Origin of the sequence: Pseudomonas sp. BF-RE-22, from assembly GCF_019956155.1 — a bacterium.
Taxonomy (GTDB): Bacteria; Pseudomonadota; Gammaproteobacteria; order Pseudomonadales; family Pseudomonadaceae; genus Aquipseudomonas; species Aquipseudomonas migulae.
In genome coordinates this window covers 1-57,671 of sequence record NZ_JAHBDD010000044.1, presented here as the reverse complement: position 1 = coordinate 57,671, position 57,671 = coordinate 1, and the positions used below count along the sequence as shown (strand labels likewise).

The window sequence follows — 57,671 nt, the reverse complement described above, 5'->3', positions numbered from 1 at the left end:
AAGCCCTGCTCGCGGCCAAGGTTGATGAATTGTTTGTGCTCGGAACCGATCTGATCAAACAACTTGCGGCACGCCCACGCTGGATCCTGATGATCGCTGACGGCACTCACGGCCAACACAGGGCTCTGAACGTCAGCCAATCCGGCCCACCAATCCTTGTCGGCATCGCCAAAACGCCCGAACAGGCCATACCAACGCATGCTTTCCAGGGCCAGGCCAATCGGCTCGTCCTCCGGGCCGCGCTTGAGCCGTGAACCGGACAATTGGGCGAAACGCTTGAGAATGAAGCGCCCGCTCCACTCCACCGGCGGAATTTTCAACGGCCAATAGGTGCGGCTGACTTGCGTACCGAAGAATGCCGCAGACGATACGACCGGTTCACCGATATACCCGCCACCCAAGGCTGCCGCCAGGGTAATGCCACCCAGCGAATGACCGATCCAGTGCGGAACCTGGCCGCTCTGCTCGCGCACGAACGCGCCAATGGCAGGCAGATCGTAACGAGCGTAGTCGGCGACGCGGTTCTTGCGATAGTTCTGGTTGCGCTGGGACAGGCCATGACCGCGCATTTCCGCGATCCACACATCAAATCCCAGACGCGCCAGATAGGCGCCCAACCCCAGGCCTTTTGGGGAGAACCAGAAGCGCCGATTGGAAAAGCTGCCGTGCAACAGAATCACCGGAACACCACCGTGCGCGGGCGCGTCCGCCATGCCCAGACGGGTCACGGCCAGTTCCACGGTGCCGTCAGGGCTGTTGCCGGGTTTCAAACGATAGACGTCTTCGCTCAGATCGCCGCGCCGCTCGGCGCTGATCAGGGCGACAGGAAATAGGTTGCTGCTGCTTTGCATAGTCTCTTGCACAAAAAAGGGCGGCATCCAGAGGATGCCCGCCCTACTTCAATCTCTTAAAACGGCCACCCCCTGTAGGAGCACAGCTTGCTGGCGATGGCGATTTTGAAGACGCCATCGCGGGCAAGCCTTGCTCCTACAGTGAGCGAGCCGTTCCCACACCATCAAGCCGAAGCTTGACCTTCAGCCAGGAAGAACCAGGTTTCCAGTACGGAATCGGGGTTCAACGAAACGCTTTCGATGCCCTGCTCCATCAGCCACTTGGCCAGATCAGGGTGGTCCGAAGGACCCTGACCGCAGATACCGATGTACTTGCCCGCCTTGTTGCACGCAGCAATGGCGTTCGCCAGCAGCTTCTTGACCGCAGGGTTACGCTCGTCGAACAGGTGAGCGATGATCCCGGAGTCACGGTCCAGGCCCAGCGTGAGCTGAGTCAGGTCGTTGGAGCCGATGGAGAAACCGTCGAAGAACTCAAGGAATTCTTCCGCCAGAATCGCGTTGGACGGCAGTTCGCACATCATGATCACGCGCAGACCGTTGTCGCCACGGGCCAGACCGTTTTCGGCCAGCAGGTCGACGACCTGGCTCGCTTCGCCCAGGGTACGGACGAACGGCACCATGATTTCAACGTTGGTCAGGCCCATCTCGTTGCGCACACGCTTGAGGGCGCGGCATTCAAGCTCGAAGCAGTCACGGAACGATTCGCTGATGTAACGCGAGGCGCCACGGAAGCCCAGCATCGGGTTTTCTTCTTCCGGCTCGTAAAGCTTGCCGCCGATCAGGTTCGCGTATTCGTTGGACTTGAAGTCCGACAGACGCACGATGACCTTTTTCGGATAAAACGCAGCCGCCAGCGTGCTGATGCCTTCGACCAGTTTCTCGACGTAGAAGCCGACCGGATCGTTGTAACCGGCGATGCGCTTGTCGACGCTGTCCTTGATTTCCTGCGGCAGGCCGTCGTAGTTCAGCAGCGCTTTAGGGTGCACACCGATCATGCGGTTGATGATGAATTCCAGACGGGCCAGGCCCACACCGGCGTTCGGCAGTTGCGCGAAGTCGAAGGCGCGGTCCGGGTTGCCGACGTTCATCATGATCTTGAACGGCAGATCCGGCATGGCATCCACGGAGTTCTTCTTGATGTCGAAGCCCAGCTCACCTTCGAAGATGTAACCGGTGTCGCCTTCCGCGCAGGAAACGGTCACGCCCTGGCCGTCTTTCAACAGCTGGGTGGCGTTGCCGCAACCGACCACGGCCGGAATGCCCAGTTCGCGAGCGATGATCGCCGCGTGGCAGGTACGACCGCCACGGTTGGTGACGATGGCGCTGGCGCGCTTCATGACCGGTTCCCAGTCCGGGTCGGTCATGTCGGAAACCAGTACGTCGCCTGGCTGGACTTTGTCCATCTCGGACACGTCCTTGATGATCCGCACTTTGCCGGCGCCGATGCGCTGGCCGATGGCGCGACCTTCAACCAGCACGGTGCCGGTTTCTTTCAACAGGTAACGTTCCATGACGTTGGCCTGGGTGCGGCTCTTCACGGTTTCAGGACGGGCCTGAACGATGTAGAGCTTGCCGTCGTCGCCGTCTTTGGCCCATTCGATGTCCATCGGGCACTGGTAGTGCTTCTCGATGATCATCGCTTGCTTGGCCAGTTCGCTGACTTCGGCGTCGCTCAGGCAGAAACGTGCGCGATCGGCCTTGTCGACGTCGATGGTCTTGACCGACTTGCCGGCCGTGGCGACTTCGCCGTAGATCATCTTGATGGCTTTGCTGCCCAGGTTGCGACGCAGGATGGCCGGACGACCGGCGGCCAGCGTGCCTTTGTGGACGTAGAACTCATCCGGGTTCACCGCGCCTTGTACGACGGTTTCACCCAGGCCGTAGGCGCCGGTGATGAACACCACGTCACGGAAGCCCGATTCGGTATCGAGGGTGAACATCACGCCGGCGGTGCCGGTTTCGGAGCGGACCATGCGCTGCACGCCAGCCGACAGGGCGACCAGCTTGTGGTCGAAGCCCTGGTGCACGCGGTAGGAGATCGCACGATCGTTGAACAGCGAAGCGAACACCTCTTTGGCGGCGCGAATGACGTTTTCGACACCACGGATGTTCAGGAAAGTTTCCTGCTGACCGGCGAAGGAAGCGTCCGGCAGGTCTTCGGCGGTAGCGGAAGAGCGCACGGCCACGGCCATGTCGGGGTTGCCGGCCGACAGCGTGGCGAACGCGGTGCGGATCTCGGTGTTGAGCTTCTCGGGGAACTCGGCTTCCATGATCCATTGACGGATCTGGGCGCCGGTCTTGGCCAGGGCGTTGACATCATCGACGTCCAGGGCGTCGAGGGCGGCGTGGATCTGATCGTTCAGGCCGCTCAGTTCCAGAAAATCACGATAAGCCTGAGCTGTCGTGGCGAAGCCACCGGGCACCGATACACCGGCACCTGCAAGGTTACTGATCATCTCGCCCAGGGATGCGTTCTTGCCCCCCACATGCTCAACATCGTGTTTGCCGAGCTTATCGAGGGAAACTACGTACTCTACCAAGGTGATCTCTCCACTAACTGTGTTGGAAAAGCTCAGAAGCCGGCGCTCGAAAGGAGCATTTGCCGGCTGTATGGCCTGGACCTGGAAAATAAGTGAGAATGCGGGCCACTCGAGGCCGGCAAACCGCGCCTATCATATCCAAGATTCGTCACTAGCTTAAGGCCCAAGGTGCAAATGAAACGATCTGCTTTCTTTATCTCCGATGGCACCGGCATTACCGCCGAAACCCTGGGTCAAAGCCTCCTGGCGCAGTTCGAAAACATTACCTTCAGCAAATTCACGCGGCCGTACATCGACAACGTGGATAAAGCGCGGGCCATGGTACAACAAATCAACAAGGCCGCCGAAACCGACGGCTTCCGGCCGATCATATTCGACACCATCGTCAACCAGGACATTCGTGAGATCCTCGCGACGTCCAATGGTTTCATGATCGACATTTTCTCGACTTTCCTGGCACCGCTTGAACAGGAACTGACCGAGCATTCTTCCTACACTGTCGGCAAGTCTCACTCTATCGGTGGCAACTCCAATTACATGGAACGCATCGAGGCGGTGAACTTCGCCCTCGACAACGACGACGGTGCGCGCACGCATTATTACGACAAGGCCGACCTGATCCTAGTGGGGGTGTCGCGTTGTGGTAAGACGCCGACGTGCCTGTACATGGCGATGCAATTCGGCATCCGCGCGGCCAACTATCCGCTGACCGAAGACGACATGGAGCGCCTGACGCTGCCAAACGCCCTGCGCGCCCACCAGCACAAGTTGTTCGGACTGACCATCGACCCGGACCGCCTGACCGCGATCCGCAACGAGCGCAAGCCCAACAGCCGCTATTCGAGCTACGCGCAGTGCGAGTTTGAAGTGCGCGAAGTGGAGAACCTGTTCCGCCGCGAGAATATTGCGCACATCAACTCCACGCATTTTTCGGTGGAAGAGATTTCGGCGAAGATTCTGGTGGAGAAAGGTGTGGAGCGGCGGTTCAAGTAGCTCTTTAGCGCCCTTCAGGCCGCCTTCGCGGGCAAGTCGGATCGCCGCACCGCTCGCTCCTACAGGATGTCCGCGAACCCTGTAAGAGCGAGGCTTGCCCGCGAAGAACGATTACACGGTCTCTGTTAATGCCCCGACCAACGCTTCAAACCCTCGAATCAACAATCCATCATCCCCCGCCGAATTACACACACTCGCCCGAATGAACTGCGGCACCGCCCCATGCCCGACCGCAAACGCCTCGGCGGTGGCGACCAGGTAATTGTTTTCCTTGAGTTCCGCCGCAATCTGCGACGCCCGCCACGGCTCGGGCACTTCGATCCAGAAGTGCGGGCTGTCGGGATGGGTTTTGTACGCCACGCCCTCCAACACCCCACTGACCAACGCCTTGCGCCGGCCGATCTCGATAATCTGTTGAGCCAGCAACTGCGCCGCACTGCCGTTTTCGATCCAAAGGCTCGCCACCTCCAGCGCCAACGGACTGGCCATCCAGCACGTTCCGCGTACCGCCGCGCTCAAGCGCCCGATCAACGGTTGCGGCGCATGCAGATAACCGACGCGCACCCCCGCCGAAACCGCTTTGCTCAGGCTGCCGATCAACACCGAGCGCTCCGGGGCGAAATAACTCAAGGGTAACGGTCGCTGCCGAGCCAACACCGCGTAGGCTTCATCCTCGAAGATCAGCAGATTGTGCTGCCGACAGACCTCGGCAATCGCCTCTCGCCGTGGGACGGACATCACCGCCGCCGTAGGATTCTGGATCGTCGGCGTGCAGTACAGCGCCGACACACGATGGTTGCGGCAAACGTCTTCCAGCGCATCCGGCATCAGCCCTTCGTCATCCATCCCGACGCCGATCAGTTTGATCCCAAGCATGCGTGCAACGCTGATCAACCCCGGGTAAGTCAGGTGCTCCGTGACCACGGTATCGCCCGCCTTGAGCAACCCCATCAAGGCACACAACAGACCGTGCTGGCCGCCGTTCACGCACACGACCTGCTCGGCATCCGGCACAAATTGCAGGTGCCGCAACCAGTGCGCACCCGCCGCGCGATGGCGTAGCGATCCGGCATCGGCGGTGTAGCCGCTGATGCTGTGCAAGGCATCTGGATCGAGCGCCAACGCCTGCAAGCTCTGGCTTAAAAACAGTGCTTCCTGCCCCGGAATCGGTTGATTACGGCTCATGTCGAAACATGCCTGCGGCTCTTCGCTGACATTGCGAAAGCCAGCATCGCGCTGACGTTCCATCCCGCGCTGACGCACGTAAGTGCCATCTCCTACGCGAGCGACCACCCTTCCTACGCGTTCGAGTTCGCCGTAAGCACGGCTGACGGTGCCGATGGTCACGCCGAGGCTGTCGGCCAACAGCCGATGTGGCGGCAGTTTGCAGCCGGGCTCGATCACGCCTTCAACGATCGCTTTTTCCACGGCGTCCGCCAGGCGCTTGTACTTCACGCCCAGTCCGTTGACGAGCCCATCGCGCAGAATTGACACCATGGCAATACTTACTTTGACACTCATTTCAGTCCCGAATAGCGTGCTTTAAACAGGTTCAATCAGGGATAGACCTTTTGCAGATGCAGGTCAATTCCGACAACAAAAAAGGAACTCGATCATGTCCATCGCTCTCAGCGCGAATTCAAGCACTGGAAAACCCTGGTTAGCCGCGCTGATCACCAGCGTCCTGTTTCTGATCGTGTGCCTGAGCTGGGGAACGACATGGCTCGGGATCAAGATTGCGGTTGAAACGGTGCCACCGCTGACGGCCGCCGGGCTGCGGTTCCTGATCGCCTTTCCGTTGTTCCTTGTTTTCGCCCTCATCCGTCGTGAGCCGTTGATGTTCCCCAGGGAAAGCCGCTGGTTTTTCCTGTTCGTGACGCTGTCGTATTTCAGCCTGCCGTATTACTTGCTCAACTACGGCGAGATGCATGTTTCATCCGGGCTCACGGCCCTGTTGTTCAGTTGCATGCCGGTGTTCATCCTGCTGTTTTCCGCGCTGTTTCTGCGGGAAAAAATCTACCCGTCACAAGTGCTCGGCATTGCCATCGGCTTCGGCAGTCTGTTCATGATTATTCGCAGCCAGGGATTGCATCTGGACCACGCTGAACTGTTCGGCGTGCTGGCGATTCTCTGCGCGGCGGTGATGCATGCGTTGTGTTACGTGGTGACCAAGAAACACGGCTCGGCGATCAGCGTGATTACCTACAACACGCTGCCGATCGGCATTGCAGGCTTGATGCTGTTTGTCGCGGGGCTGAATGTCGAAGCGCCGGTGTTCGATGGGATCAGCCTGCGTTCCTGGGGCGCCCTGCTCTACCTGGGACTGGTGGCGTCGGTGGGCGGGTTTATCGTTTATTTTTTGCTGCTCAAGCGGTTGAGCCCGATCATTTTGTCGTTTGTGTTCATCATTTTTCCGGTGTTCGCGGTGATCATCGGCGCGTGGTACGAGGGGCAAAGCCTTTCGCGAGAGTTGATGATCTATTCGGCGATCTTGTTGACCGGGTTTGCGATCACCAAATTGCCGCTAGAAAAATGGCTGACACGGAACCTGTAGGAGCCAGGCTTGCCGGCGAAGGCGTCCTTGAATACGCCTTCGCCGGCAAGCCTGGCTCCTACAGGTCTGTGCATGCAATCAGATTACGAACAGGTCCATGAAGCGGTTCACCGGTGTGGCTTCAAGCGCTGCCTGGTCCTTGCACAAGGCAAAAATCTCGGCACTGCGCTGGCCGGTGAAGCGTGTCGCCAGGTTGGCTTTGAACTTGTCTTCCAGCAACGGAATGCCGTCGGTGCGGCGCCGGCGATGGCCGATCGGGTACTCCACCACCACGTTCTCGGTGCTGGTGCCGTCCTTGAAAAACACCTGAATCGCGTTGGCGATCGAGCGTTTGTCAGCCTCCAGGTATTCGCGGGTGAAGCGAGGGTCTTCGACGATGACCATTTTCTCGCGCAGCACATCGATGATCGGGTGCGCCGCGTGGAACTCGTCTTCGTATTGCTCGGCCACCAGATTGCCGAACGCCAGCGGCACGGCGGCCATGTATTGGAGGCAATGATCGCGGTCCGCCGCATTGGCCAGCGGGCCGACCTTGGAGATGATGCGGATCGCCGACTCGTGGGTGGTGATGACGATTTTGTCGATTTCGTGCAGGCGATTCCTGACTTGCGGGTGCAAGGTGACGGCGGCTTCGCAGGCGGTTTGTGCGTGGAATTCGGCCGGGAAGCTGATCTTGAACAGCACGTTTTCCATCACGTAACTGCCGTACGGGCGGGAGAAACTGAACACACGTTTGCCTTCAGGCTTGAGCGCCAGGTCGTTGTTGCTGTGACTGAACAATACGTCGTAGAAGCCCCACTGTTTGGCAGTCAATACGCCGGGGATGCCCATCTCGCCACGCATCGCGATGTCGGCCAGACGCACGCCCCGGCTGGAGGCATCGCCCGCCGCCCAGGATTTGCGCGACCCGGCATTCGGTGCATGCCGATACGTGCGCAACGCCTGACCATCGGCGAAAGCATGGGACAACGCCGACAGCATCTGCTCGCGATTGGCGCCCATGAGTTTGGCGGTGACGGCGGTCGAGGCGACTTTCACCAGAATGACGTGATCGAGGCCTACACGGTTGAAGGAGTTTTCCAGCGCAATCACGCCTTGAATCTCATGGGCCATGATCATCGCTTCGAGTACGGCGCGAACGGTCAGCGGCGCATCGCCATTGGCCAGGCGCTTCTGCGACAGGTGATCGGCCACCGCAAGAATGCCCCCGAGGTTATCGGAGGGATGCCCCCATTCGGCGGCGAGCCAGGTGTCGTTGTAGTCGAGCCAGCGCACGATGCAGCCGATGTCCCAGGCTGCCTTGACCGGGTCGAGGCGGTAGCGGGTGCCCGGCACGCGAGCGCCAAACGGGACGACGGTGCCTTCGACAATCGGGCCAAGGTGCTTGGTGCATTCGGGGAAGCGCAAGGCCAGGAGGCCGCAGCCCAAAGTATCCATCAGACAATTGCGGGCAGTGTCGAGGGCTTCTCTGGATTCGATCTTGAAGTTGAGGACGTAGTCGGCAATGTCCTGCAGGACCGTGTCGTAGTCGGGGCGGTTGTTCAGGTCGACGTTGGTGCTCATGTTCGATTCACTCGTAAAGTGGTTCGTTGATGGGACCTCGGTTCAGGTAAATCACATTCTTATAATTGAAATGCGGTCCCTGTAGGAGCCGGCTTGCTGGCGATTCAGACGACTCGGTATGTCAGGCAGACCGCGTTGACAGGATCGCCAGCAAGCCGGCTCCTACAGGGGTTGTGTGGGTTAGAAGGAGTCTCCCGGCACCCGCACGAAGCCTTCCATCAGCACCCGCGCACTGCGGCTCATGATGGCTTTGTTGACGGTCCACTCGCCGTTCACCTGGCTGGCTTCAGCACCCACACGCAACGTGCCGGACGGATGACCGAAGCGCACGGCGTTACGTTCGATACCGCCCGCAGCGAGGTTTACCAGCGTGCCGGAAATGGCGGCAGCAGTGCCGATAGCCACCGCAGCAGTCCCCATCATCGCGTGGTGCAACTTGCCCATCGACAACGCACGCACCAGCAAGTCGACGTCACCCGCAGCAATCGCTTTACCGCTGGAGGCAACGTAATCCGCCGGTTTGGCCACGAAGGCAACCTTGGGCGTGTGCTGACGCTTGGCCGCTTCATCCAGATTCGAAATCAGCCCCATGCGCAACGCGCCATACGCACGAATGGTCTCGAACATCGCCAGCGCTTTCGGATCACCGTTGATGGCGCCCTGCAACTCGGTGCCGGTGTAACCGATGTCTTCGGCATTGACGAAGATGGTCGGAATGCCCGCATTGATCATGGTCGCCTTGAAGGTCCCGACGCCGGGCACTTCGAGGTCATCCACCAGGTTGCCGGTAGGAAACATCGAACCACCGCCGCCCTCTTCTTCCGCCGCCGGGTCCATGAATTCGACTTGTACTTCGGCCGCCGGAAAGGTCACGCCGTCGAGTTCGAAATCACCGGTTTCCTGCACTTCACCGTTGGTGATCGGCACGTGGGCGATGATGGTCTTGCCAATATTGGCCTGCCACACGCGCACCACCGCCACACCGTTGTGCGGAATGCGGCTGGCGTCGACCAGCCCGTTGCTGATGGCGAACGAGCCGACCGCTGCGGACAGGTTGCCGCAGTTGCCGCTCCAGTCGACGAAAGGTTTGTCGATGGATACCTGACCGAACAGGTAATCGACGTCGTGATCAGCCTTGATGCTTTTCGACAGGATCACGGTTTTGCTGGTGCTGGAGGTCGCGCCGCCCATGCCGTCGATTTGCTTGTCGTACGGGTCGGGACTGCCGATCACCCGCAACAACAAGGCATCGCGTGCCGGGCCTGGAACCTGCGCCGCTTCGGGCAAGTCTTTCAGGCTGAAAAACACGCCTTTGCTGGTGCCGCCACGCATGTAGGTGGCGGGGATTTTGATTTGAGGTGCGTGAGCCATTGGTGCTCCTTCAAAGCGGACACGGAATCTGAAACTCCGTGCCCGCACAGCGTGTTTTAGACGGCGACGGCCGATTCTTCGAGGAAGTCCTGGGCGAAGCGTTGCAGCACGCCACCGGCCTCGTAGATCGACACCTCTTCGGCGGTGTCGAGACGGCAGGTGACCGGCACCTCGACGCGCTCGCCGTTCTTGCGATGGATCACCAGCGTCAGCTCGGCGCGCGGCGTACGCTCACCGATCACGTCGTAGGTTTCGCTGCCGTCGATGGCAAGGGTGTGACGGTTGGTGCCCGGCTTGAACTCCAGCGGCAACACGCCCATGCCCACCAGGTTGGTGCGGTGGATACGCTCGAAACCTTCGGCGGCAATCGCTTCCACACCAGCCAGACGCACGCCTTTGGCCGCCCAGTCGCGGGACGAACCCTGACCGTAGTCGGCGCCGGCAATGATAATCAGCGGCTGCTTGCGTTCCATGTAGGTTTCGATGGCTTCCCACATGCGCATGACCTTGCCTTCCGGCTCGACGCGGGCCAGCGAACCCTGCTTGACCTTGCCGTTTTCCTGGACCATTTCGTTGAACAGTTTCGGGTTGGCGAAGGTGGCGCGTTGCGCGGTCAGGTGGTCACCGCGGTGCGTGGCGTAAGAGTTGAAGTCCTCTTCCGGCAAGCCCATTTTCGCCAGGTATTCGCCGGCGGCGCTGTCGAGCATGATCGCGTTCGACGGCGACAGGTGATCGGTGGTGATGTTGTCCGGCAGCACCGCCAGCGGGCGCATGCCCTTGAGCGGACGTGCGCCGGCCAGCGCACCTTCCCAGTACGGCGGACGGCGGATGTAGGTGCTCATCTCGCGCCAGTCGTACAGCGGCGCGACTTTCGGGCCGGTGTCTTCGTGGATGGCGAACATCGGAATGTAGACCTGACGGAACTGCTCCGGCTTGACCGACGCTTTCACCACCGCATCGATTTCTTCATCGCTCGGCCAGATGTCTTTCAGGCGGATTTCCTTGCCGTTCGCATCCAGGCCCAGCACATCTTTTTCGATGTCGAAACGGATGGTGCCGGCGATGGCGTACGCGACCACCAACGGCGGCGAAGCGAGGAACGCTTGCTTGGCGTACGGGTGAATCCGGCCATCGAAGTTGCGGTTGCCGGAGAGTACGGCCGTGGCGTACAGGTCGCGGTCGATGATCTCTTGCTGGATCACCGGATCGAGCGCGCCGGACATGCCGTTGCAGGTGGTGCAAGCGAAAGCCACGACGCCGAAACCGAGTTGCTCCAGTTCATCCGTCAGGCCCGCTTCATCGAGGTACAAGGCCACGGTTTTGGAGCCCGGTGCCAGGGACGATTTGACCCACGGTTTGCGGGTCAACCCGAGCTTGTTGGCGTTGCGCGCCAGCAGGCCGGCAGCGATCACGTTGCGCGGGTTGCTGGTGTTGGTGCAGCTGGTGATGGCGGCGATGATCACCGCGCCGTCCGGCATCTGGCCCGGCACATCTTCCCACTGGCCGGAAATGCCTTTGGCCGCCAGATCCGACACCGCGACGCGGGCGTGCGGGTTGCTCGGGCCGGCCATGTTGCGCACCACCGAGGACAGGTTGAAGGTCAAGCCGCGCTCATATTGCGCGCCCTTCAGGCTGTCGGCCCACAGGCCCGTGGTCTTGGCGTAGTTCTCGACCAACTGCACTTGCTCGTCTTCGCGGCCGGTGAGTTTCAGGTAGTCGATGGTCTGCTGGTCGATGTAGAACATCGCCGCCGTGGCGCCGTATTCAGGGGCCATGTTGGAAATGGTTGCGCGGTCGCCGAGGGTCAGCGCGGAAGCGCCTTCGCCGAAGAATTCCAGCCATGCGCCGACGACTTTTTGCTTGCGCAGGAACTCGGTCAGCGCCAGCACCATGTCGGTGGCGGTGATGCCTGGTTGCAGCTTGCCGGTCAGTTCAACGCCGACGCTTTCCGGCAGGCGCATCCACGATGCGCGGCCGAGCATCACGCTTTCCGCTTCGAGGCCACCGACGCCGATAGCGATCACGCCCAGTGCATCGACGTGCGGGGTGTGGCTGTCGGTGCCGACGCAGGTGTCAGGGAACGCGACGCCGTCACGCACCTGAATCACCGGAGACATTTTCTCCAGGTTGATCTGGTGCATAATCCCGTTGCCCGGCGGGATCACGTCAACGTTCTTGAAGGCCTTCTTGGTCCAGTTGATGAAGTGGAAACGGTCTTCGTTGCGACGGTCTTCGATGGCGCGGTTCTTCTCGAACGCCTGTGGATCGAAGCCACCGCGCTCAACGGCCAGCGAGTGATCGACGATCAATTGCGTCGGCACCACCGGGTTCACTTGCGCCGGGTCGCCACCTTGCAAAGCGATGGCGTCACGCAGGCCGGCGAGGTCGACCAATGCGGTCTGGCCGAGGATGTCGTGGCACACCACGCGGGCCGGAAACCACGGGAAGTCGAGGTCGCGTTTGCGCTCGATGAATTGCTTCAGGGATTCGGTGAGCGTGGCCGGGTCGCAGCGACGCACCAGGTTTTCCGCCAGCACGCGGGAGGTGTACGGCAGAGTGTCGTAGGCGCCGGGCTGGATGGCTTCGACTGCCGCACGGACGTCGAAATAATCCAGATGGCTGCCGGGCAGCGGTTTACGGAATTCAGTGTTCATCGTCAGGACTCGGTCACGGTAATAACAAAAGGCGGGGCGGCACCAGAATTTGATTGGAAAACCGCCCCCTCTGTAGGAGCGAAGCTTGCTCGCGAAAGCGGTGTATCAGTCGACATTGATTTGGAATGTCAGACCGCCTTCGCGAGCAAGCTTCGCTCCTACAAGGTTCACGGCTCGGTGCCCGCCCCCACCATTCAGCGTTGTTCGATTGGCACGAACTTGCGCTGTTCGACGCCGGTGTATTCGGCGCTCGGGCGGATGATGCGGTTGTTGGCACGCTGTTCGAACACATGCGCCGCCCAGCCGGTCAGGCGCGAGCAGACGAAAATCGGCGTGAACAACTTGGTCGGGATGCCCATGAAGTGGTACGTCGACGCATGGTAGAAGTCGGCGTTGGGGAACAGTTTTTTCTGCTCCCACATGGTCTTGTCGATGGCTTCGGAAACCGGGAACAAGACAGTGTCACCCACCTCTTCAGCGAGCTTCTTCGACCAACCCTTGATCACCTCGTTGCGCGGATCGTTGTCCTTATAGATCGCGTGACCGAAGCCCATGATCTTGTCCTTGCGCTCAAGCATGCCGAGGGTGCCTTTGATCGCCTCTTCCGGCGATTTGAAGCGCTCGATCATTTCCATCGCCGCTTCGTTGGCGCCGCCGTGCAGCGGACCGCGCAGGGAGCCGATGGCGGCGGTGATGCAGGAGAACAGGTCGGACAAAGTCGATGCACACACCCGTGCGGTGAAGGTCGAGGCGTTGAATTCGTGTTCCGCGTAGAGGATCAGCGAAACGTTCATCACTTTGACGTGCAGCTCGCTCGGTTTCTTGTCGTGCAGCAGGTGCAGGAAGTGGCCGCCGATGGAGGGCTCGTCGCTCACGCAACTGATGCGTTTGCCGTCGTGGCTGAAGCGATACCAGTAGCACATGATCGCCGGGAACGCGGCCAGCAGACGGTCGGTTTTGTCGTGCTGCTCGGAGAAATCCTTCTCCGGCTCGATGTTGCCCAGGAACGAGCAACCGGTGCGCATCACGTCCATCGGGTGGGCGTCGGCGGGGATGCGTTCCAGCACTTCTTTCAGCGCTTGCGGCAGGTCGCGCAGCTTGCCGAGTTTGCTCACGTAAGCGGCGAGTTGCGCCTGGGTCGGCAGTTCGCCGTACAGCAGCAGGTAGGCCACTTCTTCGAATTGGGCGTCAGCCGCCAGTTCGCGAACGTCGTAGCCGCGATAGGTCAGGCCTGCGCCCGACTGGCCCACGGTGGACAGTGCGGTTTGCCCGGCAACCTGGCCACGGAGCCCGGCGCCACTGAGTACTTTTGCTTCGGCCATTGCTGTCTCCAGTTTTTGAATTTGTTAGGGAAACTTGTGGGAGCGAAGCTTGCTCGCGAAAGCGGTGTCTCAGACGACATTGATTTTGAATGTCAGTCCGTCTTCGCGAGCAAGCTTCGCTCCTACAGGGCTTTCATTACTTTTTAGCAGCGAACAACGCATCGAGCTTCTGCTCGAACGTGTGGTAGTCGATGCGATCGTAAAGCTCCATGCGCGTCTGCATGGTGTCGATCACGTTCTGTTGCGTACCGTCGCGGCGGATCGCGGTGTAGACGTTTTCCGCGGCCTTGTTCATGGCGCGGAACGCGGACAATGGGTATAGCACCAGCGACACATCGGCACCGGCCAACTGCTCGGTGGTGTACAGCGGCGTCGCGCCGAATTCGGTGATGTTGGCCAGGATCGGCGCTTTCACACGGCTGGCGAACAGCTTGTACATCTCCAGTTCGGTGATGGCTTCCGGGAAGATCATGTCGGCTCCGGCCTCGATGCACGCTGCAGCGCGATCCAGGGCGGATTCCAGGCCTTCAACGGCCAGGGCGTCGGTGCGGGCCATGATCACGAAGCTGTCATCGGTGCGCGCATCAACAGCCGCTTTGATGCGGTCGACCATTTCCTGCTGCGAAACGATTTCTTTGTTAGGACGGTGACCGCAGCGCTTGGCGCCGACCTGGTCTTCGATGTGAATCGCCGCCGCGCCGAACTTGATCATCGACTTCACGGTACGGGCGACGTTGAACGCCGAGGAACCGAAACCGGTGTCCACGTCCACCAGCAACGGCAGGTCGCAGACGTCGGTGATGCGGCGTACGTCGGTCAGCACGTCGTCCAGGCCGGTGATGCCCAGGTCCGGCACGCCGAGGGAGCCGGCAGCAACGCCGCCGCCCGACAGGTAAATAGCCTTGAAACCGGCGCGCTTGGCCAGCAACGCGTGGTTGGCGTTGATCGCGCCGACCACTTGCAGCGGATGTTCGCTGGCGACCGCATCGCGGAAACGCTGGCCTGGAGTGCTCTTGTTGGAACTCATGACTCACCTCGTTCTGTGGCTGTCGGGTTAGCGCCGTCCTGGTAGTGACGGGCGATATTGCGTTTGGAGGCGCCGATGTGACGGCGCATCAACAACTCGGCCAGTTCACCGTCACGGTCGGCGATGGCATCGAGAATCCGGTGGTGCTCGGCAAAGGCCTGGCGCGGGCGATTGGGCGTGGTGGAAAACTGGATGCGGTACATGCGCACCAGTTGATAAAGCTCGCCGCAGAGCATCTGCGTCAGGGTGCGGTTGCCGCTGCCCTGGATGATTCGGTAGTGGAAGTCGAAATCGCCTTCCTGCTGGTAGTAGCCGACACCGGCCTGAAACGCGGCGTCGCGCTCGTGGGTTTCGAGGACCCGGCGCAGTTCGTCGATTTCTTCGACCGTCATGCGTTCGGCGGCCAGGCGACAGGCCATGCCTTCGAGGGATTCGCGGATTTCGTAGAGTTCCAGCAGCTCGGCATGGCTCAGGGAGACCACTCGTGCGCCGACGTGCGGCACGCGAACCAGCAGGCGCTGGCCTTCCAGGCGGTGGATCGCTTCGCGCAGCGGACCGCGGCTGATGCCGTAGGTGCGCGCCAGTTCCGGCTCGGAGATTTTGCTGCCCGGGGCGATCTCGCCCTTGACGATGGCCGCCTGAATGCGCCGGAAAACGTTCTCGGAAAGTGTTTCCGAATCGTCTTGGGCTATGACTGGGGGATCGAGTTGATCCAGCATATTGTCGACACCTTGAAAGCTGATGCGGCAAAAACTAGCGAATAGCAGGGTAATAGTCAAAGGATAAATAGGTATTGTCGACAATCGTCTAATAACCTATCTGCTTTTTGTAGGAGCGAAGCTTGCTCGCGAAGGCTTTGTGTCAGGCTGTGGTTTTTTTGATGGTGTACATATCCGTTACTGCGGTCACGGCTGCTTATGGTTTCGCTTTTACAGCGAGTCACTTGGAAGAGCCCCAAGTAACCAAGGGCTCTTGCCCCTTTCGTTCGGTGCCTCGCTATGGCTCGGCATACCCTCGCTCCGGTCCTGCTCCGTGGGCCCGCCGCCATCGGCCATCCATGGCCGGGGGCGGCTAACCCGGCATCCATACCGGGTTGCCCACTGCGCAGAACCTCCACTCGGCCTCTCGAGGGGGCGCTCAGATCAAAAGCGGAAGGCGAGCTAACGCTCGGCCTGATGAGTGGTGAAAATCAAAAGCACACACGATTCCCTGTAGGAGCCGGCTTGCCGGCAAAAAACGCCCAGACACCCGCGCTCATCCAGACAGCCCGCGTCATCGTTTACGTCCATCGCCAGCAAGCCGGCTCCTACAGGGGATTGGTGTACATGTCGGGAATGAGTGAACGCATCAGAGAAGGACAACGCGTACACCAAAGAGCCAGGTCGGCTTTCAGGCCGCCTCGGCGGCTGTGGCGGTAGTCGCCCCCTCGAGAGGCCGAGCGCAGGTTCTGCGCAGTGGGTAACCCGGCATGGATGCCGGGTTAGCCGCGCACGGCCAAGGATGGCCGATGGCGGCGGGCCCACGGAGCAGGACCGGAGCGAGGGCATGCCGAGCCACAGCGAGGCACCGAACGAAAGGGGCAAGAGCGCTTTGGTTACTTTCGCGCTTTTCGAAAGTGACTCGCCGTAAGGGCGAAACCAATCCCCGCCATCACCCAAATAACGGATATCCCCCCCATCACCCAAACACCAAACCCAAGAGCCCAGCGCTGGCGCCATAAAACCACCGTGCTAGAATGCCGCCCGCATTTGTTTGTGACATCTGCACGAACTGTCACAAATAGTTGATAGGCATACGAGGGAGCTTGCGCAGCGATGCCAGGGCCTTGAATCGAAACACGGACCGCTGCGCACCAGGATTTATGAGACTCAAGCCCTTCCCCACCTTCCTTTATCTGCTTTGCCTGCCCGGTGTCGCCGCGGCGGGGGAAAAAACCGTGTACGGCCTCAACGAGTACGCCTCGCTGGACGGCATCAATCTGGAAGTCGCGGCCAAACTCGACACCGGGGCGAAAACCGCCTCCCTGAGTGCCCGCGACATCAAACGCTTCAAACGCAACGGCGAGTCCTGGGTGCGCTTCTATCTGGCGATCGACGCCGCGCACTCGCACCCGATCGAACGACCACTGGCCCGCGTCAGCAAGATCAAGCGCCGTGCCGGCGACTACGATCCGGAAGAAGGCAAGAAGTACACCGCCCGTCCGGTGATCGAGCTGGATATCTGCATGGGCTCGGCGTTACGCAGTATCGAAGTGAACCTTACCGACCGCAGCGCTTTCCAATACCCGCTCCTGATCGGCTCCGAAGCGCTCAAGCGCTTTGATGCGCTGGTCGACCCCAGTCTTAAATACGCTGCTGGCAAACCCGCCTGCGCCACCGACGCTCATACCGCAGAGTAATTCCAATGCGCTCTCTTACCCTCCATCTGAAAATGCTGATCGCCATCCTGGTGGTGCTGGGCATTTCAGTTACGGCCTATCAGATCTTCGTGCTCGGCATTCCCGTGACCGAAGACGCCACCGACGACTTGTGGAACATCGACGCCAAGGTCGAGTTCGTCGCCAGTGCCAAAGACCCGGTCAAGATCCAGATGTTCGTGCCACCGCTGAGCCGTGATTTCGTCAGCCTCAACGAAAGCTTCATCTCCAATAATTATGGCGTGGCCGTGAACCGTATCGACGGTAACCGCAAGGTGACCTGGTCGGCACGCCGGGCCAAAGGCAACCAGACCCTTTATTACCGTCTGGTGCTGACCAAGCGCTACACCGGTGAAAAATCCAAGGTCAAAGGCCCGACCTTCCGCGACAGCATCGCCGTCGAAGGCGCGGAAAAAGTTGCCGCTGAAGCCTTGCTCGCGCCGATCCGCCAGCACTCGGCTGACGTCGAAACCTTCATCGGCGAAGCGATCAAGCGGGTCAACAACGTCAACGACGACAACGTGAAGCTGTTGCTGGGCGGCGATCCGTCCAGCGGGCACAAGGCCAAAATCGTTGAACTGGTCCTGTCCATCGCCCACGTGCCGGTGGAAAAGGTCCACACCATCCGCCTCGTGGCCGACCAGCCGCAAACCCCGGAACTCTGGCTGCGCAGCTTCAACGGCACCGACTGGCTGTATTTCAACCCGGAAACCGGCGAGCAAGGCCTGCCGACCGACCGTCTGTTGTGGTGGACCGGTGACGAAAACCTGATCACCGTCGATGGCGGCAAGAAAGCCACCGTCACCTTCAGCATGAACAACAGCGAAATGAACGCCATTCGCCTGGCCAAGCTGACCGACGAAAATACCGACGCCAATTTCCTCGAATACTCGCTGTACGGCCTGCCGCTGCAAACCCAGCAGACTTTCATGATCATGGTGATGATCCCGATCGGCGTGCTGGTGATCCTGATCCTGCGCAACCTGATCGGCTTGCAGACCCTCGGCACCTTTACCCCGGTGCTGATCGCCCTCGCCTTCCGCGAAACCCAGCTCGGGTTCGGCATCGTGCTGTTCACCATCATCACGGCGCTGGGGCTGTCGTTGCGCTCCTACCTTGAACACCTGAAGCTGCAAATGCTGCCGAGGTTGTCGGTGGTGCTGACCTTCGTAGTGGTGCTAATCGCGGCGATCAGCCTGTTCAGCCACAAGCTGGGCCTGGAACGCGGGTTGTCCGTGGCGCTGTTCCCGATGGTGATTCTGACCATGACCATCGAACGCCTGTCGATCACCTGGGAAGAACGCGGCTCCGGGCATGCGATGAAAGTGGCTATCGGCACGTTGTTCGCTGCGTCCCTGGCGCACCTGATCATGAGCGTGCCGGAGCTGGTTTACTTCGTGTTCACCTTCCCGGCAATCCTGCTGATCCTGGTGGGCTTCATGCTGGCGATGGGTCGTTATCGCGGCTACCGCCTGACCGAACTGGTGCGTTTCAAGGCTTTCCTGAAGAAGGCTGACGCCTGATGTTCGGCTTCTGGAAGACCTGGAAAGCCCTGGAAGCCCGGGGCATCATGGGGATCAATCGGCGCAACGCGGACTACGTGCTCAAGTACAACAAGCGCAGCCTGTACCCGATTGTCGATGACAAGATCATCACCAAGGAGCGCGCCATCGCCGCCGGCATTCATGTGCCGGAACTGTATGGCGTGATTTCCACCGAGAAGGAAATCGACAACCTCGACGAAATCATCGGCGGGCGCAGCGATTTCGTGATCAAACCGGCCCAGGGCGCCGGTGGCGACGGCATCATTGTCATTGCCGACCGCTTCGAGGGGCGTTATCGCACGGTGTCCGGCAAGATCATCAGCCATGAGGAAATCGAGCACCATGTCTCCAGCATCCTCACCGGCCTGTATTCGCTGGGCGGCCATCGTGACCGTGCACTGATCGAATACCGCGTGATCCCCGACCAGATCTTCAAAAGCATCAGCTACGAAGGCGTGCCGGACATTCGCATCATCGTGTTGATGGGCTATCCGGTCATGGCGATGTTGCGCTTGCCGACGCGCCAGTCCGGCGGCAAGGCCAACCTTCACCAGGGCGCCATCGGCGTCGGCGTCGACCTCGCCACCGGCCTGACCCTGCGCGGCACCTGGCTGAACAACATCATCGCCAAGCACCCGGATACCACCAACGCGGTGGACGGTGTGCAACTGCCCTACTGGGACGGCTTCATGAAACTCGCGGCCGGCTGTTACGAGCTGTGCGGACTGGGTTACATCGGGGTCGACATGGTGCTGGACCAGGAGAAAGGGCCGCTGATTCTTGAGCTGAATGCCCGGCCGGGGTTGAACATCCAGATCGCCAACGATTGCGGCCTGACGTTGCGCACCCATGCGGTCGAGGCGCGGCTGGAAGAGTTGAAAGCACGCGGGATTACCGAGACCGTCGAGGAACGCATGGCGTTTGTGCAGGAGATGTTCGGGCATATTCCTGCGGTTGAGGGTTGATCCGGGACCGAGTCGCGCCCTTTCGCGGGCAAGCCTCGCTCCTACAGGTTTTGCACTAACCCTGTAGGAGCGTGGCTTGCCCGCGAAGACTTACTCACAGTCACCAAACCATTCAACCCTACCCCCAATCTGCCAATCCCCGACATCCCCTCTAGGAGCAATTCCCCGAGGGGACTACAATCGCCACCCCCGCCTCGATGGCTGATCTGCCCCGCCCATGCTGACCTGTTCCGTACATCCGCTGCCCTATCGCGCCAACCCCGCCGAGTACTTCGCGGCGATCCGTCATGCCCCCGGCGCCGTGCTGCTCGACAGTGGCCGGCCAACGGCTGATCGCGGGCGTTATGACCTGCTCAGTGCCTGGCCACTGGAACAACTGGCGGTAATGCCTGACGAAAGCGGTGGCGATTTCCTGCAACGCCTTCGCGACAATCTGACACGACTCGGTGAGGCGGCGCTGGCACCTGACCTGCCCTTCGCCGGTGGCCTGATCGGCTACCTGAGCTACGATTTCGGCCGTCACCTGGAAAGCCTGCCGAGCCAGGCACAGGACGATCTGCAATTGCCGGATGCGCGTTTCGGGCTCTACGACTGGGCTCTGATCAGCGATCACCAACGGATGACCAGTCAGCTGGTGTTCCACCCGTCGCTGATCGACAGCGAACGCCAACGCCTGATCACGCTGTTCAGTCATCCCGTGGCTGAAACGATCGAATCGTTCAAGCTCAAGGCACCGATGAACGCCGACCTGAGCGCCGATGACTATCGCCAGGCGATAGAACGTATCCAGCAATACATTCAGGCCGGTGACTGCTACCAGGTCAACTTTGCCCAACGCTTCCGCGCCAAGTGCCAAGGTGATCCGTGGGCCGCGTACTGCGCGTTGCGCGCGGCGTGCCCGACGCCATTCTCCGGCTTCCAGCGCCTGCCCGACGGTGGCGCAGTGCTGAGCCTGTCGCCGGAGCGCTTCGTCAAAGTCAACGACCGCCACGTGGAGACCCGACCGATCAAGGGCACTCGCCCTCGTGGCCAGAACGCAGCGGAAGATGCGGCGAACGCCGCCGAACTCCTGGCCAGCCCCAAGGATCGCGCAGAAAACCTGATGATCGTCGACCTGCTGCGCAATGACCTCGGCCGTACGTGCCGCATTGGCTCGGTGCGGGTGCCGGAGTTGTTCAGTCTCGAAAGCTATCCGAATGTGCATCATCTAGTGAGCAGCGTAACCGGTGAACTGGCGGATGACCGGGATGCGCTGGACCTGATCGCTGGCAGCTTCCCCGGCGGTTCGATTACCGGGGCGCCGAAGATTCGCGCGATGCAGATCATTGATGAACTGGAGCCGACCCGACGCGGTTTGTACTGCGGTTCGTTGCTGTATCTGGATGTGCGCGGCGAGATGGACAGTTCAATCGCGATTCGCAGCTTGCTGGTCAAGGATGGGCAGGTGTGTTGCTGGGGCGGCGGCGGGATCGTTGCGGATTCGCAGTGGCAGGCCGAGTATCAGGAGTCGATCACCAAGGTGAAGGTGTTGCTCGATACCCTGCAAAACCTGTAGGAGCGAGCCTGCTCGCGAAAAACGCCCAGGCAACGCATTGTTCCAGACAGCACGCGTTATCGTTGACGACCATCGCGAGCAGGCTCGCTCCTACAGGGTGTGGATTTACAGGCTGAGGGCGCGATTCGAAGCCTTGATGAACTCCTGCTTCAAGTCCTCAAACGTATGCACCGCCGGGAATTGCGGGAACTCGCGAATCACGTTATCCGGCGCATGGAACAGAATCCCCGCATCCGCCTCGCCCAGCATCGTGGTGTCGTTGTAGGAATCCCCCGCCGCAATCACCCGATAATAAAGACTCTTGAACGCCAGAACCGACTGACGTTTCGGATCTTTCTGACGCAACTGATAGCTCGTCACCCGCCCGGCATCGTCGGTGATCAGGCGATGGCAGAGCAAGGTCGGGAAACCCAGTTGGCGCATCAGCGGTTGGGAAAACTCGTAGAACGTGTCCGAAAGAATCACCACCTGAAAGCGCTCACGCAGCCAGTTGACGAACTCGATGGCGCCGTCCAGCGGCTTCAACGTGGCGATCACTTCCTGGATGTCGGTGAGTTTCAGGCCATGCTCATCGAGAATCCGCAGGCGCTGCTTCATCAGCACGTCGTAGTCGGGAATATCCCGAGTGGTGGCCCTGAGGGATTCGATTCCGGTTTTTTCGGCGAAGGCGATCCAGATTTCCGGGACCAGCACACCTTCAAGATCCAGACAGGCAATTTCCACAAGACACTCCCATTTGTATTGATTATTGAGTCGAGCGAGCAAAAGGACTGCCGAACTCTAGCGACTCGCACTGACCTGCGCAACGCAGAGGGCGCGCCAGTGGTTGCAGGATTTTGTTACCATCAAGGCCATATAGAGCGCCCAGCGCCACCGACCTGTAGGAAGCCGCCCTGATGAGCCCATCGTTCGATGTCGTGGAACTCGCCACGACCTATGCCAACAAATCCGCCCAGGACATCCTGAAACTCGCGTTTGCCGAGTTCGGCGATGACCTGTGGATATCTTTCAGCGGCGCCGAAGACGTGGTGCTGGTAGACATGGCCTGGAAGCTGAACAAGAACGTCAAAGTGTTCAGCCTCGACACCGGCCGCCTGCACCCCGAGACCTACCGCTTCATCGATCAAGTGCGCGAGCACTACAAGATCGACATCGAGCTGGTGTCGCCGGACTACACGAAACTCGAACCGTTCGTGAAGGAAAAAGGCCTGTTCAGCTTCTACAAGGACGGCCATGGCGAGTGCTGCGGTATCCGCAAGATCGAGCCGTTGCGCCGCAAGCTTTCGGGCGTGACCGCCTGGGCCACCGGCCAGCGTCGGGACCAGAGCCCTGGCACCCGCAGCGCCGTCGCGGTGCTGGAAATCGACACGGCCTTCTCCACCCCGGAACGCACCCTGTACAAATTCAATCCGCTGGCGCAAATGACCAGCGAAGAGATCTGGGGCTACATCCGCATGCTCGAGCTGCCGTACAACAGCCTGCATGAACGCGGCTTCATCAGCATCGGCTGCGAACCGTGCACCCGCCCGGTGCTGCCGAACCAGCACGAGCGTGAAGGTCGCTGGTGGTGGGAAGAGGCGACGCAGAAAGAATGCGGGTTGCATGCGGGGAATATCATCAGCAAGTCAAAAGCCTGATCCCATACAGACCTGACGAAATCCCTGTAGGAGCCGGCTTGCTGGCGATAGCGGTGTGTCAGTCACAGCTGCATTGACTGAAAGATCGCAATCGCCAGCAAGCCGGCTCCTACAGGTTTCGTGACTGATCTGAATAGATGTGTACACACGAATGTCACCATAGGTGCCATTTATGTGTGCACTTTTCGTTTCTGCGCCCTGAAAAGTTACATTCATCCCGCCTGACATTCCCTCGTTCACACCTCCGCAAATCCAGACGAAAAATAAATACCTGTTCAATCGGTCAATTTATATCGTCTTTATTTCAGTCACTTACCAATTACAGATAACAAAACGAAATTACCGGTGAATTTTATAGATCGCTGACTGGCATGGATCTGGCTTAAGTGCATACATGTTTTGTATACAATCATATAAAAACATACACACACTTTAGATCCGCAAGCCTGAAGCGCCCTATCCCGTACAGGCTGCAGATGCCCCGTAACCAATGATGCTTGTTGTCCGCGACGAAGATTTGTCGAGCCCACGCTCATGCACAGTCATCGCGACGCCAAGCTCGGAGCCTGCCGGAATGCGTACTAGCCTCTCCAATAACAACATCGCGCTGGATCTGCCCTCCTCTTCCCCCGTGCAAACGTTTCAAGACCCCGTGGTGCTCAGCCCGCGCCTGCACAACAAAGACCTGGCACCGACCAAGGCCGAAGGCCGGCGCTGGGGCCGTTACAGCATTTTTGCCCTATGGACCAACGACGTTCACAACATCGCCAACTACTCCTTCGCCATCGGACTGTATGCGTTAGGTCTGGGCGGCTGGCAGATTCTGTTGTCGCTCGGGATCGGCGCGGCGCTGGTGTATTGCTTCATGAACCTCTCCGGCTACATGGGCCAGAAAACCGGTGTGCCGTTTCCGGTCATCAGCCGGATCAGTTTCGGTATCCATGGGGCGCAAATTCCTGCATTGATCCGCGCCGTTATCGCCATCGCCTGGTTCGGTATTCAGACGTACCTCGCCTCGGTGGTGTTTCGCGTGCTGCTGACGGCGGTGCATCCGGGATTCGCCGACTACGACCACAACTCGATACTCGGTCTGTCGAGCCTGGGCTGGGTGTGTTTCGTCGCGATCTGGCTGGTACAACTGGCGATTCTTGCCTACGGCATGGAGATGGTGCGGCGCTATGAAGCGTTCGCCGGTCCGGTGATTCTGCTGACCGTCGCCGCCCTGGCCGCCTGGATGTACACCCAGGCCAACGCGACCATCGCGTGGTCGATCCGTGAGCCGCTCACTGGCGGCGAGATGTGGCGCAACATTTTTGCCGGTGGCGCGTTGTGGCTGGCGATCTACGGCACGCTGATCCTCAACTTCTGCGACTTCGCGCGCTCTTCGCCGTGCCGCAAGACGATCAAGGTTGGAAATTTCTGGGGCCTGCCGGTGAATATTCTGGTGTTCGCCGGCATCACCGTCCTGCTCTGCGGTGCGCAATTTCAGATCAATGGCCGGATCATCGAAAGCCCGACGGAAATCATCGCGTCGATCCCCAATACCGTCTTCCTGGTCCTCGGTTGCCTGGCCTTCCTCATCGTCACCGTGGCGGTGAACATCATGGCCAACTTCGTCGCCCCGGCCTTCGTGCTGAGCAACCTGGCACCGAAATACCTGACCTTCCGCCGCGCCGGGCTGATCAGCGCGACCATCGCCGTGCTGATCCTGCCGTGGAACCTCTACAACAGCCCGTTGGTGATCGTGTATTTCCTGTCCGGCCTCGGCGCCCTGCTCGGCCCGTTGTACGGGGTGATCATGGTCGACTACTGGCTTGTACGAAAAGGTCAGATCAACGTGCCGCAGTTGTACAGCGAAGATCCCGACGGCGCTTATTACTACAGCCGAGGCGTCAATTTACGTGCGGTGGCGGCGTTCATTCCTGCAGCGCTGATCGCCATCGTCCTGGCGCTGGTACCGGGTTTCCATCTCGTATCGCCGTTCTCCTGGCTGATCGGTGCCGGGATCGCCGGGATGCTGTACCTGATCATCGCCAAGCGACAGCCGCACTACGCGGATGTCAGCGGCGAAGCCATCGCGGTCGATAACGTCAGCCATTAACCCCATGACGGCCCGGCACCGTCGGGCCGCAGAACCACCCCGCTATAAGGACTTTCCATGCGAATTCTCGTGGTCAACGTCAACACCACCGAATCCATTACCCAGGCCATCGCCCGTTCGGCTCAAGCCGTGGCCGCGCCAGGCACCGAAATCATCGGCCTGACACCGCACTTCGGCGCCGACTCCATCGAAGGCAATTTCGAAAGCTACCTGGCTGCCATCGCCGTGATGGATCGAGTGATGTCCTACGATCAACCTTTCGATGCGGTGATTCAGGCCGGTTACGGCGAGCACGGTCGCGAAGGGTTGCAGGAGCTGCTCAACGTACCGGTGGTGGACATCACCGACGCTGCCGCCAGCACGGCGATGTTCCTCGGTCATGCCTATTCGGTGGTCACCACGCTGGACCGTACCGTGCCGTTGATTGAGGATCGGCTGAAACTTTCAGGGTTGTGGGACCGTTGCGCATCCGTGCGGGCCAGTGGCCTGGCGGTGCTGGAGCTGGAATCCGATCCGCAACGGGCGCTTGAGGCGATTGTTCGTCAGGCGGAATTGGCAGTACTGGAGGACAAGGCCGAGGTGATTTGCCTCGGTTGCGGCGGGATGGCCGGGCTGGACGAGCAGATTCGTCAGCGCACCGGGGTGCCGGTCGTAGATGGCGTGACGGCGGCGGTGACGATTGCCGAGTCGCTGGTGCGATTGGGGTTGTCGACGTCGAAGGTAAGGACGTATGCGACGCCTCGACCGAAACACATCATTGGCTGGCCGGGGCGGTTTGGGCGGTAGACCGCGTTATCGTTTTTCGCGGGCAAGCCTCGCTCCTACAGAATACGTGCAATCCCTGTAGGAGCGAGGCTTGCCCGCGAAAGGGCCGACTCGGTCTCAATCCTTGCTCAAACCGCACTAAACCGCGACGCCAACCCCTGCTCCGCAAACTGCTCAATAATGAAATCCACAAACGCCCGCGTCTTGCCCGGCAACAATTTGTGCTCAGCGTAGTAAATGGAAATGTTGCCATCGTCGACAAACCAGTCCGGCAACACCCGCTGCAACGTCCCGGCTTCCAGATAACCCGAAGCGAACGGCATGCTCACCAACGCGATCCCCAACCCCTGAGCCGCTGTCGCACATGCCGCTTCAGAATCGCTCATGGTCATCCGCGCCTTTAGCGTCAAAGGGCTGTGTTGCTGGGTGCGGCTGGTCAATTGCCAGGAGCGCACTCGCCCCGTCTGCGGCGACCGAATCAGAATCCCGTCGTGATGTTTGAGATCATCCGGTTCAACGACCACCTCGCGCCCCGCCAGATATTCGGCTGACGCCACCAACACCCGATGCGCCGGTGTCAGCTTGCGCGCGACCACGCCCTGCGGCAGCTCGAATCCACCGCCAATCGCGGCATCGAACCCTTGTGCAATCAGATCGACCTGGCGGTTATCAAAATGCCAGTCCGGATTGATTGCCGGAAACCGCCTCAGAAACTCGCCCAGCAACGGCACCACATACAACCGTCCGAACACCGTGCCCATGCTGACTTTCAGCGTTCCCGCCGGACGTCCTTCGGCGCTCGCGAGATTGGCCACGGCATTCTGGATCGTGTGCAGGCTGGAACTGACTTCGCCGAGAAACAGATGACCGGCCTCGGTCAGCGTAAGGCTACGGGTGCTGCGCTGAAACAGCCGCACACCGAGCCGCGCCTCAAGTTTTGCCACACTCTTGCCCACCGCCGCCGGGGTCAGGCTCAGGCGTCGCGCGGCCTCGGCAAAGCTGCCGACTTCGGCGCTGCGCACGAAGCATTCGATACTGCTGAAGGTTTCCATAAGCGCCACTATAAACTTTTGGTTTACACAGACTATCGCAATTACCGTCTACACAGCCTGTAATCCTGAATCAATACTAGGCTCCATCAACCGCGGCATCTCGCCACGGCGACTTTGGAGATCGACATGACTACTCAGAACCTCAGCGGCAAAGTGGCTTTGATTCAAGGCGGGTCCCGCGGCATCGGCGCTGCCATCGTCAAACGCCTGGCCGCTGAAGGCGCGACGGTTGCCTTCACCTACGTAAGCTCCACGGCCAAGGCCGAAGAACTGCAGAACAGCCTCACCGCCAACGGCGGCAAAGCACTGGCCATCAAGGCTGACAGTGCCGACGCCGAGGCGATTCGCGATGCGGTGAGCGCCACCGTCAAAGCCTTCGGTCGCCTGGACATCCTGGTCAACAACGCTGGCGTGCTGGCCGTTGCCCCACTGGAAGATTTCAAACTCGAAGACTTCGACCAGACGTTGGCGATCAACGTACGCAGCGTGTTCATCGCCACCCAGGCCGCCGCGAAACACATGACCGAAGGCGGTCGCATCATCAACATCGGCAGCACCAACGCCGACCGCATGCCCTTCGCCGGCGGTGGCCCGTACGCGATGAGCAAAGCGGCACTGGTCGGTCTGACCAAAGGTCTGGCACGCGACCTTGGGCCACGGGGCATCACCATCAATAACGTGCAACCGGGCCCGGTCGACACCGACATGAACCCGGCCAGCGGCGACTTCGCCGAAAGCCTGATCCCGCTGATGGCTGTGGGTCGTTATGGTAAAGCTGAAGAAATCGCCAGTTTCGTCGCCTACCTTGCAGGCCCGGAAGCCGGTTACATCACCGGTGCCAGCCTGACCATCGACGGTGGTTTCGGCGCCTGATACGGCCCAGTCAAACGCAAAGTAAATGTAGGAGCGAGCGGTGCGGCGATCCGACTTGCCCGCGAAGGCGTTGTGTCAGTCAACATCAGTGTCGATTGACACAACGCCTTCGCGGGCAAGTCGGATCGCCGCACCGCTCGCTCCTACATTTGTGCATTAAGCCCACTCAAGCGCCGGCAAACCGCACGCACTCGGCTTGAACGCTTTCAACGTACGAAGAATGCCATCGGCGTGTGCGTATTTTTCGTCGGCCATTGCAGCATCGGGAATCGCAATCGCCGTCATCCCCGCCGCTTTCGCCGCAGTCACGCCGAACGGCGAATCTTCGAACACCAGGCAATCCCCGGGCGCCACGCCCAGGCGTCGCGCCGCGGTGAGGAAGATGTCCGGTGCCGGTTTGGCCGCACCGACTTCCGGGTCATCGGCTGTCACAACGAAGTCGAACAGCGCAAACCAGTCACGGTGCAACGTGGTTTTCTGGCCGAACGACAGACGCGACGAACTGGTGCCCACCGCGATCGGAATGTTGTTGGCCTTCAAGTGCCGCACCAGCTCCTCGGCACCGGGCATCGCCAGCGCAGTGGGAAAACGCTCGCGCATCAGCGGCTCGCGGATCACCAGGAACTCCTCGGCGGTAATCGGCAGGTCCAGCGCTTCAACCACATAACGCGCCAGATCACCCGCACCACGGCCGATGATGTTCTGTTTGACGCTCCAGTCGAAGGTCCGGCCATATCGCTCGGCAATCATCGACGTGACTTCGGTGTAAATGCCCTCGGTGTCCAGCAGCAAGCCGTCCATGTCGAAAATCACGGCTTTGATCGGGCCGAACTCTTTCAGCGGTGCATTCATCGCATCTGATCCGTTTTTAATGACACCCCGGTCGGCTCAGGCATAGCTGATTCCGGGATTTGATTAAAGGGTTCAGCAGCATAGCGAGCGCGGCCGGCAGAGAGCAACGGGCAATCTCCCGACGGTGACAAAACCTTCGCCGAATCGCTGAGCATGATTTAGCGATTCGCCCTACACCAAACACCTCCTTTCCCGACTTCTTTCCTCTTTGATCCCCCGCAAAGTCTCGCGACCCCAATTTATCCGCGCGAGGGACTGCGAATGTTCAACCCTGACAAGGTCCTGGCCTTGAACAACGCCATCGGCCTGTTGGTGGTGGCAGCCATGAACCCCGAGCACCCGGACGTTGAAGCTCTGCTCGGCGATTTTCGCCTGTGCCTCAATGACTACGAGGCCTGGGCGGAAAGCTTCTGGACAGGATGGGCGCTGGATGTCGAGCAAGTGTTCAAGGTCGGCAACGACGTTCGTTTGAGCACACCGAGGGATTCCACCGCCCCCGTCAGTTCGACGATCGCCACATGCCCGGCCAGCGGTCCGTTGACCCTCGTGCATATGTTCGACGCGGCTCGCTTTGTGCCCATTGGTGATACGCCGGTGATGCTCGAACCGATCATTGAAAAGAGCAACGGCGAGATGACCTTTGGCGAACCGGTGCATCACACCATCGGCCCCAGCGGCATCCTCGAAATCCCTGAGTGTTGGCGCGGTCATCGTTACCGCATCACGTTCTTTCCCAATGTTTCCACCGCTCATGTCCAGGCGCTTCATGCTTCCTATCTCAGCGTGATCGATGAGCTTGAAGGCTGGTTGCGCAACGAGTGGACGAGTGAATTCCAGCCTTTATGGGCGGGGTTTTCCGAGGCCGGTTTCCCTGAACGCTACGGCATGCTGCAACGGGCCGACTGGCGCGGATTCGAGAAGTCGCTGCACGGTTTGTGGGATGACGTGAAGCAGATCTACGCCCTGATCGCGGACCTGCAGGCCAACAGTGAAAAACTTCTTGAATACCTGACCGAGGTTGAACTCGAGACACTGCTGAACGCTTCGGCCGAAGCCATCGCCAATGTGATGCTGGTGTTGAGTGATGAGCCGCTGATGTTCATTCATCTCGCGGCTTTCACCAGTTGGCTGCGGATGTTGCCGCCGCAGTACATCGCCGAAGTGGTCGCGGAAATTCGTACAGAAATACTCATCGCTTTCCTGCTGGTGCGCCTCACAGGTCCTACAGGCCTGAAACTCGGCATCAGTACCAAGGTGCTGGGCAAGGTCAAGTCCGAACGAGCCCGACAATGGCTGGCCGCAGCAAGCTTGCGCCTGGCTGAGCTTGCGAACAGATCGGATCTGACCCGCCACGCCGGCGCCCTCAAACCGCTGATGGTCAACGCGCGGAACGTGCCGCTCAAACCCGTGCCGGCGACTCCGTTGCACATCACCACCGGTGAATCACCGATTGTGCGGGTGAACAACCCGGTCGCCCTTGCCCGTGACAAGTCCGAAGCCAAGACCCGCCTGAGCCGCCAGGAACACCGCGACGACGCCCCTGCTCCCGCGCAAAACCCAAACGGCGACAACGTCGATTCAGCGGATAGAACCACAACCAACGGCTGCCCGGTATCGATGGTCACCGGCGAAGAACTGCTGACCCTGATCGATGGTTCGCTGGATGGGCGGTTGCCGTTCGAGTTCATCCGCGTGTATCGCACCAGTGCTGTCGGAATCGACTGTGGGCTCGGATTTGGCTGGAGTCATGCCCTTGCACATCGGCTGGAAATCGACGGTGAACAGGTTAGCTGGATCGACCACGAAAACCGTCGTACGACCTTCCCTTTGCCCAAGGTTGAACGTCCGAACATTCATAACAGCCTGTCGCGGGCGGCGATTTTCCTGGGGGATGAGCCGGAGGAACTGATCCTCGCAATGGCAGGCGAAGCGACGCGTTTCTACCACTTCCGTACAGGTCGACTGACAGCAATCAGCGATGCCTATGGCAACCGTCTGACAGTGCAACGGGACAACGCCGACAGAATCATGCGCCTCGACAACGGCGCCGGACGCTCGCTGCGATTGCGCTACGACCGCCGACACCTCGCCGCCGTCGAGTATCAGCGCTTTCATCCCGCCGACACCCTCGAAGATACCTGGCGCACCGAACAGACACTGGTGACCTACCGCTACGACGCCTGTCATCGCTTGATCGAAGCGAGCAACGCCGCCGGCGAAAGCGAACGTTACGACTATGACGACCAGCACGTCATCCTGCAGCGGCAATTGGCTGGTGGCGCTAGCTTCTTCTGGGAGTGGGAAAGGTCCGGCAAGTCTGCGCGATGCGTCCGACATTGGGCGTCGTTTTCGCAGATGGACACGCGCTATGCCTGGGATGACAACGGCGGCGTGCAGGTTAAAAACGTTGATGGCAGCGAAGCGTTTTACCAGCACGACGACCGGGCACGCCTGGTGCGGAGAGTCGAACCCGACGGGGCGGAACACCTCAATGTCTATGACAGCCAGGGGCGGCTGATTGCCGAAAAGAATCCGCTCGGGGCAATGACCCGCTACCGCTATGACGATGTCGGACGGCTGATTGCCCTGATTCCACCCGAAGGTGAGCCAACGTCCTACGAATACCGCAATGGTTTCCTGCATGCGCGGTATCGCGGCAACGCCGTGTGGAAGTATCAGCGCAATGCTCAGGGTGAGGTCATCGAGGCGACCGACCCCGAGGGGCATGTCACCCACTACCACCACGACGAAAAAGGCCTGCTGCTGTCGATCCGCTTTCCGGACAACAGTCGGCATGTGTTCGTCCGGAATGCCTTGGGTCAACTGATCGAAGAGACCTTGCCGGGTGGCGGTCAACGGCGCTTTTCCTACGATGCGTTGGGCCGGCAGGTTACCCGCCAGGACGAACACGGTGCCGTCACTCGCTACTCATGGGATGCCGTAGGACGACTGATTCAGACGACGCTTCCTACAGGTGCCAGTCGCACCTTCAGCTACAACGCCTACGGCAAGGTCACCGCCGAACGGGATGAACTGGGGCGCACCACGCGCTTTGAATATGTCGATGATCTGCATCTGGTCAGCCGCCGGATCAATCCCGATGGCACACAACTGCTTTATCGGTACGACAACGCACGGTTATTACTGACCGAAATCGAGAATGAGTCCGGCGGTAAATATCTGCTGGACTACACGCTCAATGGATTGATCCGACAGGAAACCGGATTCGATGGCCAACGCACCGCGTATGCCTACGACCTCAATGGACAGTTGCTGAAAAAAACCGAGTTCGGCGACGACGGCTCGCAATGGGTCACGGGCTATCAACGTGATTCGACGGGACGGCTGCTGGTCAAGACGCTGCCCGACGGTGTCAATGTCGAATATCGCTACGACAGCCTTGGCCGGCTGGTCAGCGTCGATGACAGTCACGATCACCCGCTGGAGTTCGAATACGACAAACAGGGTCGGCTAGTCACCGAACACCAAGGCTGGGGCACGCTGCGATATGGCTACGATGCCTGTGGCCAGCTCAACCACTTGCGCCTGCCCGACAACAGCAAACTCGATTACCACCATGCCAAGGGTGGCGCGCTGACGGCCATTGACCTCAATGGCGCCCGACTGACCGCTCACACCTTTTTCGCCGGCCGCGAACAGAACCGTCAACAGGGCCTGCTGCTCAGCGATTATCAGTATGACAATCAAGGTCGACTGAACGCCCACGCTGTCCGGCAAAACCTGCAACCGCTGTATCGCCGCGACTATGCCTACAGCTCCAACGGCAACCTCGACCACATTGCCGACACGCGGCACGGTCAGCGCAGCTACCTCTACGATTCGCTCGATCGCCTGATCCGCGTCCGCCACTCCCGAGATCACCAACCGGAAAACTTCGCCCACGACCCGACCGGCAACCTGCTGATGCAGGACCGCCCCGGTCCGGCCATGGTCAAAGGCAATCGCCTGCTGATGCAAGGCGACCGCCACTACGATTACGACGCCTTCGGCAACCTGATCCGCGAATGCCGCGGCACTGCACAAAAACTGGTCACCGAGTACCGTTACGACTGCCAGCATCGCCTGATCGGCATCACCCTGCCCAACGGCAGCCAGGCGATCTACCGCTACGATGCCTTCGGCCGTCGCATCAGCAAAAACGTCGACGGCAACACCACCGAGTTTTTTTGGCAGGGCGACAACCTCGTCGCCGAAAGCAGTCGCGAGCACTACCGCAGCTACGTCTACGAGCCCGGCAGCTTTCGCCCGCTGGCCATGCTCGACGGCAAAGGCCCGCGCAACGCCTGCCCGTTTTACTACCAACTCGACCACCTCGGCACACCGCAAGAACTCACCGATTACAGCGGCGAAATCGTCTGGTCCGCCCAATACACCGCCTACGGCCGCCTCACCCGCCTCAACCGGGACACCCACCAGATCCTCGACCAGCCGCTGCGGTTTCAGGGACAGTACTTCGACCCGGAAACAGGCTTGCACTACAACCGGCATCGGTATTACCAGCCGGATGTGGGACGGTATCTGACGCCGGACCCGGTCGGATTGGCCGGTGGCCTGAACGGGTATCGGTACGTGTTGAGCCCCACGGGGTGGGTTGATCCGTTGGGGTTGAGTGATTGTCCGGGGATGGGTGGGTGCGGGTCGGTTGAGGGGGTTGAGGATCCGGCGGGGAAAGTGAAACGTGATGCAGGAGAGCCTGCCACCCCAACCCCAACCCCAAAAACTAATAAACGTTACTTGTACCGAGGAGACGCGAGGGAATCCTCGGAAATTTTTGAGACTGGATTTGAGCCTTTGGGAGACAGTATTGATCTTTACTTGCACGCACGCGACAACCGAAGCCCTCCCAGTTTTTTTGTCAGCACCACTACCTCTGAAAAGGAGGCTATAAAATTCGCCACTGGTTACGGATTTGAAGACGGTTTTGTGTACGTAATAAAAAACATCAAAGGGATAGATGTGAACAAAAAGCTAGGTTTACTCTCGCCTCATAAAGGTGAGGCTGAAATTGCCATGCCAGGTGGAGTCGATAGCAAATACATCCTCGGCGTTACCCCCGTGCACGCCGATGGTACCTACAAAGGTTACTCAACTCCCAACCCAAACAGAAAGCTGCCATGAAAATAGTAGAAATAACCACGGATACTCAGGGCACCATTAATAAGGTAGTGATCGAATGCGACCGACGAATCCGTTCATTAACTTTAGTTTTGGAAAACGGCGTAAGAAAAACATACTCAGGCTCTGATCTGTATGTTTGCTTTGGGATGTTGCGAGCGGACTACCCGGAAACAAAGTTTTTATGCAAGGGCGCCAAACTCAACGTGCACCCATCCAGCATGTCTTCGCAAATGTCTGCGGGAGTAGTAGCGTATGAGCTTCAATTGGGTAAACCAGCCGGCCCCGACGACCTGGTCAATATTTTTGATTATGAAGTAGCCGACATTACAAATGACATTGAACAACAACGTGATTTTTACAAGCGCTGGCTTGAGTCATTTGTTGGGTAAACTCCTGGCGCGCCTTTACAGGTTCTACCAGTTTGACTCGCGTACTAGCATGGGGTGCTAGGGGTGTCATCGACATCAGTATCTTTCGTGTCAGTGTTCATAAAGCACCTCTCAGGGGCATTGAAAACAACACCTGAAGTTTTGATGACACCGCCACGGAAACCGTTCGATCGAAGGGACAATCGGTTGAGCGGCAACGTTCCGATGTCACGCTCGCAATAATGAAAAACCCGGCACCAGGCCGGGTTTTGCTGTCACTGATCGTCGAATCAGTGGTGTTTGTTCTTGTGCTTATGCTTGTGTTTGTGCCCGTTGCCGGAATGGGAATCGCCGCTGTCAGTACCCAGGTTGTTGCCCAGCGCACCACCCGCTGCGCCGCCGAGGCCTGCGCCAATGGTCGAACCGGTCTTGCCGCCAATGCTGTTACCAATCACCGAGCCGCCCGCCGAGCCCAAACCACCACCGATCGCTGCTTCAGTGCGACTGCCTTTAGGTGCACCAACAGCGCTACCCGCCGCGCCGCCTACACCTGCGCCAATCGCGGCACCGGTGCTGCCGCCCATTTGCTGACCCACAACGTTACCCAATGCACCGCCGATACCACCGCCAACAGCAGCGGTGCCATCACCGGCAGCCATCGCACCTTGAGCAACCAAAAGTCCCAGAAACAATGTGGACAATGTCAAACGCATGATATGAACCTCTAATTCCGCATCGGGAGAAAAGAATTCGCTGCGGATGGGCGGAGTCTAGCACCTGTCCCCACTGAATCCGGCCAGCGATGACCGTTGGACAGCTAAAGATGCAAAAGCTGCGAAAGAGAAACAGCCAGATACAAAAAGCCCGGCATCAAGCCGGGCTTTTTGAACGGATCGATCAGGATCAGTGGCCCTTGTGGCCCTTGCCCAGATTGCTGCCCACGCCGCCGCCCAAAGCACCGCCCAGGCCTGCGCCGATGGTCGAACCGGTTTTGCCGCCCAGGCTGTTGCCGATTATCGAGCCGCCCGCAGCACCCACGCCGCCGCCGATGGCCGCTTTGGTGCGGCTGCCTTTGCGTGCTCCAACAGCACTGCCCGCGGCGCCCGCGACACCAGCACCAATCGCAGCGCCAGTGCTGCCACCCATGCTTTGGCCGACCACATTACCCAGCGCGCCACCCAGACCGCCACCCAGTGCGGCAGTGCCGTCGCCAGCAGCCATTGCACCTTGAGCAACCAAAAGGCCCAGAACCAGAGCGGGCAGTGTTAAACGCATGACAAGAACCTCAAAAAATAGGGGGAAATCAAAAAGGGTCGAGATTGAATGCTTTAGCGGCGAGAAAGTCCAGACACACAGCCCCAACCTCACCATCGGCGACGGTTGGACAGCTTTTATGGAAAAGGTTTTATGACAGACAAAAAAAAGCCCGCTGGGGAGACGGGCCAGGTGTTGCTTTCTAACGGATGAGTTGAGATTACGTAAGGCCTTGTGAAAACTTTGTGAAAACCCAGGCCAAAAAACACACGCCGTAAAAAAGGTTGCAGGCATAAAAAACCCCGCTCAATGACGGGGTCTGGAGAGGATGGATTACTTCCTGACGGGTGCTGCAACCTTGGGTAAAAATTTCGCCTTCGGCCCTTGGGGCACCTGGGATTTCATTTTGCCAAGCTTGACCTGATCGTCACCGTAAGCCACCACATAGTCTGTCTGGCCACACCGCACGCTATTGTTGATTGGAAACTCAGCGCCGTCGTCTTCGATATACGGATCAGCCATCTTTTCGCCCCTTTCAAAAGCGGGATCGATACCGGCAAGCCCTTTTGCCTGAAACATATCGACCACCAAGCTTTTGAGACTAGCCGGTCATTACCGGACTTGTAATTCAGATTCCCCAACACCCGACGAACGGCCCGCATGGCTTCCTACAAAACAAACACACAAACCGTTACCTGACTCACCTCAGTTTGACGGCCGTCCCGGTCACAAATACCACCACCATGCCGCCCTTGCCGGCCGGCATGCTGATCTCGTAATCGAGCCCCACCACCGCGTCGGCCTGCAGCGCCCGCGCCCGTTCCTTGATCTCGTCGGTGCCCTGAATCCGCGCCTCCTTCAATGCACGCTCCAATGTTTGAGAGCGCCCGCCGAAAAAATCCCGCATCCCGGCGAACATGTCGCGGATAACGTTGACCCCCTGCACCGACTCGGCGCTGACGATGTCGAGGTAAGCGGTGATTTGGCGACCTTCGATGGCGTGGGTGGTGGTGGTGATCATGGGCATTCCTTCTTCATAAATAGTCACTCAAGGCCTGAAACCTCAATTATTGATACACAAAAAGATCCTCTGAAGAGTCCACCTCTCCCCACTCTCCAGTGTAAGCAACGGCGTGTATCGGCACCCGCCCCGCATCAATGACCTGTTGAAGCGTGTTCGTCATATGCACCTTGTCTCTTTGTTCCGGGGTCAAGGCCTGGCGAAGCCGGACGACCTCTGCCCATCCCTCAGGTGTGAAGCGTAGAAGCCCCATGTATTGGCCCTGAACATCATCGACTGAAGTCGGTTTGTTGCCAATTTCGGTCAAGGTGCCGGTGGAGGCAAGGCGGAACGTTTCGGCATCCAGTAACGGATCACCAAAGCGCTGTGTCCAGAGCGCCAGCCAGTTCGGGTCGTAGGTGACGGCCAGGGAAGCCTTGCATGTCATTAACGACTGGACTGCTGCGGGGCTGTAAAAAATGTCGGAGTAACTCACGATGCACGGAGCATCCTGCAACCAGGCTTCAGCACACGCCAATGAGGAGACCATGTTGGTGTGCGCCCAGCGAGGATTATGGAACTCGATCAGCCCTTGGTCTGCCAACACCTCGCGCTTGTAGCCGGTCACGATGGCTATCTCGCTAATACCTGCACCGCGCAGCGCCAAAAGTTGCCACTCCAGCAGTGTCTTGCCACGCAATTCGACCATGCATTTCGGACGTTCATCCGTGAGACTTTTCATGCGGCTGCCACGTCCGGCAGCCAGAATAATGGCTTTCACAACAGTCCTACCTCATGAAATGTCTTTATTAACCGAACAATTGCTTCAGTCGATGAACGTCGTGCGCAGCCCAGACGTCCTCTCGCTCCGGGTGCCACATCCAGCCCTCCCAAGGGAGGTTGCGGTGCCGGATGGCTTCGATTTCCCCATCCCCACTGCACGCCAGGACCTCAAAACCTTCAGGGCAAGCGGCAAGCGAAAAACCGTGATAACTGTTCACCTCGGCAACGATTTTTCCTGACAGTTCATGCCGGGTTCGCACATGACCGTTCACCGCTTTCAGCTCGCCGCCCGACCAGTGCGCAATCATCTGCATGCCCCGGCAAATTCCAAGTACGGGCAGGCGCAGGGATCGTGCATGGGCAAGCAATCTGCCTTCAGTCAGGTCGCGCGCCGGACACTGGCCGATGTCATTTCCCCCCGAAAGCACAATGGCTTGTGGCGATACCGTGTGCAGCCAGTCATGCAGGGCGTCCTGAGTCAGCCGTCCGTCAGCGGTTTGCAGACACAACCCGTTGGGTACCGGCACCGGCAAAAAGCCGGCATCCAGTAGAAAGCTGATCAGACGCTGGTCAATTGCATCGCGGCTTTCACCACGCTCGGGAAATACGTCCACACGCTGGCTGAGGGCAACGACTTTCATGCCAGCATCTCCACGCAGCGTCCCGGACAGTCCAGGTGCAAGCGTTGAGCCGACGACCAGCGCCGATAGAGGACTTCGCCGGCACCGATCACTGCCGGCAAGCCAAGTTCTCCTGCACGAATCGCCATGTGCGAGTTCGCGCCGCCCCAAGCCGTTATCAGCCCGGCAATCGGGTAGGCAAACAACCAATCGAACCCCGGGTCCGCGTTGGGAATGCAGACAATCGCGCCGGCGAGTATTTCTCGGTCATCACTGCCCACCACGGGGGCAGTCACCTGCTTCTGGGTGATGAAGTTGGGGGCTGTTTCCGGCCATTCGAAAGACCAGACATCCTCAGGCCGGGTGATCACCGGCGGTAACGATACCTTTAGTGTCTCTGCGTGGCGGGCCTTGCCCTGCTCAATGCTGCGCAACAGCACATCGCTCGTGTTGGCTGCCGCAACGTGCAGTTCCTTGAAGACACTGATGTCGCAATAGGCCATGTCTTCACGACTGATGCCGTGCTGCGCCCCCACTTGCGCGATCAATGCCAGGGCATCCGAGAGATTGCGGGTGAAGTGGAACTTCGCCAGCTCGCGCAGTTCGATTCCTGCTTGCATGAAGTCCAGCAAGCCGACAGGGTCGGGCTGCAAGCCGTGTGATTCCAGTTGCTTCACGATTTCGCGCATTTGTGGAAGGGTCAGCGAAAACGGTTGTACGGGCTCCGGGACGGACGGGCGCTGAGTCCAGTCAAAGTAAAGTTCCGGCGCTTCATCGTAGCGAGGCGAAAGGATGTCGTAGGTGCCCGGGCGCAAGTGGCCGTAGCGCGCGAGGAACGTCGCCTTGTCCAATGTCGCGCGGTCACGCGCCAACTGGCCGCTGACAGTCGACACCCCACCCATGAAACAATCGTAGTCAGCCTGCGAGAGCACGCCCACCGTCATCAGGGATTTGAGCATCTGCACCGCGACGAAGCCGGCGCGGGCCAGACCGGCGAATGGCAGGGTCCCGTAGCGTTTGGCATCCTCCAGCAGCCAGTAAATCCGTTCCAGAGGGTCGGCGTTGGAGGCCAGCAATGCCTCACGTCGCGCATTCAGCGTATCGAGTTTGTTGGCATCAGCGCGCCACAAGCCATCCTTGGGATGGACGATGCGGTTGGTCAACTTGCGCAAACTGCTGCTGATGGCTTCCAGCTCATGCTCCAGGAAACCGGCACTGGCCAGGCGCTCCAGTCGCTGCGACAAATCCAGTGTGTAGCACGAGAACACAATCTCGAACTCCACTTTGTCGTGCAGCGTCGGCTCGGACAGCAGCCGATCGATATAGTGATCGACCAGACGCCCCGCCAACCCCTCATCCAGGTCTGCCGGGATGAACGAGTTGAAAGACAATCGAACATCGATGTACGGCAGCCCGAAAAAATGCGGCATCAGCGGAAAGCTGCGCAAGTTGCGGTAGCCGTAATTATGCCGTTGATAGGCCCAGATCGAGTCAGTCACCAAATCCCGGTAAAGCGAAAGCGCCAGTGGTTTGGGACGGATACCGATAATTTCGGCCGGGTTCCAGTCCGGCATCACACCATAAACGGTACGCTGGCCGATCAGGAACGGGTGCGGCCGCATGCCCCGCGCTACCTTGCGTTGAATATTTTCCAGCCGATCGGCTTGAGTTGCTTCGGATTCCGGGCGTGCTGGCAAAATCAGTGGTCGGGCTTGCAATAACCACAACACCTCGCCTTCAGCCTCCCGCGTGACAGCGAACTCACAGTCGACCGGCACCCCCTCGAACAACTCCAACAACTCTTCGAGCAAGGTCACGACGGGCAGCATATCTGGCGGTGGCGGCACTTTGCTGTGGGCCGCCTGCTGCCAAAGCCGGCCACCCAGACCGCCAGTGACAGAGGCAGTGTCACGGCCCTCCGTCCAGTTCACCACCCGATAGGGCGCACAGGTATTCGGGTCGTGGGAAAAGGCAACGCCGGACCGAACTACATTACTCAACATCGGTTGAATCAGAACTTCGTCTGCCTGGTTGGCATCGCCATAACTGGCGATGACCTGTTCAACCGCCGATTCCAACCCTGCTTCATTGACGTCAAGTACAGAGAGAAACGCCCCCGCACCGGATGCTTGTACGCCATCTTCGCGCAGACAACTGGAGCGCACGATCCAGGGGCCGGCGTCCAAGCGTCCCTGAATGTCGCGAAAACAGGCTTGCCGGCCCATTTGCCAATCCCTTACGGTGAAAGACAGCAACGGAGCAATGCGCGCCGAAGTCAGCCGCTCTTGCAGGCCGGCAAGCGTACCGGCCTTGGTGGAAAATCGCAGAGCCATCAGGATTATCTCAGCTGAGCAACCCAGATATTGGTTGAGTACGGAATCTGGATCGAGGCAGTCCCCAGGCCCTTCAAATAGTCATCGATGGCGCTAATCACCTCATGGAAATTCGCACCTGCCTGACGCTCAAGCGTTGCGTGAGAACGCCACGCCTCCAGACATTCCTCAATGGTTTGTTCGTGAATGACACGCGCATCAAGATGAACAACAGGACCGAATAGCGCACTGGCATCAATCACTGCCGTTTGATCTTCACGACGAGTACCGTAGCCGTAACCCTGAACCCGCTCTTTAATGATCGCTTCAATTCGGGCCTGGACAGGATCTTCAAGATGACGATGATTCCACATACAGGCGAACCAGCCTCGCGGCTTGAGAATGCGCGCGGTTTCCTTGAGAGCCTGCTCACGGTCACAGACATTGAAGGAACTGCCGAAAGTGACCATGTCGAAGGCTTGCGACTGCTGCCCTGTTACTTCGCCTGTGCCTTCATGCCAACTGACATGAGTCAGGTCCGCGGTACGCTTGATGCCATTCGCTCGCATCGCATCATTAGGTTCCACCGCAACAACATCCAGGCCTCGCGCAGCCAACATTAAGGTCAGGTGCGCAACCCCGGCGCCAACGTCGCAGAACTTGTCGCCTTTCTCGGCGCCTGCAATCGAAAGCATTGCATCGATCGCAGCATCGGCGTAGTCAGGACGCTTCAAGTAAGCGTCAGCCAGTGTGGTGTAATCCCATTCCGTTTTCATACCAACTTCCTTTTATAAAAATGGTGCAGTAAGTCATCAGTCAACATAGATAGAGGGCGGTGGGGGTCGAACTCCACCACCCAGTCCGCCGCGCCCGGTTCATCAATCGACAAATCGAGCCCCGCGACGTTGTGCAACTCGCCCGCATCGAACCGGCGATAGATGCCCTTGGGATCCCGACGGCGCAGCTCCTCCATCGGCACCTTCAAATAGATTTCGAAATAACCAGGCAGGTGGGCACGGTTCCACGCATGAACTTCGCGGAACAGCGAAATCGTGGCGATCACCACCGTGAACCCCTGCGCCGCTATGACCCTGCATAAATGAGCGTATTGCATGGCCAGCGCCAACCGCCCTTCACGCCCGTGGTTTTGCGCATTGGCCGCACTTGCGCCAAACACATCACGCAGTTCATCTCCATCCAGCATGACAACCGGATGACCATCGCTTCTAAGCCTGGCAACAAGCTCATGGGCCAGCGTTGATTTACCGGCACCCGACAAACCGGTAATCCACACGACCTCGCCAATAGAGGTATTCATATCAACACTGGGAGCCTGGAAGTTACTCACGATCATTGCAGCGCTCTTTCAGGGTCGCTAATGAAATTGTCGTGAGCGCCCCCAAAAGAGTCGATCACACAGTAACGAAAACGGGACTCATGTCGGCTTTCAACCAACTCAAGAAACACCTCATCCGGATGATGAAGCCCGCTGTACTCTGAGTCGTAGAACTTCTTATAAATGAAGTACTTTTGCTCTGAAGTAAGCAATTTAAACCCAAGCACCATATCCTTAAGCTCATCGCCATTTTTAGCGATCGGCAACAAGCCCTCCATCTGTTCCAGCCAGGCTTCGACGATTGGACTGCTATCGTGACCCACTGGAACATAATAAATCGGCAGCTTGCACGTATTCAGCATAAAGGACACGCCACCACTGGAGGCATCAGTGATGATCGTGTCACATATCCGATAGAAGTCTTTACTGCTGCCTTTAGTATCGTCAATTGAAACCCATGGATACCGGGCAAGTTGCTCACACAACTCTTTTACATAGGGACGGTCAAAATCCGTCATATACGGCCGAAAAATAATCTTCGCATGAGGAATCTGGGATTTCACCGAGTTAATGACTACCTCCATGTTTTCAAACAGAGAAGCGCCACTCGGGCAAATACCTATCTGGGTAGGCAGAAGGCCAACAACATACTCCTCGGACATGCACCGAAACTCAGGGGGCGCACTGAACATGTCGGGAATTTTGATTGGCAGTACGGATACTGCACTAGTGTTTCGAAGGTCCGTACGTGATCGGTCCGGTTCAAGCTCCAGACGCAAGGCGACTCTGTCCCGCCTGAAGTAGTACATGCCTGTTTTAATCAAATCAAAAAGCGATCTGGAGGAGGAAACAATTGCATCCCAATAGGATGTCCAGCCGGAACAGTAGTAAACATCCGCGAGGGGCATCCCTACATTGCCGTGCGCAATAAAAATGGTGAAGTTTGATTCATCAAGTAATTTCCCGATAGAAGCATCGTTCGAGATAATTACTTGTGATTTCAGTTTTCCAATATCATCCAGCCCCACCTCTTCAACTGGACAGCCTAGAAACTGTTCCGCTTCAAACTTGCTGATACCGACAATGTTTGTCTGAAGCACAATGCAGTTGTAGTGATTGCGAAGAGCATTTAGCGCTGGCAGCAAGTACTCAAGATAGGTTTTTCCGCCATTATTGACGTTACTGATCAAATAAACGCTTTGCATATAAAACGCGCACCTTCAAAGCTGTCCCAGGCAAGCCAGGCTTAGGCCAAGTAAACGCGCAAAAAAGGGAAAAGCATTTGATCCTGCCTAAGTGCATATCCCTTTCGCACGTGTACATCCTTGTTGTTAAGCGAATCAGACTAAAGTCGTATTAATTTTCATTGAAAATCAATAGTAAAGCTTTGATCCTGATCACATAAACCGCGCCAATATATCATACGCTGGCAAATTGACACCCCACCAGGCGAGCATTTTTTACCCTTGGCGCGGCCAACGTGCCGCCTCGAAATCCAGACACCCAGAAACCACAAAACCCCTGACTTCTTTCGAAATCAGGGGTTCTGGTTACATCGAATTTGGCGGTGAAGGAGAGATTCGAACTCTCGATACAATTTCTTGTATACACACTTTCCAGGCGTGCTCCTTAAGCCACTCGGACACTTCACCGTATCTCTTCAAACATGTTCTGTCTGTCGAGGCGCGCTAATGTAGTCGAAAGCTTTTCTGATGGCAAACTTTTTTTGCAGAATTTTCATGTGCTTAGCGGTTTAGAGGTTCCGGGAGCATTCCGGGCCATGGCAAACCTGCCAATCTCTGGCTTCGTGCTCTCCTATATAGAGAGGGGAATGCACGGCGGGAGCGGCGGGCTACGCTTGCCCGGCGGGGAAAGGGTGACTGGCGGGTCAGTCACGGCGCTTTACCTGGCCTGCGGCGGTGGGTAACGTCTGCCCCAACTTTCATACAAGGAATAGCGTCATGAGTGAGTTGATTTCCTACCACCTCGAAGACGGTATCGCGACCCTGACCTTGAGCAACGGCAAGGTCAATGCCATCTCTCCGGACGTGATTGCTGCGTTTAACGCTGCGCTGGATCAGGCAGTGACTGATCGCGCAGTGGTGATCATCACCGGTACGCCGGGGATTCTGTCGGGCGGTTATGACCTGAAGGTGATGACAGCAGGCCCTAAAGAAGCCGTATCGCTGGTGACGGCTGGCTCGACATTGTCCCGTCGTCTGCTGTCGCACCCGTTTCCGGTGATTGTTGCGTGCCCTGGGCATGCAGTGGCCAAGGGCGCGTTCCTGTTGTTGTCGGCGGATTACCGCATTGGTGTCGACGGCCCGTTCAGCATTGGCCTGAACGAAGTGCAGATCGGCATGACCATGCACCACGCCGGCATTGAGATCGCCCGTGATCGCCTGAGCAAGGCAGCGCTGCATCGTTCGGTGATCAACGGTGAGATGTTCAACCCGAAGAGTGCCGTGGATGCAGGTTTCCTCGACTTGGTGGTGTCGCCCGAAGAGCTGCAAGGCGCGGCGCTGGCAGCGGCTCGTCAGTTGAAGAAGATCAACATGACCGCGCACAAGAACACCAAGCTGAAAGTGCGCAAGGCACTGCTGGACACCCTGGACAACGCAATCATCCAGGATCAGGAGCATTTGGGTTAACCCAAAGATGCTGCACCGAAAAGCCCGACCATCGTGTCGGGCTTTTTCATACACGCTCTGTGGAAAAGTCTACAACCCCTCTAGAACAGATCTGACCAACTAGTCGGAAACATGCGCTCAAACATCGGCTATCTCCTACCTCTATAGAGGCAATTGCCGAAAACAGTGCACATCCGTACACTGCGCCACCTTTTGTCCCGGTGGGGCCTGTAAATGCTGTTCGTGTTTCGTATGTTATTGATGGGCCTGCACTTTATTCTCGCTGGTGTGCTGGGGGTGATTCTGGGGCTGTTTCGCCCGTTCAACCCGGACAACAGCCGTTTGTGCGCGCGCCTCTATGCGTGGCCGGCAATGTGCATTTTGCGTTTGCGAGTGAAGGCCGACGTCGGGCCATTGATGGACAAACCCGAGAGCTGCGTGATCATCGCCAACCACCAGTCCAACTATGACTTGTTTGTTTTCGGCAACGTGGTGCCCCGCCGCACCGTGTGCATCGGCAAGAAGAGCCTGAAGTGGGTGCCGTTGTTCGGTCAGTTGTTCTGGTTGGCCGGTAATGTGTTGATCGACCGTGGCAATGCGCACAAGGCGCGCCAGTCGATGCTGACCACCACGCACACCTTGCAACATGAAGACACCTCGATCTGGGTGTTCCCGGAAGGCACGCGCAATCTGGGCGAAGACCTGCTGCCCTTCAAGAAAGGCGCGTTCCAGATGGCGATCGCGGCGGGCGTGCCGATCGTCCCGGTGTGTGTCAGCAGTTACGTCAAACACATGCGATTGAACCGCTGGCGCAGTGGGAAAATTCTGATCCGTTCTTTGCCGGCCATTCCAACTGCCGGACTGAGCCTGGACGACATGCCGCTGCTGATCGCCCAGTGCCGCGAGCAGATGCGCGAGTGCATCGCCTCGATGGATCGGCAACTGCAAGCCGCATGAAACAAAACCCGCCCTGTGCGGGTTTTCTTTTGCCTGCGAACTTTTGCCTTCGAACTCTGCAGATTTCACTGACTCTCAAGCGGTATAGAAGGATAAGCTGAACACTGCCTGCTACTAATAAGAAGTGAAGCTGAATCATGGGTAGAGTTGTTGCTGCTGCGGTTTACAGCGCTGGTAAGAAGGTCACCAATATCACCCTCGACGAAGGCGCTGCCTGGGCCGCCAAGCCTGGTCACTTTGTCTGGATCGGCCTCGAAGAGCCGAATGCCCAGGAGCTGTTCAATCTGCAACGCCAGTTCAACCTGCACGAACTGGCCATTGAAGACGCCCTGGAAAAACACAGTCGACCGAAGTTGGAAACCTTTGGCGATGCGCTGTTTATCGTCACGTATTCGCCGATCCGCCATGAAGGAAAGCTTGAGTTCATCGAAACTCATATCTTTGCCGGCAACGGTTACATCATTACTGCGCGTAACGGTCATTCGGCGTCCTACGCTTATGTCCGCCAGCGTTGTGAGGCGCGTCCACTGTTGCTGGAGCACGGGGAAGATTTCGTACTCTATGCCATCCTCGACTTTGTGATTGAAAACTATCAGCCGATGGGCGAAGCGATCCATGCAGAGATCGATGAGCTGGAACGTAACGTCATGTGCAGCTCCCTGAACGAGCGCGACATTCAAAAACTCCACAGTCTGCGCCGCGATGTATTGCGTTTGCGGCGGTATGCGGCGCCGATGGTGGAAATCGGTGAAGAGCTGCAGAAGCTGAGTTTTCCGTTCATCGACAAGAACATGCGCCCGTACTTCCGCGATGTGCAGATCCATGTGACCCGGCAGATGGAAGACCTGACGACCCTGGCGGACATTGCCAGCCAGACTATTGAAGTCGGGGTGTTGCTGGAGGCGTCACGGCAGAGCGTGGTGCAGCGCAAGTTTGCGGCGTGGGCGGCGATTCTGGCGTTCCCGACGGCAGTGGCCGGGATCTATGGGATGAACTTCCAGAACATGCCCGAGCTGACCTGGCATTACGGGTATTTCGCGGTGCTGGGGTTTATTGCGGTGGGGTGTGTGAGTTTGTGGGCGAGTTTCAAGAAGTCGGGGTGGTTGTAAACAACACAATCGCTGGCAAGCCAGCTCCTACAGGGAACCGTGTACCCCTTGTAGGAGCTGGCTTGCCAGCGAGGCTTTTCAGCTTCAAACAGTTTCTGGTTTATGCGCCACAAACCGCATCATCCACTCCGCAACGGTCGCGCCATGATGCTCATGCTCAAGGCTCGCCATGCCTTTGGTATACACCTGCTCGCCCAACGCTTCCTGACGAATATCCAGCAAGGCTCGCGAGTAATCGTGAATGAATTCCGGGTGCCCCTGGAAGCACAACACCTGATCGTTGATGTGGTACGCGGCAAACGGGCAGAAATCGCTGGAAGCGATGACCGTGGCGTTTTCCGGCAGCGACGTCACCTGGTCCTGGTGGCTGATCAACAACGTCAACTCTTCGCGCACCGGGCTCATCCACGGTGCCTTGGCGGCGAGTTTGTAACTGTGGGTGCCGACGCCCCAGCCCTGGGTCGCACGCTCGCTCTTGCCGCCCAGCAGCAGCGCCAGCAACTGATGGCCGAAGCACACGCCCAGCAGTTTGTCGCCGCGTTCGTAGCGGGTCAGCAGGTAAGCCTTGAGGGTTTGAATCCATGGGTCGGTGCCGAAGGAATCGGCCTTGCTGCCGGTGACGAGATAGGCGTCGAAGGCCTCATCATCACTGGGGTATTCGCCCTGCATCACGTTGTAGACAGTGAACTCGGCCGCGATGGGTTGTTGCGAAAACAGACGCTGGAACATCTGCCCGTAACCCTGATATTGATCGACCAGTTCCGGACGCAGGATGTCGGTTTCCAGAATGCAGATGCGTAACGACATAAAAAATACCTGACACGTGATGGGAATAATGCACACCCCAGAGCCTGCCTCGAAACACCGTTCCAAGGCAAGCCCCACGAGTCGTCATCGGTCCCTTAAAACACCTCCCCTTTGGCCGCTTTCTCCAGCAGCAGCGCGGGTGGCGCGAACCGTTCGCCGTACTGCTCGGCCAGGTATTGCGCACGCGCGACGAAGTCCTTCACGCCGTACTGGTTGATGAACTGCAGCGCGCCGCCGGTCCAGGCCGCGAAACCAATGCCGAAGATCGAGCCGACGTTGGCATCCGCAGTCGAGGTCAGCACGCCCTCCTCCACGCAACGCACGGTTTCGATGGCTTGCACGAACAGCAGGCGATCACGCACGTCCTTCGGTGAAATCTGCCCGTCTGCCTTCTCGAAACGACTTTTCAGCGCTGGCCACAAGTGCTTCTGGCCACCGGCCGGGTATTCGTAGAAACCACCGCCTGCCGCTTTGCCCGGACGCTTGTATTCGTTGAGCAGCAAGTCAATCACGGCAAACGCCGGGTGCTCAATCAGTGGTTTCCCTTCCGCTTGCAGGTCTTTGGCCGTTTGTTGACGGATATGGCTCATGAGGCTGAGGGAAACTTCGTCGGAGATCGCCAGAGGCCCGATGGGCATGCCCGCCTTGCGCGCTTCGGTTTCGATCATCGCTGCGCTCACGCCTTCGCCGAGCATGGCAATGCCTTCGTTGGTGAAGGTGCCGAACACCCGTGACGTGAAGAAGCCACGACTGTCGTTGACCACAATCGGGGTCTTCTTGATTTGCAGGACGAAATCGAAACCGCGGGCCAGGGTTTCGTCGCTGGTGCGGGCGCCCTTGATGATTTCCACCAGCGGCATTTTTTCCACGGGGCTGAAGAAATGCAGGCCGATGAATTTGCTTTGGTCCGGTACGGCAGTAGCGAGCCCGCTGATCGGCAGAGTCGAGGTGTTGGAAGCGATCACCGCGTCCGGGCCGACGACCTGTTGCGCGGCTGAAGAGACTTTGGCTTTCAGTTCGCGGTCTTCGAACACGGCTTCAATGATCAGGTCGCAACCGGCCAGATCGGCGTCACTTTCAGTGGTTTTGATCCGCGCCAGCACTGCGTCCCGCTGTTCGATGCTCAACTGTCCCCGGGTAATCTTCTTGTCCAGCAACGCCGCCGAATGAGCCTTGCCCTTCTCTGCTGCCGCCAGGTTGATGTCCTTGAGCACCACTTCGATACCGGCCGAGGCGCTGACAAAGGCAATGCCGGCTCCCATCATCCCCGCGCCCAGAACTCCCACGCGACGCGTCACGTAAGGTGCAAACCCTTGAGGTCGCGAACCGCCGGCATTGATCTCGTTGAGCTGGAACCAGAACGTGCCGATCAGGTTCTTCGAGATCTGGCCGGTGGTCAGCTCGGTGAAGTAGCGGGTTTCAATCAGGTGCGCCGTGTCGAAATCCACCTGAGCGCCTTCCACTGCGGCGCAAAGAATCTTCTCTGGTGCGGGCATGCAGCCCTGGGTTTTAGTGCGCAGGATCGACGGTGCAATCGCCAGCATCTGTGCGACTTTCGGGTTCGACGGCGTACCGCCCGGAATCTGATAGCCCTTCACATCCCAACGCTGCACCGCCGTCGGATTGGCCAGAATCCAGGCGCGTGCCTTGCTCAGCAGTTCATCGTGATCCAGCGCCAACTCATCGATAAAGCCCGCCTGCAAGGCTTGTTGCACGCGGATTTTCTTGCCTTCAAGCAGATACGGCAGCGCTTTCTCCAGACCGAGCATGCGCACCATGCGCACTACCCCGCCACCGCCCGGCAACAGGCCGAGGGTGACTTCCGGCAGGCCGAGCTGCACCGATGAATTGTCCAGCGCCACGCGGTGATGACAGGCCAGGCAGATTTCCCACCCCCCCCCCAGCGCCGCGCCGTTGATTGCGGCGACTACCGGTTTACCCAGGGTTTCCAGGGTGCGCAGTTGGCCCTTCAGCGTCAGCACCATGTCGTAGAACGCTTTGGCTTCAGGCTTGCCGACCTTGATCAGTTCATTGAGGTCGCCGCCGGCGAAGAAGGTCTTCTTCGCGGAGGTGATGATCACGCCGGCGATGCTGTCTTTCTCGGCAACCAGTCGGGCGACGCAAGCGGCCATGGCCTCGCGGTAGACCGCGTTCATGGTGTTGGCGCTCTGGCCCGGCATGTCGATGGTCAGGACGACGATCTGGTCCTGCCCTTTTTCGTAACGAATGGCTTCAGTCATGAAGAGAATTCCTTGAAATCGTGGCTCAGAGGCGTTCGATGATGGTGGCAATGCCCATGCCGCCGCCGACGCACAGGGTCGCGAGGCCAAAACGCAGGCGCCGGGTTTCCAGTTCATCGAGCAGCGTGCCGAGGATTGCGCAGCCTGTAGCGCCCAGCGGATGCCCCATGGCGATGGAGCCGCCATTGACGTTGACCTTGTCCGGGTCGATGGCCATGTCCTTGATGAATTTCAGCACGACGGAAGCAAACGCCTCGTTGACCTCGAACAGGTCGATGTCTTCGACCCGCAGCCCGGCCTTGGCCAGCGCTTTGCGGGTGGCCGGTGCCGGGCCGGTGAGCATGATTGTCGGGTCGGTGCTGGTGACCGCCGTGGCGACGATTCGCGCCCGTGGCTGCAAGCCGAGCGCACGCCCCTTGGCTTCGGAGCCGATCAGCATCAACGCCGCACCATCGACGATCCCCGAACTGTTGCCCGGCGTGTGCACGTGGTTGATCCGCTCCACGTGGCTGTAGACCCGCAATGCCGTGGCGTCGAAACCCATTTGCCCCATCATCTCGAAACTCGGCTTGAGTTTGCCCAGGCCTTCCAGGGTGGAGTCGGCGCGGATGAACTCATCGTGATCGAGCAGAATGATGCCGTTCTGATCCTGCACCGGCACCAACGATTTGCTGAACGAACCGTCGGCCCGGGCCCGCGCCGCTTTTTGCTGGGAGTGCAGCGCGTAGGCATCGACGTCCTGGCGGCTGAAGCCTTCGAGGGTGGCGATCAGATCGGCGCCCACGCCTTGCGGAGTGAAATGGCTGTGCAAATTGGTTTCCGGGTCCAGCGCCCAGGCGCCGCCATCGCTGCCCATCGGCACCCGTGACATCGACTCGACGCCACCGACCACCACCAGGTCTTCGAAGCCGGAACGCACTTTCATCGCCCCGAGGTTGACGGCCTCCAGCCCTGACGCGCAGAAGCGGTTGATCTGCACGCCCGCGACGCTGACGTCCCAATCGGCCACCTGTGCGGCCGTTTTGGCGATGTCCGCACCTTGATCGCCGACCGGCGTCACACACCCCAACACCACGTCATCGACCTGACTGGTGTCCAGCGCCGTGCGCTGTTGCAGCGCCTTGAGCAACCCCGCCACCAGGTTCACCGGTTTGACACTGTGCAAGGCACCATCGGACTTGCCCTTGCCACGGGGCGTGCGTAACGCGTCGAAAATCAAAGCTTGGGTCATGACGTCCTCGAACCTGGCGGTGAAAATACTGAGCCCTCACCTTATGCCGAGCCACCGCCGATTCAATGACCGCAATGCTCACTGACGTTGACGGACACGCTCAGACGGACGGTAGTGTGCTACCGGATTGATCGTTTCAGGACACCGAGATGTCTAGCAAAAGGGCGGCAAAGAAGCTGGCAATAGGCCTCATGCCTTTTTTAAAGCAATAAGTGAGCGCTCCATACGAAAGGGATCTAAGTCACGAGTGACGCGGGCCCTAAGGTGAACATATGCGAAGTTGTCGTCGGGTTTTGCCGAGGCGCTCGCCTTACAGGAAGTGCAACGCTCTGCCGTCATGGAGATATGCAGGCAGGCATCAGGAAATAACAAAAAAGGCGGTCAAGCCATGTTCAAACATTCGAAAGTACGTCAAGCCGGGCTCATTCTTTTCGCTACTACGTTGCTGTTGATTTTGCCGAACCTGACGAAGGTGATCGGCTGAGTCTTTATTAAAAAATCGGCGCACAGTTTCCATCGCCTCTTAAAAATGTGACTGGCTCGCTACCCGGGCCGGCGTGGGTGTGCCAACCTTTGCGGCACTTCCACGACATGGACGGCGATCTGTTGAAAACGCTCATTCTGCTCGGGGCCTTGCTGTTCGGCTCGCCCCTTTATGCCGCACAGCTGAACCTGGAGCTGGGCGCACACAGCCGCACCTGGCAGACCGAGGAATTGCTCAAGCATCCTCAGGTTCAGACCATCACCATTACCAACGACGTTTCCTACAAACGGGACATGAGCTATCGCGCCGTGCCCCTGGCGGCGTTGTTGAGCGGCATCAAGCCTGACGATCACCTGCAAGCTGTGGCACTGGATGGTTTTGCTGCCGAACTGGCTGCCGCGCCGTTGCTCAACAGCCAAGGTGCGCGAGCATGGCTGGCGATTGAAGACCCGACAAAACCGTGGCCGGCGCTGTCGGCAGACAAGCCCAGTGCCGGGCCGTTTTATCTGGTATGGACGGATCCGCAGGCGGGCAATATCAGCCCCGAGCAATGGCCCTTTCAAGTGGCTGACATCAAACGCATGGCGCCGGTGGCCGAGCGCTTCCCTGCCCTGCTGCCGGATCCGGCGCTGAAGGCGGACGACCCGGTGAATGTGGGGTTTGCGCTGTTCCAGAAGAACTGTCTGGCGTGTCATCGATTGAACGGTGCCGGGGATGCGCAGTTCGGGCCGGATCTGAACATTCCGTTTAACCCGACCGAGTATTTCGGGGCGGATTTTTTGAAGCGCTACATCCGCGATCCGCAGAGTTTGCGGCAGTGGCCGCAGGCGAAGATGCCGGGGTTTTCGGCGGCGGTTTTGCCGGATGGGGATCTGGAGATGTTGGTGGGGTATTTGAAGCACATGGCCGGGCGCAAAACCAAGCCCTGACACTATTTCCATGTGGGAGCGAGCCTGCTCGCGATGACGGTGGCACATTCAACATGAATGTGACAGACAGACCGCTATCGCGAGCAGGCTCGCTCCCACAGGTTTTTGCGGCGAACAGACCTATTGCTGCTGGACTGAAATCACCGGCATCGGCATCGGTGTCGGCGACACAAATACCTTTGCGTGCATCTGCTCGCACCCGCCGCCCCGACGCATCCCGCGTACCGGGCAGGCATCCAGGTAATCCAGGCCCACCGCCAGTTTCAAATGCCGCTCCGGTCGCGCCAGTTCATTGGTCACGTCAAAGCTGTACCACGCGTCATCCAGCCAGGCTTCCGCCCACGCGTGGCTGGCCAGATGCTCGCTGTTCTCGCTGTACAAATAGCCCGACACATAACGCGACGGAATACCCAGGCTGCGGGCGCAAGCGAGAAACGCGTGGGTGTGGTCCTGACAGACACCCGAACGCCCGGCGAAGGCTTGCGCGGCGCTGGTGTCCACTTCGGTGGAGCCCGGCGTGTAGGTCATGTGCGAATTCAGGCCATGCATCAAGTCGATCAATGCCGCGCGGTCCCGGCGCTTTTTGCACGCCTTCTCGGCGAACGCACGCAAGGCTTCGTCGGCCTCAGTCAGGCGCGTGAAGCGCAGGAACGGCAGCGCCGACTGGCTCTCGTGCTCGGCTTCACGCAGTTCGTCGATGTCGACCTGGCCACGGGCGCCGATGATGATCGCTTCATGCGGCTCGTCCATGGTCAGCACGTGCAGGATGTTGCCGAACGGATCGAGTTGCGCACGCACCGGGCGCGGCAGATCGAGTTGCCAACTGAGCACGTGCTGGCGCTCGCTGTCGTGTGGGGTCAGTCGCAGGTACTGGATGCTCGCCCGCACCTGATCTTCATAGTGATAGGTGGTCTCGTGGCTAATGGAAAGTCTCATGCAGCCTCCAGGTAGGAACTGTGTATGGCGTTACCCAACTGGCGCACCAGCGGGATGAACTCGGTCAGCCAGGCGTGCAGGCCTTCGTCGAGAATTTCGTTGATGCCGGTGTAGCGCAGGCGTGCGTCCATCTCGGCGGCCAGACGTTGCGCAGGACGACCATTGGCCCCCGGCAGTTGAGCGAGGATCTGGTCGATTTCTTCGGTGCACGCGCGCAGGGATCGCGGGACATCGGCGCGCAGCAACAGCAGTTCGGCCACATGCCGGGCGCCGGGCGCGTCGCGGTAGATCTCGGTGTAGGCCTCAAACGACGACAACGCCCGCAACAAGGCACTCCATTGGTAATAGGCGTGAGCCGTGCCGTCGCTGACCGCTTCGGCCTGATCGCCCGCCATTTCGTAGCGAGCATCGAGCAGGCGCAAGGTGTTGTCCGCCCTTTCGATGAAAGTGCCCAGACGAATAAACCGGAACGCATCGTTACGCATGATCGTGCCGTAGGACGCGCCACGAAACAGGTGGGAACGTTCCTTGATCCACTCGCAGAAACGGCTCATGCCGTAGCGACTCAAGCCTTGATCGGCGATGCCGCGAATTTCCAGCCAGGTGGCGTTGATGTTTTCCCACATGTCCGCGGTGATTCGCCCCCGCACGGCATGCGCACTGGCCCGCGCCGAACCGAGGCAGCTGTAGATGCTCGCCGGGTTGGCCGCGTCCAGGGCAAAAAAGTGCAGCAGCCGTTCGGCATGCAACTCGCCGTGGCGTTCGAGGTAATCGTCCAGGGTGCCGGTGATCAGCAGCGGCATGGCGAGTTCGTGCAGACCGTCACCGCGGCCATCCTGCGGCATCAGCGACAGCGAATAACTGATGTCGAGCATCCGTGCGAGGTTTTCCGCCCGCTCCAGGTAACGCGACATCCAATACAAATCCGAGGCAGTTCTACTTAACATGGCAGGCTTCCTTCAATCCTCGACCACCCAGGTGTCCTTGGTTCCGCCGCCCTGGGAGGAATTCACCACCAGGGAGCCTTCACGCAGGGCGACACGGGTCAAACCGCCGGGCACAACCCGGGTTTCGCGGCCAGACAATACAAACGGACGCAGGTCGATGTGGCGTGGGGCGATGCCGTTTTCGACAAAGGTCGGGCAGGTCGACAGGGACAACGTCGGTTGCGCGATATACGCGTGGGGCTTGGCCTTGATTCGCTCGCGGAAGGATTCGATTTCCGCCGCCGTCGCCGCCGGTCCCACCAACATTCCGTAGCCGCCGGAGCCCTGGGTTTCCTTGACCACCAGTTCTGGAAGATTGGCCAGCACGTGGGACAGTTCGGAGGGATTACGACACTGGAACGTCGGAACGTTCTTCAGGATCGGCTCTTCGTCGAGGTAGAAACGGATCATGTCGGTGACAAACGGATACACCGACTTATCGTCCGCCACCCCGGTGCCGATGGCATTCGCCAGCACCACATTGCCCGAGCGGTACGACGACAGCAGCCCCGGAACGCCGAGCATCGAGTCCGGATTGAACGCCAGCGGATCGAGGAATGCATCGTCGAGACGGCGGTAGATCACATCCACCGCTTTCGGCCCGTCCGTGGTGCGCATGAACACCTTGTCGTCACGCACGAACAGGTCCGCGCCTTCCACCAGCTCAACACCCATTTCCCGAGCGAGAAATGCATGCTCGAAAAACGCGCTGTTGAAGCGACCCGGCGTCAGTACCACTACGCTCGGGTTATCGAGGGGGCTGGAGCTTTTCAGGGTGTCTAGCAGCAGGTTCGGATAATGATCGATCGGGGCGATGCGCTGCGCCGAGAACAACTCGGGGAACAGGCGCATCATCATCTTGCGGTCTTCGAGCATGTAGCTCACGCCGCTGGGTGTACGCAGGTTGTCTTCGAGCACGTAGTACGTGCCGTCGCCATCGCGCACCAGGTCGACGCCGGAAATGTGGGAATAGATATCCCGGTGCAGATCCAGCCCCTGCATCGCCAACTGGTATTGCTCGTTGGCCAGCACTTGTTCGGCCGGGATGATGCCGGCCTTGATGATGCGCTGCTCGTGATAGAGGTCGGCGAGGAACATGTTCAGCGCCTTGACCCGCTGGATGCAGCCGCGTTCGACGATCCGCCACTCACTGGCGGGGATGCTGCGTGGAATGGTGTCGAAGGGAATCAGGCGCTCTGTCCCCTGCTCGTCCCCGTAGAGCGTGAAAGTAATCCCGGCGCGATGAAACAGCAGATCGGCCTCGCGTCGCCGTTGTGCCAAAAGCTCGTCAGGCGTTTCGGCCAGCCAACGGGCAAACTCCCGATAATGCGGGCGGACCTGGCCGCCGGCATCGTACATCTCATCAAAATAGGTGCGGATCATGCCGTACTCCTTGTCACCCGGACATCCAGGCCTTCGCAAGGCCCGTGCCATCGGCAGAAACGCTTTGATATCAATCGGTTGGATATTCACATGATTAACACCGCACCAATCCTGTGCGGCAAATGCCCCAACCTGATCGCCCCCGCTTCATTGCGAAGCAATGCTGTCGCCTATCACCAGCATAGTCAGAGTTGATTTCACTGCCCGGAGGGGGATGCGGATAATTCGCGCATTCGCTGGAAATGCTCACCGAACTTCCCTTTTAGCCGCCTTGCTCAGGCGGCTTTTTTTTGTTTCGGGATTTGTGGCTGATGGTTTGGCGGTGATTGGGAGGGCGCCATCGCCAGCAGGCTGGCTCCTACAGGGGGCTTGATCGCCGCAAACGAAAACGGCCAACCCGAAGGTCAGCCGTTAGTGGATGTTGTCGCTGTTCATAGTGTTATGCGAGTAGCCCTCGTACCTCCTGCTTGACGCCCCATCCTTCGATGATGCCACCCAAAGGCTCGACCACCGCCTCGAAATCCTGCTCAAAGTCGCCGATGCCGTCATAGGTGGCGTACATCACTTTGCTCAGTTCCAGGGACCAGGCGCCGTCGTCGCGCACGCTGATTTGTGCATTCATGGATTCACCGCAGTAATGCCCTGCCGCCCTGCGTGCCCGCTCCTCGTCCGGGAAAATGGCGTAGAACTCGATGGGATGGAAACGTGAAAAATCGAAACCGCCTTCTTTCATGCGGCGCAGAACCGAGCTGCTGATGTCTTCTTGATAGGCTGTGCTCATGAAACGTCCTCCTGAAACAGATGGATAGACTTTCCGTACTCCCGACGCCGGCAACCGAAGGGTGCAAGCGCTGCGGCAAGCAAATTGCCGATGGGAAACAAGCATGTAGCTGACAAGACCAGACCTTAGCGATCCATTCGCTGATCTCGCTTGCAGAGTAGCCCCAAGTCGGAGCCGCTGCCAAGGCCTGGTTATTTCACGAGTGTTCCAGAGGGGGTATCAGACGGGAGTAATGCCGAGGATCTGGATGCTGTTCTGGGCTTTAAGATTCTTGACGCTTGCATCAGCAGTTCGCCCTTCCAGATCGTTCAGATCCAGTTCGGCGACGACAGGAAGGAGACGTTCCTTGATCAGTTTGGCGGCGTGCTCGTTGTCCGGGCATTCGTCGCACTCAAAAACTTCGTTGGCTGTTTCACCGTGATCATCCACGAAAGTGATTTTCCACTTTTGCATCACTGCCTCCTCGAACAAACCCGTAAATGGGCTTACATCCATCTGGACTTTTACCCAGACCGTTCGTTCAAACAGATTACGCCGTGCAAGCATGAAAAACACGGTCCCTGTAGGAGCGAAGCTTGCTCGCGAAGGCGGCATATCAGTCAATAAAAATGTCGACTGAAACACCGCTTTCGCGAGCAAGCTTCGCTCCTACAGGGGTTTTGCGTATTTCTTTAGTCGTTGCTTGGCTTGTTCACGGCCTGCAACACGTATTGCGGCAAGGCGAACGCGCCGATGTGGATTTCCGGATTGTAGTAGCGGGTGACGATGCCGCTACCGGCAAAGCGCTGTTGCAGGGTTTCGCGGGACAATTTGCGATAAGCGGTGTTGGTCGCGCCCCAGGCAAAAGTCATCGAACCGCCGATGTAGGTCGGTACGGCGGCCTGGTAGAAGTGCCAGTCCGGGAACAGGCTGCGCAGGCGGCCGGCGGTGGTTTTGACTTCTTCGATCTGCATGAACGGCGTGCCGTTCTGGGTCACCAGGATGCCGCCTTCGTTGAGGCAACGACGGCAGGCCTGGTAGAAGTTCTCCGAGAACAACACTTCGCCCGGACCAATCGGGTCGGTGGAGTCGGAAATAATCACGTCGAACTTTTCAGTGGTGGTGGCGACGAAACGCATGCCGTCGTCGATCACCAGGTTCAGGCGCGGATCATCGAATGCACCCTTGGAGTGGTTCGGCAGGAACTCCTTGCACATGTCGACCACGGTGCCGTCGATCTCGACCATGGTGATGTGCTCGACGTTACGGTGCTTGGCCACTTCACGCAGCATGCCGCCGTCGCCACCGCCGATGATCAGCACGCGCTTGGCGCTGCCGTGCGCCAGGATCGGCACGTGGGTGAGCATCTCGTGGTAGATGAATTCGTCGGCTTCGGTGGTCTGGATCACGCCGTCCAGCGCCATGACGCGGCCCATGCGCGGGTTCTCGAAAATCACCAGGTGCTGGTGTTCGGTGCGCACTTCGTGCAGCAGTTTTTCCATGCGAAAACGCTGGCCGTAGCCTTCGTAGAGGGTTTCCAGGTAATCGCTGGTTGGAGTGTTGCTCATGGGAAGTGCTCCGATGAATGCGGTGGCAACGGACGGTTACCCGCCCATGATGGCCAATCGATCAGCTCGATTGCCCGGGAAAGGCGCGCATTCTACGTCGCGGAAGATGACAGGTCGAACCTTCTGACTCCAAGTACCTGTAGGAGCGAGGCTTGCCCGCGAAGAACGATTACGCGGTTTAACTTATGGACCGCGTAATCGTTC

The 57,671-nt window shown here is 58.9% G+C and carries 47 protein-coding genes and 1 tRNA gene (1 of these 48 running past the window's edge); 16 read left to right on the top strand and 32 right to left on the bottom strand.

Translation table 11 applies throughout. The annotated features are described in order from the left end of the window. Together KGA82_RS20200 and ppsA are read right to left on the bottom strand one after the other, a co-directional pair. Window positions 1-851, bottom strand: partial view of an alpha/beta fold hydrolase gene (locus KGA82_RS20200; protein ID WP_223452109.1) — the 5' portion only. It extends 139 nt beyond the left edge of the window; 851 of the gene's 990 nt are visible here — the first part of the coding sequence; the start codon lies at window positions 849-851; its stop codon lies off the left edge, out of view. Window positions 852-1,015: 164 nt separating this feature from the next. Continuing rightward, the gene (ppsA, locus tag KGA82_RS20195) at window positions 1,016-3,391 is read right to left on the bottom strand and encodes a phosphoenolpyruvate synthase (RefSeq protein ID WP_008027416.1); all 2,376 of its coding nucleotides are present in this window, start codon (window positions 3,389-3,391) and stop codon (window positions 1,016-1,018) included. 174 nt (window positions 3,392-3,565) lie between these two features. On the opposite strand from ppsA, the gene KGA82_RS20190 reads away from it, so the two are divergent. Next, a complete protein-coding gene (locus KGA82_RS20190) occupies window positions 3,566-4,384 on the top strand; it encodes a pyruvate, water dikinase regulatory protein (RefSeq protein ID WP_008027418.1) in 819 nt (272 codons plus the stop codon). Between the two features lie 111 nt (window positions 4,385-4,495). Here the strand turns inward: KGA82_RS20190 and KGA82_RS20185 are convergent, their stop codons facing one another. Continuing rightward, the gene (locus tag KGA82_RS20185) at window positions 4,496-5,905 is read right to left on the bottom strand and encodes a PLP-dependent aminotransferase family protein (RefSeq protein ID WP_223452102.1); all 1,410 of its coding nucleotides are present in this window, start codon (window positions 5,903-5,905) and stop codon (window positions 4,496-4,498) included. A 94-nt stretch (window positions 5,906-5,999) separates the two neighbouring features. On the opposite strand from KGA82_RS20185, the gene KGA82_RS20180 reads away from it, so the two are divergent. After that, window positions 6,000-6,938: a DMT family transporter gene (locus tag KGA82_RS20180; RefSeq protein WP_223452101.1), complete on the top strand. Its 939-nt coding sequence runs from the start codon at window positions 6,000-6,002 to the stop codon at window positions 6,936-6,938. Window positions 6,939-7,016: 78 nt separating this feature from the next. Here KGA82_RS20180 and prpD read toward each other — a convergent pair whose 3' ends face one another. From prpD to KGA82_RS20150, 6 genes are all read right to left on the bottom strand, one after another. Further along, window positions 7,017-8,501 carry a 2-methylcitrate dehydratase gene (prpD, locus tag KGA82_RS20175; RefSeq protein ID WP_223452095.1) on the bottom strand — a complete coding sequence of 495 codons (1,485 nt, stop codon included), beginning with the start codon at window positions 8,499-8,501 and terminating at the stop codon, window positions 7,017-7,019. A 180-nt stretch (window positions 8,502-8,681) separates the two neighbouring features. Beyond that, on the bottom strand, window positions 8,682-9,872 hold the full coding sequence (gene prpF, locus KGA82_RS20170) for a 2-methylaconitate cis-trans isomerase PrpF (RefSeq protein WP_223452088.1): 1,191 nt from the start codon (window positions 9,870-9,872) through the stop codon (window positions 8,682-8,684). 56 nt (window positions 9,873-9,928) lie between these two features. Further along, window positions 9,929-12,526 carry a Fe/S-dependent 2-methylisocitrate dehydratase AcnD gene (gene acnD / locus KGA82_RS20165; RefSeq protein ID WP_223452083.1) on the bottom strand — a complete coding sequence of 866 codons (2,598 nt, stop codon included), beginning with the start codon at window positions 12,524-12,526 and terminating at the stop codon, window positions 9,929-9,931. Between the two features lie 194 nt (window positions 12,527-12,720). Continuing rightward, on the bottom strand, window positions 12,721-13,848 hold the full coding sequence (gene prpC / locus KGA82_RS20160) for a 2-methylcitrate synthase (protein WP_008027431.1): 1,128 nt from the start codon (window positions 13,846-13,848) through the stop codon (window positions 12,721-12,723). A 136-nt stretch (window positions 13,849-13,984) separates the two neighbouring features. Next, window positions 13,985-14,875, bottom strand: a complete 891-nt coding sequence (prpB, locus tag KGA82_RS20155; RefSeq protein ID WP_008027432.1) for a methylisocitrate lyase — start codon at window positions 14,873-14,875, stop codon at window positions 13,985-13,987. After that, window positions 14,872-15,591, bottom strand: coding sequence for a GntR family transcriptional regulator (locus tag KGA82_RS20150; protein ID WP_177318157.1), 720 nt, complete (start codon window positions 15,589-15,591; stop codon window positions 14,872-14,874). The genes prpB and KGA82_RS20150 overlap by 4 nt, the downstream gene beginning before the upstream one ends. Before the next feature lie 1,145 nt (window positions 15,592-16,736). On the opposite strand from KGA82_RS20150, the gene KGA82_RS20145 reads away from it, so the two are divergent. The 4 genes from KGA82_RS20145 (at window position 16,737) to pabB (ending at window position 21,355) form a co-directional block, all read left to right on the top strand. Then, on the top strand, window positions 16,737-17,273 hold the full coding sequence (locus tag KGA82_RS20145; protein ID WP_008042313.1) for an ATP-dependent zinc protease: 537 nt from the start codon (window positions 16,737-16,739) through the stop codon (window positions 17,271-17,273). Between the two features lie 5 nt (window positions 17,274-17,278). Beyond that, window positions 17,279-18,814 carry an inactive transglutaminase family protein gene (locus tag KGA82_RS20140; protein ID WP_008042311.1) on the top strand — a complete coding sequence of 512 codons (1,536 nt, stop codon included), beginning with the start codon at window positions 17,279-17,281 and terminating at the stop codon, window positions 18,812-18,814. After that, complete coding sequence (locus KGA82_RS20135) at window positions 18,814-19,800, top strand: alpha-L-glutamate ligase-like protein (protein WP_008027343.1); 987 nt, start codon at window positions 18,814-18,816, stop codon at window positions 19,798-19,800. The genes KGA82_RS20140 and KGA82_RS20135 overlap by 1 nt, the downstream gene beginning before the upstream one ends. Before the next feature lie 217 nt (window positions 19,801-20,017). Further along, window positions 20,018-21,355 (top strand): aminodeoxychorismate synthase component I, encoded by a 1,338-nt coding sequence (gene pabB / locus KGA82_RS20130; RefSeq protein ID WP_223452080.1) that lies wholly within the window; start codon window positions 20,018-20,020, stop codon window positions 21,353-21,355. 105 nt (window positions 21,356-21,460) lie between these two features. Here pabB and thrH read toward each other — a convergent pair whose 3' ends face one another. Continuing rightward, window positions 21,461-22,078, bottom strand: coding sequence for a bifunctional phosphoserine phosphatase/homoserine phosphotransferase ThrH (gene thrH / locus KGA82_RS20125; protein WP_008027341.1), 618 nt, complete (start codon window positions 22,076-22,078; stop codon window positions 21,461-21,463). A gap of 173 nt (window positions 22,079-22,251) precedes the next feature. Between thrH and KGA82_RS20120 the strand changes: the two genes are divergently transcribed. From KGA82_RS20120 to KGA82_RS20110, 3 genes are all read left to right on the top strand, one after another. Then, window positions 22,252-22,992, top strand: coding sequence for a phosphoadenylyl-sulfate reductase (locus KGA82_RS20120; protein WP_008042297.1), 741 nt, complete (start codon window positions 22,252-22,254; stop codon window positions 22,990-22,992). A gap of 574 nt (window positions 22,993-23,566) precedes the next feature. Then, window positions 23,567-25,093: an NCS1 family nucleobase:cation symporter-1 gene (locus KGA82_RS20115; RefSeq protein ID WP_223452075.1), complete on the top strand. Its 1,527-nt coding sequence runs from the start codon at window positions 23,567-23,569 to the stop codon at window positions 25,091-25,093. A 57-nt stretch (window positions 25,094-25,150) separates the two neighbouring features. Continuing rightward, window positions 25,151-25,879 carry an aspartate/glutamate racemase family protein gene (locus KGA82_RS20110; RefSeq protein WP_008027338.1) on the top strand — a complete coding sequence of 243 codons (729 nt, stop codon included), beginning with the start codon at window positions 25,151-25,153 and terminating at the stop codon, window positions 25,877-25,879. A 107-nt stretch (window positions 25,880-25,986) separates the two neighbouring features. Here the strand turns inward: KGA82_RS20110 and KGA82_RS20105 are convergent, their stop codons facing one another. Further along, window positions 25,987-26,910 (bottom strand): LysR family transcriptional regulator, encoded by a 924-nt coding sequence (locus tag KGA82_RS20105; RefSeq protein ID WP_008042295.1) that lies wholly within the window; start codon window positions 26,908-26,910, stop codon window positions 25,987-25,989. 126 nt (window positions 26,911-27,036) lie between these two features. Here KGA82_RS20105 and KGA82_RS20100 point away from each other — a divergent pair, with 126 nt between their 5' ends. Continuing rightward, on the top strand, window positions 27,037-27,783 hold the full coding sequence (locus KGA82_RS20100; protein ID WP_008042294.1) for a 3-oxoacyl-ACP reductase family protein: 747 nt from the start codon (window positions 27,037-27,039) through the stop codon (window positions 27,781-27,783). A gap of 156 nt (window positions 27,784-27,939) precedes the next feature. Here KGA82_RS20100 and KGA82_RS20095 read toward each other — a convergent pair whose 3' ends face one another. Further along, on the bottom strand, window positions 27,940-28,635 hold the full coding sequence (locus KGA82_RS20095) for an HAD-IA family hydrolase (RefSeq protein ID WP_008027335.1): 696 nt from the start codon (window positions 28,633-28,635) through the stop codon (window positions 27,940-27,942). 261 nt (window positions 28,636-28,896) lie between these two features. On the opposite strand from KGA82_RS20095, the gene KGA82_RS20090 reads away from it, so the two are divergent. Further along, the gene (locus tag KGA82_RS20090; protein WP_223452074.1) at window positions 28,897-33,774 is read left to right on the top strand and encodes an RHS repeat-associated core domain-containing protein; all 4,878 of its coding nucleotides are present in this window, start codon (window positions 28,897-28,899) and stop codon (window positions 33,772-33,774) included. Then, window positions 33,771-34,163, top strand: coding sequence for a hypothetical protein (locus KGA82_RS20085; protein WP_223452066.1), 393 nt, complete (start codon window positions 33,771-33,773; stop codon window positions 34,161-34,163). Before KGA82_RS20090 ends, KGA82_RS20085 begins: the two co-directional genes overlap by 4 nt. A gap of 269 nt (window positions 34,164-34,432) precedes the next feature. Here the strand turns inward: KGA82_RS20085 and KGA82_RS20080 are convergent, their stop codons facing one another. The 11 genes from KGA82_RS20080 to KGA82_RS20030 all read right to left on the bottom strand — a co-directional run bounded on the left by KGA82_RS20080 (window position 34,433) and on the right by KGA82_RS20030 (window position 43,099). Then, the gene (locus KGA82_RS20080; protein ID WP_008027332.1) at window positions 34,433-34,855 is read right to left on the bottom strand and encodes a glycine zipper domain-containing protein; all 423 of its coding nucleotides are present in this window, start codon (window positions 34,853-34,855) and stop codon (window positions 34,433-34,435) included. A gap of 190 nt (window positions 34,856-35,045) precedes the next feature. Next, the gene (locus KGA82_RS20075; RefSeq protein WP_008027331.1) at window positions 35,046-35,417 is read right to left on the bottom strand and encodes a hypothetical protein; all 372 of its coding nucleotides are present in this window, start codon (window positions 35,415-35,417) and stop codon (window positions 35,046-35,048) included. Window positions 35,418-35,729: 312 nt separating this feature from the next. Beyond that, a complete protein-coding gene (locus tag KGA82_RS20070) occupies window positions 35,730-35,918 on the bottom strand; it encodes a hypothetical protein (RefSeq protein WP_032828671.1) in 189 nt (62 codons plus the stop codon). Window positions 35,919-36,096: 178 nt separating this feature from the next. Further along, window positions 36,097-36,417 carry a YbjQ family protein gene (locus KGA82_RS20065; protein ID WP_223452065.1) on the bottom strand — a complete coding sequence of 107 codons (321 nt, stop codon included), beginning with the start codon at window positions 36,415-36,417 and terminating at the stop codon, window positions 36,097-36,099. Between the two features lie 46 nt (window positions 36,418-36,463). Next, complete coding sequence (locus tag KGA82_RS20060; protein WP_223452064.1) at window positions 36,464-37,177, bottom strand: phosphocholine cytidylyltransferase family protein; 714 nt, start codon at window positions 37,175-37,177, stop codon at window positions 36,464-36,466. A gap of 28 nt (window positions 37,178-37,205) precedes the next feature. After that, entirely contained in the window at window positions 37,206-37,820 is a 615-nt protein-coding gene (locus tag KGA82_RS20055; RefSeq protein WP_207286650.1) for a gamma-glutamyl-gamma-aminobutyrate hydrolase family protein, read from the bottom strand. Then, on the bottom strand, window positions 37,817-40,132 hold the full coding sequence (locus KGA82_RS20050) for a PEP-utilizing enzyme (protein ID WP_223452063.1): 2,316 nt from the start codon (window positions 40,130-40,132) through the stop codon (window positions 37,817-37,819). The genes KGA82_RS20055 and KGA82_RS20050 overlap by 4 nt, the downstream gene beginning before the upstream one ends. Before the next feature lie 5 nt (window positions 40,133-40,137). Further along, complete coding sequence (locus KGA82_RS20045; protein WP_192416939.1) at window positions 40,138-40,887, bottom strand: class I SAM-dependent methyltransferase; 750 nt, start codon at window positions 40,885-40,887, stop codon at window positions 40,138-40,140. After that, a complete protein-coding gene (locus KGA82_RS20040) occupies window positions 40,884-41,465 on the bottom strand; it encodes an adenylyl-sulfate kinase (RefSeq protein ID WP_207286653.1) in 582 nt (193 codons plus the stop codon). The genes KGA82_RS20045 and KGA82_RS20040 overlap by 4 nt, the downstream gene beginning before the upstream one ends. After that, a complete protein-coding gene (locus KGA82_RS20035) occupies window positions 41,462-42,652 on the bottom strand; it encodes a hypothetical protein (protein WP_223452062.1) in 1,191 nt (396 codons plus the stop codon). The genes KGA82_RS20040 and KGA82_RS20035 overlap by 4 nt, the downstream gene beginning before the upstream one ends. Window positions 42,653-43,009: 357 nt before the next feature. Then, window positions 43,010-43,099, bottom strand: a tRNA-Ser gene (locus tag KGA82_RS20030). A 309-nt stretch (window positions 43,100-43,408) separates the two neighbouring features. Between KGA82_RS20030 and KGA82_RS20025 the strand changes: the two genes are divergently transcribed. From KGA82_RS20025 to KGA82_RS20015, 3 genes are all read left to right on the top strand, one after another. Further along, a complete protein-coding gene (locus tag KGA82_RS20025) occupies window positions 43,409-44,098 on the top strand; it encodes a crotonase/enoyl-CoA hydratase family protein (RefSeq protein WP_008027327.1) in 690 nt (229 codons plus the stop codon). Window positions 44,099-44,311: 213 nt separating this feature from the next. Beyond that, entirely contained in the window at window positions 44,312-45,034 is a 723-nt protein-coding gene (locus tag KGA82_RS20020; RefSeq protein WP_008027326.1) for a 1-acylglycerol-3-phosphate O-acyltransferase, read from the top strand. A gap of 137 nt (window positions 45,035-45,171) precedes the next feature. Then, window positions 45,172-46,143: a magnesium and cobalt transport protein CorA gene (locus KGA82_RS20015; protein WP_008027325.1), complete on the top strand. Its 972-nt coding sequence runs from the start codon at window positions 45,172-45,174 to the stop codon at window positions 46,141-46,143. 84 nt (window positions 46,144-46,227) lie between these two features. On the opposite strand, the gene KGA82_RS20010 is transcribed toward KGA82_RS20015, so the two are convergent. The 3 genes from KGA82_RS20010 to KGA82_RS20000 form a co-directional block, all read right to left on the bottom strand. After that, complete coding sequence (locus KGA82_RS20010) at window positions 46,228-46,950, bottom strand: amidotransferase (RefSeq protein ID WP_008027324.1); 723 nt, start codon at window positions 46,948-46,950, stop codon at window positions 46,228-46,230. A gap of 95 nt (window positions 46,951-47,045) precedes the next feature. Next, on the bottom strand, window positions 47,046-49,190 hold the full coding sequence (locus KGA82_RS20005; RefSeq protein ID WP_223452056.1) for a 3-hydroxyacyl-CoA dehydrogenase NAD-binding domain-containing protein: 2,145 nt from the start codon (window positions 49,188-49,190) through the stop codon (window positions 47,046-47,048). 25 nt (window positions 49,191-49,215) lie between these two features. Beyond that, complete coding sequence (locus tag KGA82_RS20000) at window positions 49,216-50,421, bottom strand: acetyl-CoA C-acetyltransferase (RefSeq protein WP_008042192.1); 1,206 nt, start codon at window positions 50,419-50,421, stop codon at window positions 49,216-49,218. A 591-nt stretch (window positions 50,422-51,012) separates the two neighbouring features. Between KGA82_RS20000 and KGA82_RS19995 the strand changes: the two genes are divergently transcribed. Continuing rightward, window positions 51,013-51,834 carry a c-type cytochrome gene (locus KGA82_RS19995; RefSeq protein WP_192226572.1) on the top strand — a complete coding sequence of 274 codons (822 nt, stop codon included), beginning with the start codon at window positions 51,013-51,015 and terminating at the stop codon, window positions 51,832-51,834. A gap of 120 nt (window positions 51,835-51,954) precedes the next feature. On the opposite strand, the gene KGA82_RS19990 is transcribed toward KGA82_RS19995, so the two are convergent. From KGA82_RS19990 to speE, 6 genes are all read right to left on the bottom strand, one after another. Further along, complete coding sequence (locus KGA82_RS19990; protein WP_223452051.1) at window positions 51,955-52,770, bottom strand: transglutaminase domain-containing protein; 816 nt, start codon at window positions 52,768-52,770, stop codon at window positions 51,955-51,957. Further along, window positions 52,767-53,717, bottom strand: a complete 951-nt coding sequence (locus tag KGA82_RS19985; protein WP_008042189.1) for an alpha-E domain-containing protein — start codon at window positions 53,715-53,717, stop codon at window positions 52,767-52,769. The genes KGA82_RS19990 and KGA82_RS19985 overlap by 4 nt, the downstream gene beginning before the upstream one ends. A 12-nt stretch (window positions 53,718-53,729) precedes the next feature. Then, window positions 53,730-55,139, bottom strand: coding sequence for a circularly permuted type 2 ATP-grasp protein (locus KGA82_RS19980; protein WP_223452049.1), 1,410 nt, complete (start codon window positions 55,137-55,139; stop codon window positions 53,730-53,732). A 439-nt stretch (window positions 55,140-55,578) separates the two neighbouring features. Further along, on the bottom strand, window positions 55,579-55,920 hold the full coding sequence (locus KGA82_RS19975; protein ID WP_008027314.1) for a ribonuclease E inhibitor RraB: 342 nt from the start codon (window positions 55,918-55,920) through the stop codon (window positions 55,579-55,581). Window positions 55,921-56,139: 219 nt separating this feature from the next. After that, a complete protein-coding gene (locus tag KGA82_RS19970) occupies window positions 56,140-56,373 on the bottom strand; it encodes a hypothetical protein (protein WP_008042188.1) in 234 nt (77 codons plus the stop codon). A 218-nt stretch (window positions 56,374-56,591) separates the two neighbouring features. Further along, window positions 56,592-57,467, bottom strand: a complete 876-nt coding sequence (speE, locus tag KGA82_RS19965) for a polyamine aminopropyltransferase (protein WP_008027310.1) — start codon at window positions 57,465-57,467, stop codon at window positions 56,592-56,594. Window positions 57,468-57,671 lie beyond the last annotated feature (204 nt).

Bases quoted from the DNA above. Each gene is read 5' to 3' on its own strand.
- KGA82_RS20190 (WP_008027418.1), top strand. From the start codon at position 3,566: ATGAAACGATCTGCTTTCTTTATCTCCGATGGCACCGGCATTACCGCC.
- KGA82_RS20185 (WP_223452102.1), bottom strand. From the start codon at position 5,905: ATGAGTGTCAAAGTAAGTATTGCCATGGTGTCAATTCTGCGCGATGGG.
- KGA82_RS20180 (WP_223452101.1), top strand. From the start codon at position 6,000: ATGTCCATCGCTCTCAGCGCGAATTCAAGCACTGGAAAACCCTGGTTA.
- prpD (WP_223452095.1), bottom strand. From the start codon at position 8,501: ATGAGCACCAACGTCGACCTGAACAACCGCCCCGACTACGACACGGTC.
- prpF (WP_223452088.1), bottom strand. From the start codon at position 9,872: ATGGCTCACGCACCTCAAATCAAAATCCCCGCCACCTACATGCGTGGC.
- acnD (WP_223452083.1), bottom strand. From the start codon at position 12,526: ATGAACACTGAATTCCGTAAACCGCTGCCCGGCAGCCATCTGGATTAT.
- prpC (WP_008027431.1), bottom strand. From the start codon at position 13,848: ATGGCCGAAGCAAAAGTACTCAGTGGCGCCGGGCTCCGTGGCCAGGTT.
- prpB (WP_008027432.1), bottom strand. From the start codon at position 14,875: ATGAGTTCCAACAAGAGCACTCCAGGCCAGCGTTTCCGCGATGCGGTC.
- KGA82_RS20145 (WP_008042313.1), top strand. From the start codon at position 16,737: ATGAGACTCAAGCCCTTCCCCACCTTCCTTTATCTGCTTTGCCTGCCC.
- KGA82_RS20140 (WP_008042311.1), top strand. From the start codon at position 17,279: ATGCGCTCTCTTACCCTCCATCTGAAAATGCTGATCGCCATCCTGGTG.
- KGA82_RS20135 (WP_008027343.1), top strand. From the start codon at position 18,814: ATGTTCGGCTTCTGGAAGACCTGGAAAGCCCTGGAAGCCCGGGGCATC.
- pabB (WP_223452080.1), top strand. From the start codon at position 20,018: ATGCTGACCTGTTCCGTACATCCGCTGCCCTATCGCGCCAACCCCGCC.
- KGA82_RS20120 (WP_008042297.1), top strand. From the start codon at position 22,252: ATGAGCCCATCGTTCGATGTCGTGGAACTCGCCACGACCTATGCCAAC.
- KGA82_RS20115 (WP_223452075.1), top strand. From the start codon at position 23,567: ATGCGTACTAGCCTCTCCAATAACAACATCGCGCTGGATCTGCCCTCC.
- KGA82_RS20110 (WP_008027338.1), top strand. From the start codon at position 25,151: ATGCGAATTCTCGTGGTCAACGTCAACACCACCGAATCCATTACCCAG.
- KGA82_RS20105 (WP_008042295.1), bottom strand. From the start codon at position 26,910: ATGGAAACCTTCAGCAGTATCGAATGCTTCGTGCGCAGCGCCGAAGTC.
- KGA82_RS20100 (WP_008042294.1), top strand. From the start codon at position 27,037: ATGACTACTCAGAACCTCAGCGGCAAAGTGGCTTTGATTCAAGGCGGG.
- KGA82_RS20095 (WP_008027335.1), bottom strand. From the start codon at position 28,635: ATGAATGCACCGCTGAAAGAGTTCGGCCCGATCAAAGCCGTGATTTTC.
- KGA82_RS20090 (WP_223452074.1), top strand. From the start codon at position 28,897: ATGTTCAACCCTGACAAGGTCCTGGCCTTGAACAACGCCATCGGCCTG.
- KGA82_RS20085 (WP_223452066.1), top strand. From the start codon at position 33,771: ATGAAAATAGTAGAAATAACCACGGATACTCAGGGCACCATTAATAAG.
- KGA82_RS20080 (WP_008027332.1), bottom strand. From the start codon at position 34,855: ATGCGTTTGACATTGTCCACATTGTTTCTGGGACTTTTGGTTGCTCAA.
- KGA82_RS20075 (WP_008027331.1), bottom strand. From the start codon at position 35,417: ATGCGTTTAACACTGCCCGCTCTGGTTCTGGGCCTTTTGGTTGCTCAA.
- KGA82_RS20070 (WP_032828671.1), bottom strand. From the start codon at position 35,918: ATGGCTGATCCGTATATCGAAGACGACGGCGCTGAGTTTCCAATCAAC.
- KGA82_RS20065 (WP_223452065.1), bottom strand. From the start codon at position 36,417: ATGATCACCACCACCACCCACGCCATCGAAGGTCGCCAAATCACCGCT.
- KGA82_RS20055 (WP_207286650.1), bottom strand. From the start codon at position 37,820: ATGAAAGTCGTTGCCCTCAGCCAGCGTGTGGACGTATTTCCCGAGCGT.
- KGA82_RS20050 (WP_223452063.1), bottom strand. From the start codon at position 40,132: ATGGCTCTGCGATTTTCCACCAAGGCCGGTACGCTTGCCGGCCTGCAA.
- KGA82_RS20045 (WP_192416939.1), bottom strand. From the start codon at position 40,887: ATGAAAACGGAATGGGATTACACCACACTGGCTGACGCTTACTTGAAG.
- KGA82_RS20040 (WP_207286653.1), bottom strand. From the start codon at position 41,465: ATGATCGTGAGTAACTTCCAGGCTCCCAGTGTTGATATGAATACCTCT.
- KGA82_RS20035 (WP_223452062.1), bottom strand. From the start codon at position 42,652: ATGCAAAGCGTTTATTTGATCAGTAACGTCAATAATGGCGGAAAAACC.
- KGA82_RS20025 (WP_008027327.1), top strand. From the start codon at position 43,409: ATGAGTGAGTTGATTTCCTACCACCTCGAAGACGGTATCGCGACCCTG.
- KGA82_RS20020 (WP_008027326.1), top strand. From the start codon at position 44,312: ATGCTGTTCGTGTTTCGTATGTTATTGATGGGCCTGCACTTTATTCTC.
- KGA82_RS20015 (WP_008027325.1), top strand. From the start codon at position 45,172: ATGGGTAGAGTTGTTGCTGCTGCGGTTTACAGCGCTGGTAAGAAGGTC.
- KGA82_RS20010 (WP_008027324.1), bottom strand. From the start codon at position 46,950: ATGTCGTTACGCATCTGCATTCTGGAAACCGACATCCTGCGTCCGGAA.
- KGA82_RS20005 (WP_223452056.1), bottom strand. From the start codon at position 49,190: ATGACTGAAGCCATTCGTTACGAAAAAGGGCAGGACCAGATCGTCGTC.
- KGA82_RS20000 (WP_008042192.1), bottom strand. From the start codon at position 50,421: ATGACCCAAGCTTTGATTTTCGACGCGTTACGCACGCCCCGTGGCAAG.
- KGA82_RS19995 (WP_192226572.1), top strand. From the start codon at position 51,013: ATGGACGGCGATCTGTTGAAAACGCTCATTCTGCTCGGGGCCTTGCTG.
- KGA82_RS19990 (WP_223452051.1), bottom strand. From the start codon at position 52,770: ATGAGACTTTCCATTAGCCACGAGACCACCTATCACTATGAAGATCAG.
- KGA82_RS19985 (WP_008042189.1), bottom strand. From the start codon at position 53,717: ATGTTAAGTAGAACTGCCTCGGATTTGTATTGGATGTCGCGTTACCTG.
- KGA82_RS19980 (WP_223452049.1), bottom strand. From the start codon at position 55,139: ATGATCCGCACCTATTTTGATGAGATGTACGATGCCGGCGGCCAGGTC.
- KGA82_RS19975 (WP_008027314.1), bottom strand. From the start codon at position 55,920: ATGAGCACAGCCTATCAAGAAGACATCAGCAGCTCGGTTCTGCGCCGC.
- KGA82_RS19970 (WP_008042188.1), bottom strand. From the start codon at position 56,373: ATGCAAAAGTGGAAAATCACTTTCGTGGATGATCACGGTGAAACAGCC.
- speE (WP_008027310.1), bottom strand. From the start codon at position 57,467: ATGAGCAACACTCCAACCAGCGATTACCTGGAAACCCTCTACGAAGGC.